Raw genomic sequence first — 57,671 nt, forward strand, 5'->3', positions numbered from 1 at the left:
AATGACAACTGCCAATGTGATCGCTAGTTTTTTTTGGGCATAAATTTTCATCAGGTAATCAAATACTCATATACTTTAATCTATTTATCTTATATAAAGAATAGTAGGATTTTATATTTGATTCTACGCTTCTATATTCTAATCGCATCGAAATTAAGCTCTATATACACTAAAATAATAATAGAATTGGTAAAATAGCGACTAAATCTTTAGACTTATTTTATAACTGATTAATTTAAAGATAATATTAAGAGAGATACTTTCATGTTGCGAAATATAGCGATTTTTATTTTAAGCTTCCTATGCTTATTTCAACTAGCTTTAGCTAATACTCAATTGCCAGTAGCCGATAATTTAATTGCTTTAAATTCACCTGAAGGTCAAAAGCTTTTCAAAGAAACACCCAACAAATACTTAAACGACTACTGGCTTTTAAGTCAGTATTTTGTTACTGAAAAAGGGCTTGCCTTTTGTGCACCTGCATCGATTGTGATGACTTTAAATGCATTAGGCAAAACGCCCAAAGAAGCACCCGAGCATTACCCATATAAACTATTTAATCAAACTAATTTATTTTTTAATCAAACAATTTTAAAAGCTAATATTACACCACCTATGATTAACTTCCATGGTATGACTTTAGATCAAGCAGGACTTATTTTAGAACAATACGCCGATCATGTTAAAATCTACCATGGCCATAAAATTATGGGGCTGAAGCAGATTAAAGAACTTTTAATCAATGCATTAACCAATAAAAAACAGTTTATCATCATTAATTTTTATCGTAAAACCATCAATGAATCAGGTGGTGGTCATTTTTCGCCAATTGCAGCTTATAACCCACAAACTGATCGCTTTTTAATTCTTGATGTTGCTCGTTACAAGTATCCACCAGTATGGGTTAAATCTGAAGAATTATTCAAAGCCATTTTAGGCATTGATTCAACCAGCAAAAAATCACGCGGCTTTATTATTGTCTCTTGAGGATAATTTTTGGCATTTTATGTTAATAAATGGCACTTAAAATGCATATAAGCTTTTGCCATTGATAGTATAATCAAATTGAATATCCTTTATTGTATTTCTTTTGCTTTAAAGGAGGCTACATTTTAAGATAAATAACTACTTTCATTAAGCTATAACTAAGTTAAGAGAAATATCAATGCAAATACCAGAAAATGCAATTAAAATAGAAGTACCCTTTGAGCGTGACTGTTTTGGCTGTAGTAAAACCAACCCACATGGACTTCAGTTAGAATACCATTATCATGATCAAACAGTTTATACAACATTTATACCAAATCATTATCACAGTGGCTGGGGTAATATCGTTCATGGCGGTATTTCAGCTTCTATTTGTGATGAGTCCTTAGGTTGGTTATCAATTTGTGCTTGTCACTCAATGACTGTGACAAAAGAGCTAACTTTTGAATACCATCAAGCGATTAAGATTGGCCAAACAGTAACAGCAATTACAACTATTGAACGAATTGAAAAAAATAAACGCTTATTTGCAGTGAGTAATATTTATAACCATCATCAACAACTGTGTGTCAGTGGCCATGCAAAAATGTTACTTGTCAGCTCAAAAACAGCAAAACGCTTAAATATCATGCCTGATAATGCTATTGACCAATTCAGTGAGTTTCTTGATGTAATTACTTAATAATTAGTACCTACCTTCCATAAGTATATGCTTTGGAACATTACGTAAGTTTTTTACGATGGCCAGAAAAGATAATAACTTTAGTACTAAGTAACTTATATCTAGCTGATACCACTTAAATCCCTGCCTTGCAGAAGCTGCAAAACGATGATGGTTGTTATGCCAACCCTCACCAAAGGTCAACAAAGCTACCAATAAGTTATTACGACTATCATCTTTTGTGTGATAGCAACGCCGACCAAATACATGCGCAACTGAATTAACCATATAAGTAACATTATTAACAAAAACCGTAGGTACAAAATACCCCCAGATAACATAGTTCATGCCACCTAAACAATAGAGTAAAGCTAAGATTGGTATTGGCGTCAAATACCAATAGCGCTCTAATAGCCTTAACTCAGGATATCGACTAAAATCACGAATTAAATGGTAGTGTGCTTTTAGATTTTTCTTTTGTATAAACCAGCCAAAATGACTATATAAAAAACCAAAATATTTTGGTGAATGTGCATCTTTTTTGGTATCAGATAACTTATGATGTAATCGATGATGAGATGCCCACCACAAAGGCCCGCCCTGTAAAGCAGTTGCACCCAAGTAAGCTAAAATAAATTGAAATACTCGCGAAGTCTCAAATGACTTATGTGAAAAATAACGATGATAGCCTGCTGTTAATGCAAATACTCTTACACTATAGCTAATGAGAAAAAGCCATATATCTACCATATAAAAGTTTGTAAATAATGCACTTAAAGGGAGTAAATGTATAACTATCAACAGCATCAAAATCAAAAACGAGTACTCACGATGTAATGAACAGTCGATAAATTTTGTGTTCTTAGACAACATAGTATTAACTCCTTAAAGCTAAAGCAGTATTATTTAATCTTATTCAAAAGTTTAAAATATAACCAGTAAGGTGTTTTTTGAATACATTTTAATAAAAACGTAAAGCGTTTAGGAAAATGAATTTCAAAGTCTTTAGCGATTAAGCCTCTTAAAATATAATCAGCTGCTTTCTCAGCTGAAATAATTGCTGGCATTTTAAACTTATTTTTATCTGTTAGTTGTGTTTTAACAAACCCAGGATTAATTAACTTTATACCGTAAGCTGGATACTCAAGTTTAAAACTTTCTATTAAATTAATTACTGCAGCTTTTGTTGCTCCATAAGGTTGCGCATTTGCTAATCCCATATAACCTGCGATACTTGCGGTAATCCCTAAAGTCAATTCTGAATGTTGTTTAATATAGGGCAGCGTAATGCCAATTAAGTAAAAAACACTTTTTAAATTGATATCTATTGTCTTAGCAACCATTTCAAAATCAAGGTTGTTTAATCTACTTGGCTCATAAAAAGCTGGCAAATAAACAATATAATCCAAGTTATACTGTTGAAAAATATCATTTGCTTTGTGTTGAAAATCTACTAAGTTAGAAACATCAAATGGTACAACATGTGGACTTTGACTCAATGATTGTCCCAGATGGTATAATTTAGATTCATTACGTGATGACAAAATCAACTTAGCACCTAACTGATCTAATTTAAATACTAATGCTTTACCAATACCTTCACTTGCCCCAATAATCCAGACAAACTTATTTTTATAATGCTTAAAATGATTTTTCATACGTAGCACCACTACTCTTTTTAGCAGGTATTGGAGTTTGTTTTTTTTGCATAAATAGTGTTAGTGATCCAACCTTAAAGCCAAGTTTACTAAATTGGTTTTTATTGATTAAAACTCCATCGTGCATCAAAAACATCCAGTCATCAAATGTAATTTTATATGTTGACTTATCCACTGTAATATTCATCTGATACTGCCAATTCATTGCATTACCTTCAACATGAATCTTGGCAATGCCAATGACATCTTTGGTGGTACCTTCATAATAGTGATCATTTATTTTTTTTATTTTCCAAATACGATGATCAGTTTGACCGTCATAGTAAACCATTGTTTCATCTAGTGTACCAATGTCCTTATTCCAAGAAGCATCAGCAACAAAATCAAAACGCTTTGTGACTTTACCTTTCCAGTCTTGAATAATTCCAGATCCTTCAATTCTTCCATTAAGATAACTTTCTAAATTAAGTTTAGGTTGTGTATTTTTATATTGATCAATGGTTGCTGAGCAACCAAATAGTAAACCAATTGCCATCATTATTACTCCTATAAAAATAATTCGATAAAATATCTTACTGGTAAGAGGTATTTGTGACATTAATGTTGCTCCATCTTTTGTTTTAAATTGACAGTGGATAAGCCTGTCAATCGCCATTTTAACCAAGCAATTAAAATACATACGCCAATGAGTTTAAATAAGATAGGCATCAAACAATATAAAACTTTAATTAAGGTAACTTTATCTAGTATGGTCACTGCATTAAAATCTAGTTCTAGCCAGGGCAGTGTTATAACCGTTGCTATAGCAAAAGAAAACTTACCAATAAAAGATAATAGCGCATAATAACCATTGCCTAAATGCACACGTCTAGGTTCATCTATCCATTTTGCCAATAATAGATTAGGTAATATAATCTCTGCAGCAAAGCAAAACCCAGATAAAAAGCTAATTACAGAAAAATAAATGACATCGCCTTCTGATAAAAAAAATGCACCACTAAAAACAATGATTGCAAAAACAATAGATACAAGCCAAACTTGTATGATACCAAATTTAAGTGCTAGCTTTTTTACAAAATATATACCTATAATTGCACCTAAAAAATATAAAAATAAATATAACCCAGTCATTTGGGTACTATTTAAAACATATTTACTATAAAAGACAAACATCACACCCGCAACAGCTGAACCTAACACACTAAATGCATAAGCAGAAAACAGATAAATACCCATCTTATCAAATACTCTAAAATAAGCTTTTAATGTATAGCGTACTAGCGGAGATGATTGTCTATGTAATTGATGCGACTTATACCAACGAATAAATAGTATAAACGCAGTAAAAAATAGTCCTAGAAAGACAAATGAATAAATTTGGTAACTCCTAAGAATCGATAGATAATTCAAAAATAAAAACGGTAATACTGAAGCCAATAATACTCCAATAATATTAAAAGACTCCCTTATAGCTATTATTTTTGATTTGTCATAATCTGAATGTTTCCATAGCGCACCCTGCGTATTAACAAAAATATTAAAAAAACTAAACCCGATCGTTGCTAAAAAAACACCAACAACTAAGTTTAACAATCGGTTAGAAAAAATTGGCACACAAAGGATATAAAAACCAAAAATAAAAATCAAAGGAATAATTAATAACATCAACATCCGATATTTATTTAGCTTATCTATTAAATATCCTAAAAGAGGATCAAAAATTGCATCTAATAGTCTTAAAATAAATAAACTGATACTTAAGCTTGCAAGAGAAACATTAAATTGACTATGATAATATTCTGGCAGATAAATATAAATGGGTATACCAGTAAAGGCCACTGGTAACATGATGAAAGCATAAGGAATAATTTCAATCGATTTTAATCGTTGATTAGTCTCCACTATTTCAAACCTCTTAATTCTCTTGAAAGCTCACTATTTTCAGCTTTATCACTTAACCAAATATCAAAAAAATATTGACTAAATTTAGTGTTATCAATTTGACCTAAAAATTGAGCTTTTTTATCATAAAAGTAAGCATAGCCTTCAGGACTATAATAACCTATCAGTTGATCTCCTTCTTTAATATTGGGAAAAATCGCTTCTAACTGTAGTTGCCATTTTTTTAATAGCGATGCTTTTAAATTTGGATGCTGGGCTTGAATTTGTTGAATGCTTTCCTTAGCAATTGCTTGAGAACTAAAAGCACGTAAATAACTAATCTCAAGCAAAAACCCCTGATCGAATTTAAATGGCTTCTTAGTACTATATAACTTAACATCATACACAGACCAAAACCAAAATTTAAAGTGTATTTCACCAATTAACACACTGTTTTCTGATTTTAAATGAACTAATGATGGTTGAGCATATAAATAATTACAGCCAATTATAAAAGATAGCACAACTGACATCACAAATGATTTAAGCATGTGTAATCTCCCATTGAACAACATCAGTTCTTCTACTTTGAAAACCTGCAATACAATAAGCAAGATAAAATTGCCAGAGTCTTTGAAAGCGTTTATCAAACCCTAAACTAATCAAACTAGCATCTTGGGATTTAAATTTCTCTAACCAACAATAAAGTGTCTTTGCATAGTCCTGACCAAAAGAAAACCGATCAGTTATTTTTAGTTGTGCAAGATTAAGTTGCTGATTCATCGCTGTAGGACTTGGCAACATACCACCAGGAAAAATAAATGTTCTAATCATATCAGCACCTTTAGCGTATGACTTAAATAAAGCATCATCAATAACAATGCTTTGTATAACTGCCCTACCTTTAGATTTTAGTAATGCTTTTATTTTCTTAAAATAAATTGGCCAATATGCTCTACCCACTGCTTCAAGCATTTCTATTGAAACAATCGCTTCATACTGTCCTTTTTGTATTCGATAATCTTCAAGACTTATTAATGCACTATCACCTAAGCGTTTATTTGCATATGAACGTTGAGCTTCTGATATAGTGATGCCCTTATGTTGCATATTATTTTTCATAGCAGATTGCTCTAGAAATCCACCCCAACCACAACCAATCTCAAGTAGATTTCCACTTGATGGGATTCTCTCTAAAATACGATCATATTTATTTTTCTGAGCTTCTGCCAATGTATCTCTATCTGATTTAAAAATAGCAGATGAATAAGTCATTGTTTCATCTAACCACAATTGATAAAACTGATTGCCTAAATCATAATGTTGATAAATATTTTTTCGACTACCCTTTATTGTATTTCTTTTTGCTAGATAACTTAATTTGGCAAGTTGTTGATAAAAGAAATTACCTCTAATATAACCAGAAAAAATTGCTTCATTTTCCAAACCAAATAGTAATAATTTAGTTAGATTATCTGTATGGATATAACCATCACGATAATCTTCTGCAAGGCCTATATCACCTTTAATGTTTAAATTTGCAATTGTTCTCCAATCTTCTAAGATAATATTACAGTTTTGACCAGGTTTTTGACCTTTGAAATGATAGAAATTCCCTTCAGGTGTTTGTAAATGGATTTCACCATATTGTGTTTTCTCAAGTGAAGATAATAATTTATTTTTGATCATTTTCTCAAACATAATAACTGACTCTAAAATTTCTGCTTCCAACTACAATCATAACGAAATAAATTAAGAATAATATGAAATATAGATTAAATTTTGTTAATGTTATTACAAACTGTTAGTTGATTTGAATCTTGTTTAGGTCTTTTTTGTACTTTAACGCCTTTAAAAAATAATTTCAGCGCTTGATAATGAATTAAACAAATCACTTTTATAGTTAAAAATGGTGTTTTAATAAATTGTAAAAGCAAATTTTTATGAGATAATAATTTAAATTTACCTTCAAGTGAAGTAACCAAATGTAATTTATCCTCTAGAAAATAATGAATAATTACTCTAGATTTGGTAGTTGAATTTAATTGAATATCAAAATTAAATTTATAGTAACCGTCATGCGGATAAAAAGGCGAAACGTATAATGATTTTCTTCCACTAAACCATTGATTTTTAAGCATTGGTTTATTCTTTTCATTCATACATAAGTAACTATGTGTTTCACCAAATGTATTATTAACCTCATTAATTACAGCAATAAGCTTATCTTGTTTAAAACCCAACCAAAAACTAATAGGATTAAACAAACAACCTAATACTCTTGGCATGGTAATTAAGTATATTTTCTCCGGATAAATCTGATTGTTATTAAAAATTTTTTCAGCCCAGTTAATTGCAGGTGTTTGATCTCGATATCCATGATCTTTATCATAATAACTACAAAGCCTAAATTTATTATAGCCAAAAAGAAAGCTACCTTTAAATATCCCTAATTTATCAAATAATAAACAAGCATAATAACTACGATAGCTAAAATAATTTTTCTTCTTTCCTAAGCGACGATGACGTATTTTAGCATCAAAAATCAAATTATCATTACAGATTAATTTAGCCATGGTATTTTAACTCCTAAGCGTTTTGTCACATTAACAGCACTTAATATACCATCCTCATGAAAACCGTATCGTAGATATGCACCTGTATAAAATGTATTATTAAGCCCCTGTATTTTATCAATTTTAGCTTGATTTACCACAGCCTTTTGATTAAACACAGGGTGTTCAAAATAATGGCGATCAATTACCAATTTAGGGTCAATACTTTTAGCTGGATTAATTGTGACAAAATAATTTTTTTTTGCATCTAATTTTTGCAAATTATTCATCCAGTAACTCAAAGATATAATTGATTCATTATGTAACTGATCTTTTAAATAAACCCAGCTAGACCAAGCTTTTCTCCTTTTAGGCATAAATGAAGTATCGCTATGCAGTACAACTTCATTACGATGATATTTTATACTGCCTAAATAGTTTATTTCTTCTGAAGTTGGCATATCCAAAATCTGCAATACTTCATTAGAATGACATGCAAATATTACTTTATCAAATGTGCTAGATTCCCCCTGATTATCTTTTATATCAATACGCCCTGTATTTCTCCTAACTGATTTAGCAGCAGATTTAAACTTAATATTAGCATCCTTTAATTGTCTAATAACTTCATTGACATAAGTTGAACTTCCACCTTTAACAGTATACCAAGGTATATGATTAAATGCCCTCAATAAACCATGATTATTAAAAAACCTAATAAATGTCAACGCTGGAAAGTGAGACATTGAGCTAATAGGTGTACTCCATATTGCTGAACCCATTGCCATTAGGTAATAATTCCTAAACCAATCTCCAACATTTAAACTTTCAATATATTTATTCAATGATATATCTATATCAATCAGATCAGATTTTAATTTTTTTTTAGAATAATGATTAAACTTTAAAATATCTATTAACATTTTTAAAAATTTTAAACAAACTAAATGTCGTTTATCTGCAAATAAGCCTGATAATGTTCGTGTGCCATATTCAAATTGACCATTGTTTATTGAGACACCAAAAGACATATCACTTTTTTCAGTTGCTATATTCAAATGTTCAAAAAATTGCATTAAATTTGGGTAAGTTTGATAGTTGAAGACGATAAAACCAGTATCTATAGCTATTTTTTTTGATGCTTCTATAACACTTAATGTACGTGCATGGCCACCATAGTAATCATTTTTTTCATAGAGTGTAATTTCATAATCATCTTTAAGCATATAAGCTTGGGATAAGCCTGAAATACCTGAACCTATAATTGCTATTTTTTGCAATTTTGTTTTTTCTTTTGTCATGTAATCTTCCATCATTACTTTATATATCTTTATTCTACGCATAGATATTCAAATTATCGAATTAACAATTGTTAATATTTATGAGATTTTTTATGTTAAAAAAATGGTAATTTAATAATTACTGTTAAGCCCTTATCTGAATTATTTTTAGCAAAAACTTCCCCATTATGCTTACAAATAATCACTTTTGACATTGATAAACCCAAACCATTTCCTTTATTGCTTCTACTTTTATCTTCTCGAAAAAATCGATTAAAAATACTATTAATATTATTTTCTTTAACACCGGCACCTTGATCTATAAATTTAATAACATAATAATTTTCACAGGCTATACCTAATAATCTAAACACAGAATCTCGTGGCGCATAATAACTAGCATTATCTAAAATGTTTATGATTGCTTGAAAACATAAATCTCGATCCAAACAAAGTTTTTTTTTCATGGTATGTTTGAGTATTATTATGTTTTTTTCTTCAAAAATTGGCAAGTAATATGATATAGCATCATTTAATATCTCATCAATATAATGAGATTCTTTTAAAAGCGTTTGCTTACCATATTCAAGATAACTGATTCTTAGTAAAGTATTGAATGTTGTTAATAAGTTTTCACACTCAGATACTGCTTTTTCATGTGCCGGAGTATCATAATCACGTTGAAGAGATGATAGTTGATTTCTCATTCTAGTTAAAGGAGTGCGTAAATCGTGTGCAATGTTATCAGATACTATTTTAAGGTCATACATTAACTTCTCAATTTGATCTAATAGTTGATTAAGTACATGTGCTAGATTACTTAAGTCATCCCAACGAGTTACAATATTAATCCTCTGACTTAAATCATTGGTTTGCATCATTGAGACAGCAGTATTTGAGATATGATTAATACGCCTTAAAACATATATACTAATAAAAAAACTAATTCCAATAACAAGAATCATACAAACCATACTAATTAAAATGCTAATTTTAAATGCAATATATGCATTTAATAATGCCCAAAAACGAATTAACAAATAGCCCCACATTGATAGGCTAATACCTAGCAATAATGCAAATAAAAAAGCCATTTTAAAGCTTGAACTTATGATATAACGTCGATATTGAGATTTGGACTTATTTATTTGCATTACAACACTTAACTGTATTAATTTTTATCTTTAATAACATAACCAAATCCTCTGACTGTCTGAATTATATTTGAATATTTTCCATCTACTGTTAATTTTTGTCTTAACCGCGAAATATGTACATCAATTACATTAGTTTGGGGGTCAAAATCATAATTCCAGACCTGTTCAAGAATCATACTTCTGGTAATTACTTGGTTTTTATTTTTTAGCATATATACTAACAATTCATATTCACGAGCTTGCAATGTAAGTAGCTCACCTGAACGAGTGACTTGATGTGAAATTAAATCAATAATTAAATCATGACAGCTAAGAACGACCATATCTTTATTCTGTAAGCGTTGATTTTTCTTAGCTAATACTTCTGCTCTTATTACTAACTCTTCTATAGCGAATGGTTTTGTTAAATAATCATCACTACCTGATTTAAACCCCTCAATTTTATGATCAATTTGAGATAAAGCACTTAAAATGATAATGGGTGTTTCAATGCCTTGCTTACGCAAAATTTTCACTAATGAAACACCATCAAGATACGGCATCATCCAATCAACAATTATAACATCGAACTGATTAATAGTGACTAAATATAAGGCCTCTTTACCATCACTAGCTAACTCTATATGATATCCACTATTAATAAATCCTTCTCTTACAAAAGATAAAGTGGCATGATCATCATCAGCAAATAAAACTTTCATCAATTACTTAATTTTTTATCCAAGAATTTAAACAGTTATTTTATCTATAAAGAATAAATATTACCATTAAGTAGTTATCTACTTTCTGCAATGAAACATTTTATATTATTTAATATAGTATTAATAAAACCATCTAAAACAGGCCACAGCACCTGATAATGCAATTCACTCGGTAATGGTAAGATAGGAATAAGCCAACCAAAACAGTTTACTTTAAGTACTGGCTTATAAATAAGATCAATATTTAGTTCAGTGAATGTCTGTTGATCATTAACATTGATCATAATCTTTAAACACTTAAAGTAACGGCCTGCTTTACCACCAGAAGCTTCTAAACTAACTGTGTTATGCTCATAATTAACATCAAAAATACAATCCCATAATTGCTCTATTTTAATCGCTACATTTGATGGATGTTTGACTTGAGCTAAAATACTTGCCAAGAAACCCTCTTTATTTGAAAACTTTTCTTGCACAGCATGAAATGGCATATCAAGCACAACTGATTGTGATAAACAGTGTTTCTTATCTTTAATAGCGTACGCTGATGGCTGATAGTTAATTGATTTGCCAGATAATGATTCATAGATATTGTGACATGATTTTGCCAAAATAAATTTAATCGTATTATTGATAAAAAATGGCTTAATAAAAAAAAGATTAAATGGAAAAGCCAAATCAACGTAAAAAGCATCACGATAATAAACATACTGATTGCTTGAACTTATTGGCGTGCAACTAATCTCTCGCTTCATCTGTTTAAATATAAAACCTTTTTTACTATTATCTCTATCAACAACAATTTTCCATGCATTGTCTTGGTTATGTACTACCTCTACCTTCTTTAATTCAAATGCTTCTTCAGTTAGTTTATGTTTAAATTTTTTATCTCTAACAACAAATACTGGTTTTCTTGAATAATAGGCGCTACCGGTTTGTACTTTTTCTACTTCAGGTAAAAATTCAATTAATAATAAACCTTGATGTATGAGTGGCCAATTAAGAGGTTTTTCAAAAAACGCTAATAATGTTTTAGCATCAACAGGCATTTGATCTTCTACAGATGCCATATCTTTATACTCAGAATAATTAGATTTACCAGTGATTAATTGCATCAAACACACCTTAAATAAACTTATTCTTTATCATTATATTCAAGAACAATTTGGCATATTTGCAAAATTAATTATATTTTATAGCTTATTTATTTTTTGATTAAACCTATACTCTAGCGCATTTTTAACACTTGGCCATTCATGTTGAAGAATACTATAAACACAAGTATCTCTCAATGATCCATCTGCAAGAATCATGTGATTTCTTAAAATACCATCAAGCTTGGCACCAAGTGCTTCAATTGCCGCTCTACTTTTTTTATTAAAAAAATGCGTTCTAAACTCAACTGCAATACAATCAAGCTTTTCAAATAAATAGTTTAACAGTAATAACTTAACTTCCGTGTTTAATGCTGTCCCCTGTATACTTTGACAATACCAAGTTGAGCCAATTTCAAGTCGCTTATTGTCAAGATCAAGATTCATAAAGCTTGTCATACCTAAAGCTTTATTGGTTTTTTTGTCAATAACAACAAATGGAATCATCTTACTTTGCTCTCTTAAAGCACCGCGCCTTTTAATCTCTCGATTCATTTGTTCTGGTTTTGGTACATGTGTAAACCACATCTGATAAAGCTTACCATCTTCGACAGCTTCAATTAAATCTGCTTCGTAAGCTAAACTCAATGGTGCTAATTGAAGCGTTGTTCCATCTAAGATTAAGGTTTTCATTGCATCAATAAGTGTATTTGTAGAGGTCATAATCACCACCATTCGATCATTTTTTAAACAACCACATCACCCATGTTAAATCGTTTAAACAAACGGCTTAACTGATCAATCACCTGATTGGGATCTCTAGCATTTGTAATCATAGAAATTGCTGCAATGCCTTCTACATTAGCATCTATGATATCTTGAATATTGTCTAATGTAATACCGCCAATTGCAACTAATGGAATATCTGTTAACGATTGCCATTTTTTTAATTTTTCTACGCCTTGTGGCCCAAAACGCATTACTTTTGAAGTTGTCGGATAAATAGGACCTAAAGCAACATAACTGGGTCTAACACTTAATGCATAGGCTAGTTCAAAATAATCATGTGTGCTTAAACCTAAGCAAACATCTGAATTAACTAACTGATTAATCTCATCATAAGATAATATAGATAAGTCCTCATGACCTAAATGCACGCCATAGGCACCATATTCTATGGCTTTCTGCCAATAATCATTAATAAATAGTTGTAAATGATATTTTTTCTGTAAATCGACTGCTTGAATCACTGCTTTTTCTACCCAATCAAGTGGCTTATCTTTAATGCGCAGTTGAATGGTTTTAATACCTTTTTTAGCTAAGTATTCTAGCCATTTTATTGTATCTACAACCGGATAAAAACCAATTGACTGATCTAAACGCTTAAAGATATTATTCTTTTTAATTAATTTTTGATGTTGTGTTACTACAGGGAAGTAATTCTTGTTAATTGGAAAGCCACACTGGGCAACCGGTAAATTACCTTTATTTTTAGCAACCGCTTGAGCATTAAAAATACCCTCTGTAATATACGCTTTTGCTATTACAACTGCATTGAATAAATCATAACCCAAAGCTAATAGCGCTGTAATTGATGCTGCTAAGGTACAACCTGTACCATGAATACTTTGATGCCATAAACAACGCTTTGAACTTAAATAAAAATGTGTATTTTGCGAATAGAAATAGTCAACTTCTGGTGTAGTACTATGTCCCCCTTTTAAAAGCACTGCCTTTAATTGATAGGTTTGATATAACTTAATGGCACTTTCCTCTAATGAAGCATTTAAATTATAATCTCGCTTATCCAATAAAAGTAAATAAGCTGCCTCATCTAAATTCGGTGTGATTAAATCGGCCTTAGGAAATAACTTTGTTATAATGGCATCTATAACTGCTTTACCGACTAGCTTTGCGCCTGAAGTTGCAATCATAACAGGGTCACAAATATAAAAAATATCATCATACCGTTCTAAGAAATTACTGATTATTTCAACTTGCTTTACTGTTGCAATCATCCCTGTTTTAATTGCCCTAGGTAATAAATCATCTTCGATTGACTGTAATTGTTTTTCAAATAAGTCATCACTCACAGCATCAATGGCTATCACTTCTTTTGTATTTTGTGCAGTTATAGCTGTAATTACTGTTGTTGCATAACAGTTCAAATCAAAAAAAGTTTTTATATCTGCTTGAATTCCTGCACCAGCACCACTATCAGATCCTGCAATACTTAAACAAATAGGCTTTGCCATAATATTTCACTCACCATTGATCATTTGTTTTTCTTTTCTATGCCAAAATGGTGTATCCATTAGCGCTGTTGCAGATGCTGCCATTTCTCTTACTGGCATGCGTTTGGCCAAATAAGCATATCTGCCAGCTTTAATTGCATGCTTAAAAGCACAAGCCATCTCAACTGGATTACCCGCAAGTGCTACAGCACTATTTAACAACACACCATCAAAGCCCATTTCCATGACTTTTGCCGCATCAGAAGGCACACCAATACCGGCATCTACAATTAATTGAATATTTTGAAAACGAGCACGCAATACTTCTAATGCATATGGATTATGTACACCCTTACCACTACCGATAGGCGCAGCCCACGGCATTAATACCTTAACACCCAGGTCAACCAATCGTTTTGCCATGACTAAATCATCAGTAACATAAGGTAAAACATTAAAACCTTTATCAATTAATACCTCAGATGCCTCAATCACGCCAATCATATCAGGTTGCAAATTATAATCATCACCAATCACTTCAAGTTTAATCCAATTGGTTTTGAATATTTCTTGTGCCATCTCTGCCATAAAAATGGCTTCTTTTGCATTACGACAACCCGCTGTATTCGGTAGGATATGACAACCGGTTTTTAATAATTGTTGCCAGATATGATTATCCGTATTCGTTGCTAGACTACGTTTTAGTGATACAGTAATTAATGATGTTGAAGAGGCCTTAATTGAATCTAACATCATCTGCATACTAGGATAAAGCGCACTACCTAAAATAAATCTTGAATCTAAAGATTTATCTAATAACTGCCACATCACTTACCCTCCTTGCATCGGTGTTATAATATCGACTCTATCCCCTCTTTTAAGGCAATAATTTTTATACTTCTCTCGCAAGACTAACTGATCATTAATCACCACTAGAAAATAATCCCCCTGAACTTTCTCTGTGATTAAAAGTACCTCTAATGATGCATCATCTTCTGGAAGTTCAATAAGTTTTTGATTAAATTGAATCTGTATAAACATCACATACCTCTTTTGTTTTCACTAAATTTAGTACTTCAAGTGCAACTTTTGGTGCAAATAAATAGCCATGACGAGATAAGCCATTAAGACGAATCATATTATTTTTATGCTCAATAATTGGTAAATCATTTTCACTAGTTGGTCTTAGATGACTGATTGTTTTTAATACTCGAGCTTCACTAAAACGCACATCAATAACATAGAGCATCGATAATAATTCCATTAAACTTTCAACAGATATATTCGATAAATCATCAGCATTAATACTCGTTGCACCAACATAGAAAATACCATTGCCTCTTGGGATTAAATATAACGAATGCCTTGGATGGAGTAAGCGTATCACATGATCAATTTCAATCTGTGGCTGATAAATAACAATTGCCTCACCACGAACTGCAAATAATTGATTTAAATCATTTTTTGCACCTAAACCACGACAATCAAATATATAATCATGATCTATCTCATTAGAGCAATTAAAATCATTGATATTAATCTCAATTTGCTCAAACCATTGGACTTTTTGATATCTAGTTAAAACTTCATGTGAATAACGATAGAATAAAGGTACATCAATGACTGCTTCATCTTTGAAATATAAACTGTGTTTATAAAGATTTGTTGTATCTAGGCTTGGCATGATTGCTTTTAACGCTTTATCTGATAAATAGCACTTGCTGATATCAAAATGATCCCCATCAAATTGATCGATACGAAAGCTGATTAATTCTTTGATATGATCTAATTCTGTATGATCTTGCTTAGCTGCGATGATGACAGTTCCTTTAGTTTGAAGAACCTTATCTTTATATTGCGCCATCGTAGCATCTAAAAGCTTATTCCATAACGATTGCGCATCTTTACCATAAGCATAAATTTGCCCATGACATGTCATTAACTCTGCCATCGGCGCAAGCATTCCTGCTGCTTGATAGCCACAGCTTTTTTTACCATCTATTGTATCTTTATCATATAAATCAATCGATAGATGAGGGTTATCCTTAAGTAGCGTTAAAGCTAGTACACGGCCCATTAAGCCTGCACCCAAAATGGCTACTTTATTTAAATTAAGCATAATATTGATCTTAATCGATTAGACTTCACTATAAATTTCAGCACCTTGTTCAATAAAATCTTGGGCTTTTTGTTGCATTTGATCTTCAATTTCTTTAGCTGAATATTGGCGTACTTCTTGAGATATTTTCATCGAACAAAATTTTGGTCCACACATCGAACAAAAATGTGCTAATTTATGACCTTCTTTTGGTAAAGTCTGATCATGAAACTCTCTCGCCTTATCTGGATCTAAGCTTAAGTTAAATTGATCAGCCCAACGAAATTCAAACCTTGCCTTTGATAAGGCATTGTCTCTAATTTGAGCACCAGGTAAGCCTTTGGCTAAATCCGCTGCATGCGCTGCTAATTTATAGGTGACAATCCCTTCTCTTACATCATTTTTATCTGGCAGACCTAAATGCTCTTTAGGTGTGACATAGCACAACATCGATGTACCATACCAGCCAATTTGCGCAGCACCAATAGCCGATGTAATATGATCATAGCCAGGTGCAATATCAGTGACTAAAGGGCCTAGAGTATAAAAAGGTGCTTCAAAACAATCTTGTAATTCAAGTTGCATATTTTCTTTAATTAATTGCATCGGTACATGACCTGGACCTTCAATCATTACCTGCACATCATGCTGCCAAGCAATTTTAGTTAGTTCACCTAAAGTTTTTAATTCAGATAACTGCGCTTGATCATTCGCATCATAAATACTCCCTGGACGTAAGCCATCGCCTAAAGAAAATGACACATCATAAGCTTTCATAATGTCGCATATTTCTTCAAAATGGGTGTATAAGAAACTCTCTTTATGATGTGCCATACACCATTTAGCAATAATTGAGCCGCCACGAGAGACAATACCGGTTAAACGCTTTGCAGTTAGTGGGATATACGCTAAACGTACACCTGCATGGATGGTAAAGTAACTTACCCCCTGCTCTGCCTGCTCAATTAAGGTATCTTTAAATATCTCCCAAGTTAAATCTTCAGCTTTACCATTCACTTTCTCTAATGCCTGATAAATAGGTACCGTACCAATGGGTACTGGTGAATTTCTTAAAATCCACTCACGTGTTTGATGAATCGCTTTACCAGTTGATAAATCCATTACAGTATCAGCGCCCCAACGCGTGGCAATGACCATTTTTTCAACTTCTTCAGCAATTGATGAAGTGACAGCTGAAGTACCAATATTGGCATTAATTTTTACAGAAAAGTTACGTCCAATAATCATTGGTTCTAATTCTGGATGATTAATATTACAAGGAATAATTGCACGCCCTTTGGCAATTTCATCTCTAACAAATTCGGCCGTAATCTCTTTAGGTAAGTGGGCACCAAAATTTTCACCTTTATGGGAGATATTAAGTTCAGATGCAATTAAATATTCATTTGCCTTAAGCAAATTTTCACGTAATGCTACATAGCGCATTTCAGGTGTTATAATACCTTTTCTTGCATAATGCATCTGTGTGATATTTTGATTGTTTCTTGCACGCTTTGGTAATGGGATATTCGGAAATGTCATATCATCAATGATTTGCTCATTGGTATATTTAGAACTAAAGGCATCTAGCTGCTCAAAATCAGCTCTATGATGAATCCAATGATGACGTAGTTTTTCTAGCCCCTTAGTAATATCAATTTTCTTTTTTGGATCCGTATAGGCACCTGAGGTATCATAAACATAAATATCTGGATTATTTATTTTACCTACTTCTGTTTGCGTATCCGTTTGAATAATCCTACGTAGTGCTACATTGATTTCATTATCAGAAATACATACTTTTTCAGAGCTTTCATAGGGCTTTAGTAAATTATCATCGAGCTTAAATTGACTCATCATCTTTCCTTAAATTAAGTGTTTTACTGAGTCCATAGAAAGATATAAAAGTCACACTAGATAAAGGTAAATATACCAATAGTAATGATTATAAATACACTTCCTACGCCAGTATTAGCTGGATCAGGTTCAAAGGGTCAAAATAAATTACTTTTCTCAGCCGCCGATACGGCTCCCCTGTGTTTAACTTGATTGTTAGGATTCACTAAATCATTATAAATGTCAAGTTGGAGTTTTCCATTATGCTTATTTTATAGTAACTTAAATGATAACTCGTCTAAAATAATGAAATAAGCCATTCGATAATTTAACTGGAATATGGATATGCTTAATCAAATCAAATTAATGTTAATCTTATTGTTATTACCAACAATCTTAGCAGCTAAGCAAGAAGTAGCAATTTTTGCCGGTGGTTGTTTCTGGTGTATGGAGGCTGACTTTATCCATTTTAAAGAAGATAAATATCCTAATGCGATCATAGAAGTCGTCTCAGGTTATGACGGCGGTACGATTAAAAATCCAACCTACAGCCTAGTCTCATCAGGTAAGAGCAATTATAAAGAAGTTGTTGAAGTTACATTCAATCCAGATAAAGTTAGCTATGAAGCATTAGTTAAATTTTTCTTTTTACATATTGATCCCACCGTTAAAGATAAGCAATTTTGTGATGTTGGCAAACAATATGCTTCAGCCATTTTTTATACGAATGATCAACAAAAACAAGCTGCACTTAAGGTACTAAAAGAAGTAAAAACCATACTTAATCAGCCTGTCTTTACTGAAGTTCTACCAAGTACGACTTTTTATCAAGCAGAAGATTACCACCAACAATATTATAAAAAGCATCCCTGGCGTTATGAATATTACCGCTGGCGTTGTGGTCGCGATAAAACTGTTGATTCAATTTGGCAAGATAAACAATTAACAAGTTAAGCATTCGTATTGGTATGTACATTGCCTTGATCATCAACACACCAATAAGGTAATGTTAATTCTTCTAACCACGTTAATGCATCTACTCCCTTAAGCATAGCAACAGTTGTTGCACTGCCTGCGATAACACAATGATCTGCTAATACAGTTACTGAGGCATACCCTTTCTTAATTGGCCAGCCAATTTTTGGGTTAATAATGTGGCTATAACGTTTACCATTAATAATCATATAACGTTCATAATCACCACTGGTGCTAATACCGCCATAATCTAAGTTAATTTTAACTAACTTTTTCTCTGGGTTTCTAGGATGCTGAACATGAACAGACCAAGGTTCGCCATTAGGTAGAGGCCCAATACTACGAATGTCACCACCTAAGTCAATCAAACCATGCTTAATTTCATGCTGTTGGGCAATAGCAATAACTGCATCGGCTGCATATTCCTTAACAACACCGCCAAAGTCAATTTCCATACCTTTTTTCGGCAATAAGATAAAAGGAGGCTGCCACTTAATTTTATGCCAGCCAACTAAAGACAGTAATCTATCTATCTTTTTTTGCTCAGGCAATTGATTATTTGAAAAATTCCATGCCTTTCTTAGTACACCTGAAGTAATATCAAATAACCCATCACTTTGTTGATAGCAAACTTGTGCATAGTTTAATATTGCTTCTGTTTCAGCATCGACTTTTATTGCTTTATCAGAACCGGCAGAAGCATTAATCTTTGAAGTTAAACTATCAGAGTGGTAGCGAGTATATTTATCATTTAACTGATAAAGCTTGTGAATCATTTTACTGATAACGCTTTTTCCGAACTCATCAGAATGTGCATAAAGACGAATCTGACAAGGTGAACCCATCGTTGTAAAATCAGAGCAAATTGGATTAAGCAAAAATTATAACCTCATTAATCACATCCACAACCGCCACCACCAAATGAATACCCTCCTTTAGAAGCAGCGCGACTTGTATAAACTTCTTGTTTAAATTGTTCTGCTAATGGCGTAGATGATTCAAGTGACATCTGTGGTTTTGCAAGATATTCTTTCTGCCAAGGCTTTACACTTGCACAAGCGCTCATCAGTAGGACTAAAGATAGCATCATAGCGGATAAAAACATTTTTTTAAAAACTAACATAGGCAAAACTCTCTTTAAGTATTTAAAAGCCATTATTTAATTAATTCATTTAGTTGATCCATTTCATGTCCCTGATAGCCATAAAACGTTTTAATAATAACACCATCACGCGCAAGGTAGGCTGAAGGCATCTGAGGTAAATCAAAACGTTCTGCAGCAATACCTTCTGGATCAGATAAATTTACAAATGAAGTAGGATATTTTTGCAAAAACTGTAATGCATTTTTTGGATCTTGATCAAGATTAATACCTATCACGACTAAACTTTTTTTATTTAAATTTGTAGCTAATTGACTCAATTTTGGCAACGAAATACGACAAGGAATACACCAGGAAGCCCAAAAATCAATATATAAATACTTTGCATCGATTTTATCTATAGATACTTTCTTTCCAGTTTGATCAAGCACTGGTAAAGTTATATCAGGTATACGACTACCGACGCCAATTGCAGCATAACTTACTGTCGAGCATAACAAACTGAATAAAAATAATTTAACCACTAAAAACGGCTTTATCTTCATAGTTAACTCCCATATCAAATTCAAAAATTAAAATAACTTTTGAATACCAACATAAAATACATTCATTGTAAGTTTAGTAAATTCAGATTCACCAGGTTGTGTCTCCACTGTATGAAATAGTTGCAATGATTTATTACGATAGCTATATTCATATCCCGCATACGCCCTAAAACCTGTGCCAATAAATTCTTTTGAAATCTCTAACTGCAACCCTATTTCACCAAATCCAGCAAGACGGTAGTCACTTGTCCAGTAACCATCACTTGGTATTTCAGTAAAATAAAGAGAGTAAAAATCTGCAGCTGATTGAGAGTAATATCGAACCCCTGGAATTACAGTCCAACCAGAGTTACCAATTGGTGTATTTAAACTCAAATTAAACGTATGTGAATGAATGCCCCAATTATCTATATAATAACGATAACGAAAATTCATAGCAGGACCATTAAAGTAATACAACGCTTGAGTGACAAATGCAAATATGTTACGCACTTCAGGTCGAGAATCAGCTACAACTGGACTAAACCCTGGTGGTGGCGGTGGTGTAATCCAAACAAGCTTATAAGGATCTGATAGAAACCCACGTTCATTAGCATAGTAAACATTCTGCGACATTAAAAAACGTGGTGTGATTACTTGGGTAATACCTAAGAGGTACTCTTGATTATGTGATGTGCCACCCGTTCTTGTAAATCCTTGACTTGATACTGGATAATCATCGTCATATGAATAACTACCACCAAAAGTTAATGTTGTATTGTTATCATTCATATCGATATTAGCTTTCAAACCAGTAAATAAAGATGTGTAGTCATCTTCATCAGAGAATCCACCATTAACAGAAACAGAAAAATAATCGCTATAATGAGTCGTTTTAACATTCAGCGCCGTTCGTCTATCAATTACTGATGCACTTGTGGTTACTTGTGAGGCACCACCACCAGCTGTTGGTGTATAAAAAATAGGCGTTGCACTTGTAGTTACATCACGGAGAAATGTGATATCAGCATCTTGACTATCACTTATAGGTACTTGAAGATGTGCAAAGATACTTTGACTATCTGAATTATTATCAACATAATCAAAATGTGTATTACTTCCGCCATACATAATATCTGCAAATACACGCTTAACTGGTTTTCTGGATCGATCATCAATCGATAGCGGTGTGTATAAGGTATCATCTACTCCACCAGTATCTGAAGCTGTTTCTGGCTGTGCCTTTAAATCTGCCACAGATGAGGTTATATCATCTGAATTATCATCCTGTGTCGCTGTAAAAGCAATACCCGGTAACAAAAGCGCAGCACCTGTTAAAGAACATAGCAATTGTTTCTTTTTATCTAATTTTTTACTCATTCCGTGCGATTCCTGATAATGTTACAATTATTTTTTATCAAGCCACTTAAAGCAACCTTTTAGATAAAATTAAGACGCCCTATTAGTCCTATTTTATCTTAAGATACTTTATTACTAAGCATAGCAGATTTAGAAATTTTGCAAGTATTTGTGTGAAAACAACAAATAAACACCATAGTAAAAGAAATAATATGACTGCATTTCATCCTTCAATATGCACTAGGGTTTAGATTGAGATGCTTTTTCTAATGTATTGATTACTTTAGTTTGCGTCAGCAATTCAGGTAAGACGATTCCTTGTGGATACTGTTGACTGTAAATCACATTAAAAGGAATCGCATGACGGTCAAAGGAATTCAGATAACGGGTAATTTTAATCGATTTATTTGTCCAATCAGCTCGCATGGCAATGATATTTTCTTGATTAAGCGCGGTAATAACTTTTGGACTTTCTAATACAAATTTTTTATTGTAAAAACACGTCGCACACCAAGTTGCAGTCACATCGATAAAGACAATTTTTCCTTGACTAATATACAAGGGAATACGCTCTAAATTAAAAGGTTTCCAAAATGTATTACTTATTTCTATATCTGTCTGTCGATTTGTAAAAGTAGCTAGAAAAGGAATCGTAAAACTAATAAAAACCAAAAGTATAATTAATAATCCAAATATTTTTTTTAATTGTATTAAGAATTTATATTTTATAAACAACATAACAGCAATAATAATTAGTAAGGCTATAATAATTACAATAGCTAAAAGATTAAGCTGCATAGATAAGATATAAAGTAACCAAATAATCGTACCAATTAATAACATACCTAAAATTATTTGTAACTTTCTCATCCAAACACCCGGTTTTGGAATGCATTTAATAATTCTTGGAAAGATAGCAATTAATAAATAAAGACTTGCAAAACCCAAGCCCATAGCAAGAAAAATAATAATAATATCAAATGGGCTTCGTGATAAAGCAAACCCCAGGGCCGTTCCAACAAAAGGTGCAGAACAAGGCGTTGCCAATAACGTAGCAAATATACCTCTAAAAAAATGTTCTATTAAATAGTTTTTAGCATGTGTTTTCATAGCAAAGCTATTGACACTAAGAAACATTTTAAATTCAAAGAAACCGAAAAAATTACAAGCAAAAAATGTCAATATAATCATCATAAAGATAATAAATAGTGGTTGTTGAAATTGCACACCCCAAATAAAATCAACACCAATAATTTTTAAAAAAACAGCGACAAGTGCAAGCACAAAAAATGAAACCAAAATACCAACAGCAGTCGATAAAAATTCCTTGCGAACACGACCTTGGCTCTTATCTGAATTATTGATGATATCACTGATTTTAATAAATAAAATAGGTAAAACACATGGCATAAAGTTTAAAATAAACCCACCTAATGCAGCAATTAACAAAATAATCATTAATACTTTAATACCTGTTTCATAACGCGTAATTAACATTGTTTTTTCTAGGGCATTATTCTGGTCAACCAAGGTAATTGTTACAGACTTCTCTAAAGGCGAGATTTTAGGTGATTGATCCATATTACTATTATGATAAATTTGACTAACAAATTGAAATTTAGAATCACTTAACTTTCTATAAAGCTTAGGCGCATTAAAAAATAAATCACTTGGGCCTTCGATAAAAATTTCAGGCGCGACAAATGCATCAAGCGAACTTGTTGTAATTAATAACTCTGGAATGCCTTTTTGTCCTTTTTTCAATTCAACAGCATGTAATTTAAGTGACGGTAAATAATCTAGTTTCGGCACCTTATCTAAAAAGGCTTGGATTTGATTGGCTTTAGGAGATATCACAGCGTCTCCGGGTAATAAAGTCATATAGAGTTTTGTCTTAGCTGGAATACAGGCATCTATTCGACAAAGTATATAATTGAGTGTTAATGCCACTTCTGCCTTTTTTTTTGGCTCTAATACTTCAGCAATAACTGGAAAGATAACCTCATGTTCATAAACATTAGACTCTATGCCTAATATCATTTTACGCTTCGGATAGGGCCATAACATCTTAGTAATTTGAATATTCTTTGAATCATCCCAGCTAAACTCTGGAGGAATGCCTGCAACTCCAGGGTTGCGCCAATAAATTTTCCAGTTATCAAATAAGACAAAGCGAACACCTAACAAAATACTTGTTTTTTGCTCATTAAATGTATTAGCAGCACTTAGTAGTGTCACTTCTGCTTTGCTAGATTTTAAGGTATTTTTAGTCGCTTGATTAGATAATGAAGCAAATACACTCACACTAAATAGTAAGTAAAAAATAAAACAACAAACAATACTAAAAATATTTATTCTCATAAAATACCAAAAATAAAATAATAAAACATACCATTAATGTAAATTATAGTTATTTAATTTACTTGTCGCAAAAATAGTAGACAAATAAAGTGAAATAAATTTAAAGTAAATCTATCATTCATTAATGCTTCATTTACTTACTTTCAATAAATATCAATTAGTTATTTAAATAAATTAGGATATAACCATTGAAATATAAAACTCATTGCTTCATTTATGCGAGATCATTATAATTGCATTAACAATATTTAAACAATCCGGGGTTGCATAATGACAAATGTACTAATCTATTCAAAAAATGATTTGAAAGATGTTGAAGAATTAATCACTAAATCTAAGTGTTTTCTCTATCGAGCTGATGAAGGTCAAACTAGTGAGTATATCAAGGAGCAATTTACAAAAGACCTAAATCGACAAGGTCAACTGATTGGCTCAGAAAATAGATCAACAACCCCTCATTATGAATATTATATGAGTCAGTTATTAGATATTAAGGTAATGTTTGCTGCTGGAATCAAACTTGATGAAGAAAATCTAAATAAGAGAATAATAAGAAATGCACAAGTACCAGAAGAAACATATATAAACTTGAGTGAATGTAAAAAACAATTTGCAGTTTCAAATAACTATGGCGATAAAATAACAATAAAATTTGATACTGAAACTGGTGTGACTATTCACCCAGATAATCCAGATTTATTATCTAGTAACAAATTAACCATATTACAATTATTTGAACAATCCTTATTAGCTTACCCTGATCATAAACTACTAACAGAGATTAAAAAATCACAAAGTCAACTAATTGAACAGATCTTAAATGAACCAAAAGATAATGTTATTAAATCACTCAATAGTAAGGTTTTTCAATTAGAAGATCTATGTAAAGACATCTTTGAGTCAGATAAAAGTATCACAACTATACAAAATAAATTTAATGAAATTATGAAACCTAACATATTAGAGTTTCCCTTCTATCAACAGTTTACTAATATAGTAGCTTCACTCAGTCTTAGTCAATGGATCTATACTGACTGATAAAAATTTATCTGCGTTTAGACTTAACCTGCTCTTTTTTAGCTTTCTGATGACTTATGATATAAAGAGAAATTGCACTGATTATCGCTGCAATCCATTCAACTGAGTGTGCGAAATCAAGATCAAAGTAAAGGTTTATTACACAAACAACTAGATAACTAATTACCAATAAATAAAAAAGATATTTAATTTGACGATCTTCCACCCAATAATATGGCCAAAGCCCAATTAGATACAACATATAACTTAATAAAGTAATAGCTGCTTCATTGGCGCCACTTTTATCAATGGTAATACATTCTGGTAAACCCTACTGACCAATGGCTTTTTTAAGGAACTTAAAGGCTGATTCTTCATCTTGTTTTTCAGAAAGCATAAATTCTAGAGTGTCGGCGCCTTCAATAGCACGATATAAATAATAATCCTTGCCTTTAATTTTGATGTAGAGCCTAAGTTTCATTCATGCACCAACTACGATATGCCTTAGATTTTTTGTGTTTTTGCCTGAATGATGCTTCTAATTGATCTGCATAACTAACAACCCAACGATATACAGTTGTACGGTCAACTTTAAAACCACGCTCTCATAATAACTCTTCAACATCACGATAACTTAACGAATAAGATAAATACCAACGAATAGCTAATATGATGACCATTTTATTAAAATGACGCCATTTGAAACCATCATCTATAACATCCTGTGCCTAATTTGGCAGAAGTTTAGCAAAGTGACAATTTTTTGCAACAGAACCAATAAATTTAACTATATCAATTATTGTTTCTTAGGTTATTAATGATAGTTTAACTATAATTAAATCATCTTTTTAAGATATTAATTTATTTCTATAGACTATAATATAAAATTTAATCACAAATAATAATAATTAATTTCCTTCAACAAGAAGCAGAAAAAGGTCAAATCATGGCCTTCTTTTATAGATTGGCAGGTATTTGTAATGTTGGAATATGCTCTACTACACGTTTTTTAGGATTCCAAGACTGTTCATTAGTATAGTTAATTGACTTACATACAGCATTACCTGAAATATAATCTACTTTAAACCCTGATTTACTATTACCTAATAATTTAATTTTACATGGTAGCTGATTTTTATTTTTTAGCTTAAATGCCGTATTAATAGGTAATTTATATGTAGAATGAATATTTGAATCTTCACTTGAAGATATATGATATTTAACGCCATTAACTACAACAGATATTAAGCCTTCCTCTGATGGAACCATAAAGTGAAATGAAACATTTTTGTTATTGCTACCGCCTGGAGTAGTAAATGTTTGGCTGCGTTTTATAGTGTCATTTTGGTCTGAAGCAGCGACTGTTACAGTATAGGTTGTATCTGGAAGCAATTTTGTTTGTTTTATAAACATAGGTACTGGAGATGTTAATGGATTTTGATCAACACCCTTACCAGTAATTGTATATTTATAATTTACACCATCAATAGGTTGCGAAACAGCAAGCCAGGTAATCTTAGCAGTTGTTTTAGTTATATCACTAACTTTAATTGGATGGCTTCCCCATTGAATACTGTTTGGATTTGATTGATAAGTAATGCTTCCTTGGATTGTATCTCGTAATAATTCGTTATAATCCTTAGCTGTAGCAGTAACTGTATAGCTTGTATCTTTATTTGCTACTAGGTTACTAAAGTTAACCTGCAAAATAGATTGATCTTTTAATATTGTTGCATTACATGCAGCATTTGGTTCATTAGCCACTTTACAACTATAGTTAATGCTTTCATTGTTTTGACCATTGACTACTTTAGCTAATTGATTAATGTTAAATTGTTTGCTTCGTTTACCAAAAGTCATATTAACTGTCGGCGCCTGTTTAATCCATGAAATTTTTGTCATAATAGGCAATACTTGTTTACCTGGAGACATTTTAGCTAAAGTAATTTTAATTGGTGTCCCAAATGGCGGGTTAACATAATTGCTTACACCTAAATAATCACTATATGAATAAACATAATTATTAAAATATCTTCCAATTCCAGTTTTAGGATCTGGGTTTGCAACAGCTTCAGTATATAAATTAGCATACGACTTTGTTGTGCCTATAATATTTTTAGAAACATCTGTATAGTACTTATGGATTAAGTTTTTCATATTTGCTTCACTATAAACTATATTATTACCAGCTGGGAGCATACCAACTGATTGAATAGCAGATAAGGCTTTCCCAATTTCTTTGTGAGTATTTTTAAGCCATATACCACCAAATAATTCAGGAGCAGTTGGTCTATTGACAGAAAAGAAAGCTCCATTATTACAAGAAAATTCAAGAGTTTGTTTATCATTCAATAACGAAACATGCCCAATACATAGACCATGATGACTAGTCTGAATTTTAATAGACTGATTATTAATATAGTTGGAAAAATAATTGATTGGAAATACATGTGTAAAATCTGCACCATTACCTAGTACTCCTGGGGATAGTATCCTAATTATCTTATTGCCTTTCCTTACTACTAATTTACCCCATGTGCTTTTATCAGCATTATCAAGCTTAGTCGCTATATTTGTTAATACTTCCCTAACCTCAGTTCGAAAATAGAAAGTAATTTAACTAATTGAATTTTAAGATGTTATGATGAATTAAATTTCACAAAATAACATCACTCATCATGGAAGACTTACTCATCACAACATTTTGTCGCCTAGACGACTTCTGCATTATCCTTGAAAAAAATTTAAAAGCCAACCTAATAGGCAAAGAAAAATCAAGCAGAGGCAGAAAGCCTATTTTAACAGTCAGTGAAATAGCTGTAATCTTAGTTATGTTCCAACAAATTAAATAGCGTACATTTAAAGATTACTACAACGACTTTGTTTGTGTTTACTGGGTTAATCACTTCAAGAAGCTACCTAGCTATAACCGTTTTGTTGAGTTAATAGAACAAGCTATATTACCACTAAGTTTATTTATTTTAGCTAACCAAGGAGAACAAACGGGCATTTATTACATTGACCCATCTAAGCTAGCAGTTTGTCATAATTTAAGAGCTAAGCGTCATAAGGTATTTTCATCTGCTGCAAAGAAAGGAAGAACTGGCATGGGATATTTTTACGGTTTGAAATTACATTTAGTTGTAAATCAACACTGTGAAATTATGAACTTTCAGATTTCAAAAGGTAACCTACATGATAGCAAACCAATGCTCTCACTATGTGATAACCTTACTAGTTATTTATTTGGTGATAAGGGCTATATCAGTAAAGACAAGAAAACAACTTTATTTGAAAAAGGTTTAGAGGTAATTATAAAGGTACGAAAAAACATGAAACAGCCAATACTGACTACTGAACAAAAACAGTTATTAAATCAACGAAGCATTATTGAAACTCTATTTGATCATTTAAAAAACTCATTAATGCTTTGGCATACTAGACATCGTTCAGTTAAAAATGCCATGACTCATTTGCTTTCTGCATTAGCTGCATGGACGATTAGTCCAATTAAAATTTCAGCTCAAAAAAAGATTGCTTATATGAAAAATTAATTATCGAACTGAGGTTGGTTAGATTTAAAAGGCTATATGAAAGTTATGGATTATAACTAACAACAGAAACGGGAGAAGAGCCCCCCCTATTACTCTGGTCATTTTTCATATTCATTGTAGAAGAAGCAAAAAAGCATTGAAATGGACGATTTAGAGCATTGATAGTGGTATCATTCAAATTTTGAATTTCTTTTAATATTTGCTCTAAATTTTTATCAGAAGCTAAAGCAGTTAAAGCATTATCTTTATCAACTCCACTAAGATGCTTATCTTGATCTAGCAAATTAAAACATAAACTAAATTCAGTGATGTTATCTAGATTACTAATTATTTCATTAAAATTTTTCTGATTAATACGCTCTAAATAGTGTTCGTATCTATCAATAAAAATAGCAGAGAATTTCAATACGTTATCATCAACTATAAATTTTTCTATAGTATTAGAAGATATTTTTTTGAATAAGCTCGAATGTGATTTTATAAAATTCATGTTTGTTATTTTAGCATCACTTTCGGCTATAGTAAAAATTTTAGTATGTTTAATTAACTGATCATTTTCCAAGCACATTTTCACTAATGTTACTAATGAACTATTTTTAATTAGGTTGTCAAATTTTTTTTGATCCATTGATAATAGATAGAATTTAGGCATTATTATTAATTGTTGAAGTTCCTGGTTATATATTATTTCTTCTAGCTTTTCAGCTGTCATCTCACCATACTCCTTTTTCTTATCATCCAGGAGAATTATTGCTCTTTGAAGTGCTTCATTATTTATTATTTCATTAGAGTTATTTTTAAAAACATCTCCATATTTTTCAGTTAGTTTAATTGCTAAATTAATCTTTGCAATATTTTTTCTTTGAATTTCTATTGTTGTAATATTATGGATAATTATATATTTATAAGCAGGAAAACAATGTGCATTTTTAATTAATTCATTAAGATTATTAGTCTCAAGCTTGTTCAAGGGTAATTGTAATAAGTTATGTCGTATTGAATTATCTTTTATTAATTGATTAAGGTTATCAGCATTAATTTTATCCAATGGTAATTGTAATAAATTATCTCGTATTGAACTATCTTTTATTAATTGATTAAGGTTATCTGTATTAATTTTATCCAATGGTAGTTGTAATAAGTTATGTCGTATTGAACTATCTTCTATCAATTGATTAAGATTATCAGCATAAATTTTATCCAATGGTAATTGTAATAAGTTATTTCGTATTGAACTATCTTCTATTAATTGATTAAGATTATCTGTGTTAACTTTTTCTAAAAATCCAGTTGAGTATAATTTATTAAATATACCATTTATAGCACCAATCTTATTCATAGCACTATTGAAGTCATATTCTAACTTATTAAATACATAAGACATATATGGATGATCTATTAATATTTTTAATTGATTTGGACTAATTTTGTTTTGGTTAACTAAATCCAAAATTTCTTTCCTATATTTAATTAACCCATCTGTAATTGTCAAAAAATCTTTTATATTTTTTACTATTCTTGTTTGTTTATTTATTCTAGAATAAATCTGAACTATTGATGATAAATCATCCACTAATTTGGCATCAAAAATTAGTAATTCAAGATTATCTATGTCTATATTGTTATTTATATCTAAAAACTGAAATAAATAAGCAAGGTTTGTTATATCTGACTTATTTTTTTTCATAAGAAGATTTTTACAAGACTCTCCAATGGTTGTTTTACTTATTTCTGTAAAAAGATATGAATAACTTGTATTTAATTCCCCTATATCTGTAAATGACATAATATTTTTTTTGGAAAAATTTTGTCCTTTATTGTATTTTTCAAAAATTGAAGAAATTTTAAATAAATTACCATGGTTTTTATTTAAACAATAAATTAAAGAATTTTTCTCAGTACTAATTTCTATAATTTTTGAAGCAGTATTAACTATCTCTGCCCAATTATTATTAACAGCATACTCAGAAACAAATATAGACAAATCAACTTCATTTAACAAATTATGAGTTTCTAGATTACGTAATAGAGCTTCAAAAGATATGAGTAATTTTGGGTTCATATTTTTTAAGATATCTGTGATACTTCTTTGCTTTAAATCATCAGTTAATAAAAGTTTTTTTAAAATATATCCAATATGAGGAATACTTTCACTCTCCTGCATCAAATGACTAATACTTATGTTAAGTAAGTATTTTAAAGAAGATAGAGACTGAAATATAGATGATATATTTTTTAGACTCTCATAATCAATTTGTTTATCTAAAAGATCTGAAATTTCTTTTTTGTAGTAGTTACTAGGTATTGATTGAATCATATAATTCAGCTGCAAATAATAATTATCATCTTGAGTAAGTAAAAAATTTATTTTATCTTGATTTAAAACTCCTATTTCTTTTAGTGATTTCAGTAAATATAATAAATTATCTGATTTTTTATTATCAAGAAAAAGTTTATCTATTTTAAAATCATTTATAAGTGATAACTCATAATACGGTAATTTAGGATTGTAACCTGTATTTTTAAATATTTCTGAAAAAACATTGTATTCCATTGATCCATATTTAGGTAGATTTTTTTTAAATATTTTTATTATTTCAGTTATTTCTATTGTATTACTATTACATAGTTTGCGTAAATTTCTTATTGATTTATCAAAATTAATAAATTTTCTCATCCAATTTAATTTATTATATTTTCCCAATTCATTTTGAATTATATTTTTGTTTATAGTCATTGTAATATACCTGATAAATAATATACTGCTATATAATATATATACCATATGCTATAAAAATAGTAATGTCTCTTTTTGTTACATAAGTGATTAATTAATGATCATCAACTTGTTAGCAATTCTTAGGTTAGGTTGCAAAATGTACAATATTGTAATAAATATATACTTGATGCAATATGAATTATATATAAAATAAAATCTTAACAATATAAACCAATGGACTTTAAAAGTTGGTATTTGACCAACAAGATAATGGAAAATAGCTCAAATACCTACTTATAACTTTAAGATGGAGATATAGTATGGAGCCACACAAAGTAATTACCTGGTATGACAAAAAAAATACAGGAGCAGTTGGATGGATAGTTATACATAATTTAATAAATGGAGTTTCTGGAGGTGGTTTGTTTATGAGCAGCTCTGCTTCGTTACAAGAAGTAGCTGATTTGGCTTATACAATGAGTTTAAAAAACTCTTTACAAATCCCTAAGCTTGGTGGAGGTAAAGGAGGTATTAAGTTTGATGCTGAAGACCCTCGAGCAAATGATGTGCTAAAAAGATTTCTCAAAGATAATATTGATATTATTAAAAAATATTGGAGTACTGGTGGTGATATTAATACCAATACAGAAGATATAGAAAATATTTTAATAAATAATTCGAATTTGAAATCATCTTTTGACTGCTTAGAAAATATGTTACAAAAAAATTTTAATGTTAAAACATGCATTGATACTTTTAAAAAAAGATTACAAAAAATTGAAGGTCCGAATATATCAATAAGCCATGCAATAACTGGTTTTAGTATCTATACAACTGTTGAAAATATTGTTAATACAATAAGCTATAAACCTAAAATTATTATACAAGGCTTTGGCAAAATTGGTAAAGCTTTTTGCATGTATGCAAAGGATAAATACAACATAATAGGAATTTGTGAGCGTGATTGGTTTATTTCAAACTCTGAAGGGATAAATGTTGGTTACTTGTTAAAAAACTCATTTGATACAAAAATGCTAGAAAGCTTAAATTTACAGCAACGAATGAACAACGAAACTGATGTAGATTTTCTTTGTCGATTTATACAATGTAATAAGGCAGATATCTTCTGTCCTTGTGCTACCAGATATTCAATAACATCAGGAGTACTTGATTCATTAATTAACTGCACATTCTCTGATTTAAAATTTGGAAATGCATATATTGTTGCAGGGGCAAACAATATTTTTGCTTCACATGATTTAATAGATAGGGCATTTTTAAGTGGTATAAAAGTTATTCCAGAATGGGTCTCTAATTCAGGTGCTGCTTTACTATTCCTTGAAGCATTAAAGCAACAACAAAATGTTAGCAATTGGAATAATTATATTAAAGAATTAGTAAACGATAGAATATCATCATTCCTTTTTAACGCTGAGTACATTGCAAAAAAAAATAACATAAACATTTATCAAGCTTGTACCCAAATAATACAAAATGAGGAGGTAGCTTAATGCCTTATGAGATCTTAAAGAATATTCCCCATAAAAGAGTTGTTACTGGTGAAGATAGTAGTGAGGAAATTTATGACTTATATCAACTAGGTATTTTTAATAAGAAAAATATTGAGTTAGTAGAGTTACAGCCAAAAACTTTTTATAAACAACACTATCACAAGCATAGCCAAGCAGCAATTTACATTATTTTTGGTACAGGTATTTTTCTCTTAGGAGAGAATAAAGTTAAATATAAACAGAACATGCAGATCGATATAGCTAAAAACGTGTTACATGGATTCGTTACTAATACTAAAACTCTATTCCTTAGTATTCAGTCACCTCCTATATTAGACCCCAAAACTAGTACTATAGATTTGCATTATTTGCAAAAAACAGTGAAGGATATGGAATGAATAAAAATACAGGCATACCTACAAATATGGGGTTTGATCATGTTGGGTTAGTTGTTCCTAATGCCCAACTAGCAGCAGACTTTCTAATAGAAGTTTTTGATGCAGAGTTTGATTGGGAAGTAAAAAGAGAGCCAACACCTAATGCTGGCGAAAGAGGTTGGTCAGACATTCTTGGTGTAGATCCTGAATCATATATGCCACATGTTATTATGCTAAAATGTGGCGACCATCATTTAACTCAATATATAGAACTTTTTGAGTGGCACACTCCAGAACAACCTTCTCTAAAAGGCGAAGGTAATTGGCATAAATTTAGCGATTTAGCTAATAGTTATATCTCATTTACTGTCAAAGACATTGATAAGGCTGTAGATTATATAAAAAAAAATATAATACCTAAATGGTCAGGTACAAGATTTATTCAAGATCCACCTATGCAGTTTCCTCTTAGAGGTGAAGTTTGCACTTCAACTTTTTTAGTATCTCCATGGGGAATGTGGATTGAATTAACATGCTGGAGCAAATCAAAAGAAAAAGGTCAGATAATTAAAAAGCAATTGGCAAATAAAGCAGACCCACTAATAGGAAAAAATATTAATGAATTACCTACACCATCATTTCTTTTAGATTTAAATATTGTTGATCATAATATCAACCTAATGAAAAAACGTTTCAAAGCTAAAAAAGTAATGTGGCGAGCCCCTTGTAAAGCACATAAATGTCCAGAGTTTGCACATTATCTTATTAATAAAGGTAATATAAATGGGGTTGTATTATTAACTCTAGATGAAGTAGAAGCTTTTGCTAAAGCAAATATTCAGGATATATATTTTGCAAACCAGGTAGGGACTATAGAGGAACTAGAGCGTTTATCATCAATTGCAAAGCTAGTTAAGCGCTTACGAGTTGCTGTTGATGATATAGACTATTTGAAAAATTTAGCAAAAGTTGTAGAAAAATGGGAAATTACCACACCAATTGAGGTATTGGTCGAACTTAATATAAATCATAACCGCTGCGGTACAACCATTCAGGAGGCTGTAGAATTAGCAAAACTAGTTAAGCGCATAGAAAAAGAAAGTAATTCTCTATGCTTTGTTGGTATTACAGGCTATGAAGGGCATACACCAATATTATCTCCAAAGGATAAAACGCGTGAAAGTATATTATCCCATGAAATTTTAGCTGAAGCAAAAAAAGCCATAGAATCTGCTGGTATAGATGTAAATGTTGTTAGTGGTGGTGGTAGTTGTAACTATATTGATTGTTTAGATATAGGCATAGTAAATGAAGTACAAGCAGGAGGCGGCGCAATATGTGATCTGCTTTATTGTAATAAAGCTAATTTAAAAGATCATGGGCATAAATCTGGAGCTTTAATATTGACACAAATCATTAGTATGCCAAGCAATAAAACCAGAGCAACTGGCAATGCTGGTTTTAAGGCCACTGGCTGGCACCCATTTGGAGGGTTACCACAACCTAGAGATAGACAGGATATAGAGGTTGTTGGCCTTAGTGCAGAGCATACTAAAATTAAAGCGTCAAAGGAGAATGATGATAGGCCTATTAATATGAATAGGGGTGATAAAGTGGTGCTAATTCCTGGGTATACAGATGCCATGGGTTTTTTGCATAAAAAGATTTATGCAGTACGTAATGATCAGGTTGTAGCAGTTTGGGATACTATATGTTAGCGCCAGAAAAAACTTTAGATAAGGACAAATAGCAAATTATTTCAAGGCTAAAAAAAGCTCTGGTTTTGTTGAAGGATTAAATAATAAGATAAAAGTAATGAAAAGAAGATGCTATGGTTTAGCATCTGTTGAGAGTTATTTTCAAAGGTTATGGTTGGGCTTAAAAGACTATGAAGCTTATGGATTATAACTAACAACAGACACGGGAGAAGAGCCTATTTATATTATAGGGACTACAAATTTCATAAAAAATATATACTTAGAAGCAATAAAAAAAGTCTTCATACAGATAATTTTTATACTAATTATCAAGTTTTAAAATCAGGTAATATAAACTAAGAAAGAAGGATAGTTGAATATGAATAACTTAGTTAAAGATGTAGTAATAGTAGGTGGAGGTACAGCGGGCTGGATGACAGCATCATATTTGCAAAAAGCATTGCAAAACTCTGTCAATATTAGAGTTATTGAAACACCAAAAATTCCAAAAATTGGGGTTGGAGAAGCAACAGTTCCTAACTTACAAAAAGCATTTTTTGACTATTTAGGTTTGAAGGAAGAAGATTGGATGCCTAAATGTAATGCATCTTTTAAAATGGCTGTTAAGTTTATCAATTGGAAATCAACTGATAAAAATGATCATTTTTATCACCCATTTGGATTATTGCCTGATTGTGATCAAATACCTTTATCTCACTATTGGTTAAACAACTATCTATCGAATAAAACTAATAAGGCATTTGATTATACTTGTTTTAAAGAACCTCCAATAATGGATGCTAAATTATCTCCAAAATGGTTGAATGGTGAAAAATCAACTCGTTATGCTTGGCACTTTGATGCTCATTTAGTAGCTGATTTTTTAATGAAATTTTCCATAAAAAATAAGAATGTGTCACGTATTGAATCTAAGGTCATAGCTATTGAGAAGGATAATAAAGGATTTATTAGGGCCTTGACGTTAGAAGATGGCAGAAAAATTTTGGGTGATTTATTCATAGATTGTTCTGGTTTTGAGGGATTGTTGATAAATAAAGCATTAGAAGAACCGTTTATTGATATGAGTGATCAGCTACTATGCAATAGTGCTGTAGCAACTTCAATCACACATGATGATGAAAAATATGGGATTGAACCATATACATCAGCAATTGCAATGAACTCTGGCTGGACTTGGAAAATACCAATGCTAGGACGTTTTGGTACTGGGTATGTATATTCTGATTCATTTTCTACTGACGATCAAGCGGTTAAAGATTTATGTAAACTTTGGAATATAAATGAGAATAAAACAACCTTAAATAAGATTAAATTTAGAGTAGGTAGAAATAGGCATAGTTGGGTTAAAAACTGTATCAGCATTGGCTTATCAAGTTGTTTTTTAGAGCCACTTGAATCCACAGGCATATATTTTATATATGCTGCAATTTATCATTTGGTAAAATATTTTCCAGATTTAAACTTTAATCCTATATTAATAGATAAATTTAATAATGATATAGCAGAAATGTTTGACGATACTAGAGATTTTATTCAGTCACATTTTTATTTTTCACCAAGAATGGATACTGAGTTTTGGAAAGCTAATAAATCATTAAAATTAACTGATAGTATTTTAAATAAAGTGGAACGATATAAAGCAGGCTTACCAATTAATCAGCCAACTACTGATGAAAGTAATTATTATGGTTCTTTTGAAGCTGAATTTAAGAACTTTTGGACCAATGGAAGCTATTATTGTATTTTTTCAGGACTTGGCTTCATACCTGATAACTCTTTACCTTTGATAAAATACAAACAAAAATCAATTAATCAAGCAAATGAAATAATTAATCAAGTGAAAAATAAGCAGGATCAACTATTGTTAACTTTGCCATCAAATTATGACTACCTTTGTCAGCTACATATGGGTAAGACAACAATTCTCAGCTAGCTAATCAATCGTAGATTTTAGGGTAAATTTCACTTATTTATTTTTGTAAAATATTATCACAAAATTGGCATTTTGAAGTAGAATATTGATCATTAAATATTGAATTTAAATGACAGATCATCCAAAGACATGTCTTAGCTTTGGTCAACTAGTAAAAAGCTTTAACCAAAGTTGAGATCTACCACAAGATCAAAAGCAGGCTTGTTGCATATTCCGAATTAAACGTCAGAATCTTTCTATGCTAAGGTTTTCACATAAATCCATCAGCATATAAATTGATCTGGTTACCATTAGGTAGATACTTTGTTATGGGATGAATTATCATCTTATCAACAAACCAGGAGAACTTTATGACAACTAGAAAACGTCATTCTTATGATGCTGAATTTAAACGTAATGCAGCATCGTTATATGTTAATGGTAAAAAAAGCTTATCAGAATTAACAAAGCAATTAGGAGTAGCAGAATCTACTTTATACAACTGGGTTAGTGAGTATCGTCAACGAGGAGATGAAAGCTTTAAACCCAAAGAACTCTCGGCACAAGAAAAAGAATTACTTGCGCTTAAAAAGCAATTAGCTGATGTTAGCATGGAGCGTGATATATTAAAAAAGGCGTTAACCATTTTCTCAAAGAAAAAGTAAAAAGAGCCGAGCTTTATGAATTTATTAATTTGTATCGGCGAGATTTCTCAATTGAGAGAATGGCAAAGATTTTTGGTGTTAGTCGTAGCGCTTACTATCAGTACAGTCGTGGTAACTTGTCTAAGAAAGAGATAATAAATAGCCAGTTACGCCCTCTGTTAATCAAAGCATTCATAAACTCAAAGGGAGAATATGGCACAAGGCGGTTACAGCTTTTACTTAGACGACTAGATATCTATGTCGGTCGTAAACGTATTGCTAAGCTAATGAAAGAATTGGGGCTTTATGCTAAAGCAAGAAGAAAGTTTAAGGTAACCACCAATCAAAGTAAAAGACCTTATTATGTTGCACCTAATTTGTTAAAACAAAAATTCATGGTAGAAGCTCCTAATGAGGTATGGGTGAGTGATATCACTTATGTGCCAACTAATGAAGGATGGTTATATTTAGCAACTGTTGTTGACTTATTTTCAAGGAAAGTTGTTGGCTTGGCTATGAGTCAGCGTATTACAGCTGATTTAGTTTTAAGGGCAGTTAATCAAGCAGTTAAAAGGCGACAGCCTGATTCAGGGTTGATATTACACTCTGATAGGGGATCTCAATATACAAGCCGAGTTTATCATCAATTAACTAAAAAGCATCGAATTAGATTAAGCATGAGTAGTACGGGTAACTGCTATGACAATGCTGTAGCTGAAAGTTTTTTCCATACTTTGAAATTAGCAGTTGTACATGATCAGAAATACCAAACTAGGAATCAAGCAATGCGCTGTATCTTTGAATATGTTGAAGTTTTTTATAACCGCCAAAGGATGCACTCAACGTTAAACTATTTATCACCAGAGGAGTTTGAAAGAAATTATTTTAATCAACCACAATATCCCATAGCCAAGTGTCTAGTAAAAGGTTGACAGATCAAGAAAATTCAAGATTCATTTTTGAATTTTCAATCTAAACTATTTGAATTACCAACACAATGGGTAAGTAGAACGACTGAGTCACCCCAGCCGAACCCTTGCAAAACCGGACGTGCCGCCCCGGATAATGACTGATAAAAATTTATCTGCGTTTAGACTTAACCTGCTCTTTTTTAACTTTCTGATGACTTATGATATAAAGAGAAATTGCACTGATTATCGCTGCAATCCATTCAACTGAGTGTGCGAAATCAAGATCAAAGTAAAGGTTTATTACACAAACAACTAGATAACTAATTACCAATAAATAAAAGATATATTTAATTTCTGTTAACATAACCTAGCCCTTATGTATTTTATTTTTGCCTTAACTATATTTTTACATTCACAGAAAACAAATAAAATACGATAAATCTCCATATTACATCAGAGATTGACGATTACAAACATACGTGATTATTTAGTCAGGTTACTTTAAATATCTCAACATCACTAAGGTAAGTATAAAATTGAGTCGATAAAACATATTAAATAAGCGATGAATAAAGTATAAGCGTTTAATCATCTAAACTAAGGCTCTCTTGTAAACATTCCTCTTCACACTGTTTTATAAAAAGCGGAATGGGAGGCTGTTTTACTAGCGAGACATTAAGAGAGTCAGCTATTGTAGGTCCTTGATTATATTCATCATCCCACATTATCTGATTATCTTTATCATATCCTCGACAACTATTAACTGCTAAAACCTGATTCATTTCTAATTTATGCATATCAGATAACATGCCTTTTAGATAAGATTTTTCATTACGCGCGTAGATACAACCCGCATCATTAGACTGCTCTACTAATGCATACATATGTTGAATATTATGCTCTTTTTGATCAGGTGTTAAAGAAACATTCATAATGCAACTAGGATGTGCTTTTGAACCACCAACTAATTTATTCGTATGCAGAAATTTCTCTCCATCTCTAATGGTTTTATATATTTTATCTTTATCTGTTAATGTTTGATATTTTTCTACATTTTGTGGCATACTACCTTCAGCAGTTCGCCAAACTTTTTGTGAAACAATACCATTTATCCTAGACCATCGCCCATAAGTTTTTATTTCTGCTATTTCACGAGCTTTATCAAAAGATGAATATAGTATACTCCCAGAAGGTCCCATAAAATTAATTGTCCAATTACCATCAGGTGGTGTAAATGGATGATTACCAGAAAAACCTTTTGTCACCTTTCCATGAGCGCTTTCAAGCCATCCACTCACTTTAAGCAGATCTAACTTTCCACCTTTACAACAATGCTCATAATCGAAAACAAAATAAAAATTATTTGTAGCGAGAATACCAACTTTCTTATCCTTATCATCTGTAGCAATTTTATAAATTTTATATTCTTGATTTTGATTATCCTTAAAAAACTGTTTTTCTACAGTATAGCGATGACTTATATTAAGTTCCTCTCTAATTTTCTTAGTGCTATGAAAAGAATCTTCTGTTTTATGGTCTATTATCGTTAATATCATTACAAACCCTTTAGATAATTCAAATATTAATATATTATCAATGATAAAATAAATGTAATAATATAATAATAAAAACAATGATTCAATATAAGTTGATTTTCTAAGTAAGATCTATTTAGAACTTCTACTGTATTTTTTAGCACATAACTCAATCAGATTAAAGTATACTTTGATCTTAACAACTTAACCATATTCTAATCTCAAAGGATACTATGACTATGCCATATCTTATTTATGCACGTGATTATGAAAACTTTATACACTTAGTTAACCCTAAAGCTAATCATGGATAATAGCTTTAAGCCATAATGTAAAATTTGTTATTGCTTGAGAGTCTTCTTTAAGGTAAACCAGATAATAGCCATACGCTGGGTGATCAATAACTTCTCCAATTGTTATTAATTGTTTCTGATCAATCAGCTGGCGCACAAATAGTTCATGAGTTACCAAAATACCGACTTTGTTTAAACAAGCATAAATTGCCTGCACCGTATTACCAAAGCTTGTCAATTGATCAATAGATGGGCAAGGAAGGTTATTACCATTGGTCCATTTCTGCCAATCTTGCTGACGAAATTGAATATCATTAATCATTAACAATTTATTCTCATCGAACATCTGAACTATGTCACCAGTGAAGTAAAGGTCGGGATGGCACACAGCAACTAGTCGGTCACTAGATAAGTATTCTACTGTATGATTAAGCCAATCATCTTGATTTCCATAACCAATAATCAAATCAACATCATGCTGTTGCATTAGAGGTAATGACCAATTCGTTGATAAACGAATATCTACCTCAGGATATTGTAAATAAAAATCGCCTAGATTGGGAATCAAGCAAAAGGTTGAAATAGAATTCAGTAAGCTTAATGTAATATGCTTTGTTGAGTCATTTACTAATTTAAATTTTGCCTGCTCTATTGTTTTTAATGCAGGGGTAATACTTTCATAAAAAATTCGGCCTTTTTCAGTGAGCTTAACTTTGTTATTAGTTCGCTCAAATAACTGACAGTTTAAATCATATTCTAATGCTTTTATTTGCTGGCTTACTGCTGGCAAAGTAATACAGTGTGTTTCAGCTGCTTTTAAAAAGCTATTTGACTGTGCTGCTGTTAAAAATACTGGCAATGTCTTTAATGGTGGATAAAGCATATTGATACTGATTAAGTTTTTCTTTATCTATAGTATAGATTTTAAAAATGTATTTAACAAATTTTATATGATCAAATAGTAGTCACCAATAGATAAATACATTTATTTGGAGGCATTTATGAAAAGTATACCATATTATCTATTTCGAGGTGGTACCTCTAAAGGTGCTTTCTTCTTTAAAAAAGATTTACCAAAAAATGAAAAAGCGCGTAATACAATCATTAGCAAAATTATGGGTAGTCCACACCCTTATCAAGTCGATGGTATAGGCGGTGGCGTACCCAATGCAAGTAAAATTGGCATTCTTTCTCCTTCTAAGAAAAAAGGAGTCGATTTAGAGTATATTATGGGACAAGTGGATATCAATTCAATGGAAGTTGATACTCATGGCGACTGTGGTAATATGCTAACTGCAGCGGCTTGCTGTGCTATTGAAGCTAATATCGTTAAAGTGCAACCAAATTATACTCAAGTAACCATTTACAGCCCGAAAACAGACTCAATAAAAAGAGTCTGTGTGCCAATAAAAAATAGTAAGATTATTTATGAAGGTAGCTATCATATCGATGGCGTGAAACCATTAGGTTCGCCTATGACAGTATCATTTTATCAACCTTCTGCATCGCAAACAAAAGCAATTTTTCCATCAACAAAAAAAATAGATATCATTGATAATATTCCTGTTACTTTAATTGATTGTGGACGAGCATTAATCATTGCTAAAGCAAGTGATTTTGGTTTAACTGGTAATGAAGAAATATCGTTACTTGAAAAAGATAAAGATTTAAACCAACAACTAGAAGCATTTAGATTACAGTGTGCTGATAGAATGGGTATTAGTAATCCTTGTGTTAGTTTTCCAAGAATTACATTAATTAGCAAAGGCAAATCTAATCAAGATATTTTTGCCCATTATTGGTCTAACCCTAAACATGCAAAAGTCCATCCAGCAATGGCAATGACTGCAGCAATGGCAATTGGTAGTTGTTTATGCATCGATGGCACGATCTGTTATACTGAAAAGCATAAATTACACCCTACTTTAAGTGAGCAATCAATTTGTATTGGACATGCTCAAGGTGAAGTTACCATTAAAGTGACAGCAAAAATAGCACCCCTTATGATTCAATCCTGCTCATTTAAACGAACAGCAAGACTATTAGCCAGTGGCATGGTTTATTATACATAAGTAAACCTAGCGCAGAAATAACTTAAATAATATGCGATGCGCTTTACCAAAGGGTGGGTAAATCAAAGATCCTGGTGTGAATTTGCCTTTTAAATAAACTGCTTTTGCATGAGAGAAGGTAATAAATCCTTCTTTTGCATGATAAGAGCCCATCCCAGATGGTCCAATTCCACCAAATGGTAAATCTTCCTGTGCAATTTGCATCAGTGCATCATTAAAGCAAACACCCCCTGCATGCGTATTTCTAATAACTTCTTCAAATTCACTTTCTTTACCATAAAAATATAGGCTTAATGCTCGAGGTTTTTGCTTAATTGACTCAATGGCTTGATTAAGTGTTTGGTAATTAATAATCGGCAAAATTGGGCCAAATATCTCTTCTTTCGATAATAGCATATCATCTTTCAAACCAGTTACCACACAAAGTGGTAGTTGGCGTTTACTTAATTGAGCTTCACTCCAAGGTGTATCTTGACCCAATACATTGATCGATGCACCTTTTGACTTAGCATCCTCTAATAGCGCTTGAATTCGGTTAAGGTGTTGATCACTAATCAAAGCCGTTAAATCAGATGATTGATTATGTGTAAATTTTTGCCAACTATCTGATAATGTTTGTATAAAATCTTTAGTTAATGAAGCAGCTAAATAAATATAATCAGGTGCAATACAGGTTTGACCCGAATTAACATACTTTGCAAAGCAAATACTTGCAACTGCTTTTTTAAGATTGGCTTTTTCTGTAATAATTACAGGGGACTTACCACCTAATTCTAAAGTTACAGGTGTTAGGTTATCACTTGCAGCCTTCATCACAAGTCTACCGACTGTAGTTGATCCAGTAAAAAATATATGATCAAATGCTAATTGACTAAATGCTTGTGCCACATGCACATCACCTTGTATAAAACAAATTTCATCTTCTGAAAAAACTCTTTGAAAAATTGTGATTAATGTTTTTTCGGTTTTTGGTGTTAATTCCGATAATTTCACCATAATACGATTACCAGCAGCAAGTGCATAAATAATTGGGATAATTGATAAAATCAAAGGATAATTCCAAGGTACGATAATACCAACAACACCTTTCGGTTGATAAAATACATAATTACGAGATGGAAAGTATAATAAACTAACATGACGCTTATCAGACTTCATCCAAGACTTTAGATGTTTTAATACATATTTAAACGCCGAAATCATTGGAAATAGCTCAGTTAAACGACTTTCATCAAATTTACGATGTCCAAAGTCATCATTTAGAGCAGACAACAGTGCTTTTTGACTATCTAATAATATGCTTTTTAATTGCTTTATCTGACTGTGACGTGTTTTATAATCTGGATATGGTGATGCTAAAAAGCTTTGTTTTTGATTTTCAAAAACCGTTTTTAATTTTAAAATTTCATCATTTGACATCAAAATTAGTCCTTTAACTTGTTTTAAACCTGAAAAATTCGCTATCATTGTAACAGGTTAGAGAAAAAAATGACTGTGATCAAACAACAATCATAATTATTTAATCAATTGATTAAGGCATAAGTAGATAAAACAAATGAAACTATTAAATTCGAGCAAAAAAACAAAAAAAACTAAAGTAAGTAAAGTCAATCGCAGAAAGCATGTTGAAGCCACAGATTCCCCCTTATTAGAGCGCCTGAAAATTGCTTCATTAATCATTATTGGTGCTGTTGCTGTTTTTATTTTTATCAGCCTTGTCACTTATAATGCAAATGACCCAGGTTGGTCACAAATTAAATCCAATGGTATTGTACATAATACAGCTGGAGAAGTGGGTGCTTATAGTGCTGATATTTTATTATCTCTATTTGGTCTTTTTGCCTATTTAATTCCCTTTTTAATGATTTATGGTCTATGGGTTATCTATCAAGAAAGACAAAGCTTTAATGACCGCGCCATAAGTCTTATGATTTTACGCTGGTTAGGCATTATTTTAACCTTTGGCGCAGGCAGCGCATTAGCAGAGTTAATTTTTATTGATTATCACACAGGCTTACCACAAGGCGCTGGCGGTATTACAGGATACATACTCAATGAATATACCAACAGTTATTTAAGTATTGGTGGTAGTATTATTGTATTTATTACCATGCTGGCATTAGGCCTTACTCTTTTTTCTGGCTTAAACTGGCTTTTTGCATTAATCAGCACCTTCAAAGGCTTATTTAAAATTACCAAAAAAGCAACACTTAAAACATCTTCAACCTTAGGCAATATTAAAAATGAAGCTAAAAAGGCACGCACTGATGCCAAAGAAGAAAAAAAGATAAAAGATAAGCAGTTAATCGATAACAAACCATTATATATAGAACCAGAAGCTGATCATAAAATAACGCAAAAACCACCAAAAGAAACAAAACAAGGAAAAATCACGCCTAACTTATCCTTTGATGAACTAATGAATCAACATAGTCAAGCACAAGCAACAGACAAACCTAAAAAGAAAAAACAACCGGAATTTGCATCATTAACCGTATCCAATAGTCAAGGCACAAGCTTACCAACACTTGATTTATTAGATGATCCAGAAGCACGCCCAGCTCAAGTCTCTGAAGAAACCTTAGAAAATCTTGCACGCCTAGTTGAGCAAAAGTTAGCTGATTATAATATTACTGTCCGCGTTGCTGGTGTCTACCCTGGTCCTGTTATTACACGCTTTGAGCTAGAATTAGCACCTGGAATTAAGGTATCACGTTTAAGCACCTTATCTCAAGATATTGCTCGCTCACTGTCAATTCCACGTGTTAGAGTTGTTGAAGTCATTCCAGGCAAGCCCTATGTAGGGCTTGAAATTCCCAACCAAAAACGCGAAACAGTACGCTTAAAAGAAATATTATCAAGTGATCAATTTTTAAAATCAAATACACCAGTAACACTTGGCTTAGGAAAAGATATTGCCGGTAGCCCATCTATTGCCAATTTAGCTAAAATGCCACATTTATTAGTTGCAGGTACGACAGGCTCTGGTAAATCTGTTGGAGTTAATGCAATGCTTTTAAGTATGCTCTATAAAAGTACCCCAGAAGATCTACGTTTAATTATGATAGACCCCAAAATGCTTGAACTATCGATCTATGATGGTATTCCTCACTTATTAACACCTGTTGTAACTGATATGACTGAAGCCGCGAATGCATTACGCTGGTGTGTTAAAGAGATGGATCGACGTTATGAATTAATGGCTGCTGTAGGCGTAAGGAACATTGCCGGCTTAAATGATAAAATTAAGCAACAAGAAAAAAGTGATACACCAATTAAAGATCCACTGTGGTTAAAAGCACATCCTGGCTCAGAAAAAGATGCACCCAGTTTATCTAAATTACCATATATTGTGGTTGTTGCCGATGAATTTGCTGATATGATGATGGTGGTTGGTAAAAAAGTTGAAGAACTTATTGCACGTATCGCACAAAAAGCGCGTGCTGCTGGTATTCACTTAATTTTGGCAACACAAAGGCCTTCGGTTGATGTAGTAACAGGTTTAATCAAAGCCAATATCCCTACTCGAATTGCCTTTCAAGTCTCTTCAAAAATTGATTCGCGCACTATTATTGATCAACAAGGAGCTGAACAATTATTAGGTCATGGAGATATGTTGTATTTACCACCTGGCAGTGGTGTCCCTCATCGATTACATGGTGCTTTTGTCAGTGATGATGAAGTTCATCGTGTTGTTAATGCATTGAAAAATGATTCGACACCAAATTATATTGAAACAATAACACAAACAGCATCACTCGATGATGAAGAAAGTGATGACCAACAAGGAGGCGGTGAAAAAGATTCACTCTATGATCAGGCTGTACAAATTGTACTTGAAAGTCAGCGCGCTTCCATCTCAAGTATTCAAAGACGTTTACGCATTGGCTATAATCGTGCCGCTCGCTTAATCGAAGATATGGAAGCCGCTGGTATTGTCAGTGAAATGCAACAAAATGGCTTAAGAGAAGTTTTAGTTAGGAGACCGTCATAAATGTTTCAACCCATTCAAAAATTTAAATACTTTGTCACAGCAATTGGTTTTTTACTATTGACACAACCAATCTATGCTATGCAAAACTCAACACCAACTGATGAACTATTACAACATATTCATCATATCTCAAGCTATCAAGCTAATTTCATGCAAACGGTTGTTGATAAGTCAACTGGTAATAAGTCAGTCAGTTATGGCACATTATGGGTAAAACAGCCAAGCTTTTTTAAATGGGAAGTATTAAAGCCTAATAAACAGCTTTTAGTTTCTAATGGTAAAAAATTATGGAACTATGATATGGACTTAGAACAAGTCACTGTTCAAGATGTCCCTAAAACAATCTCTCAAGCACCAATATTATTACTGTTAAGAGGAGATCCTAAAACATTAAATGATCTGTTTTTTATTTATGAGCGTAAAAAAAATACCTTTACATTAGTTCCTAAAGATAAAGAAAGTGTCGCGATTAATAAAATTATTTTATATTTTGATAACGGTAATTTAAAAAAGCTAACCCTAAGGACAAGTACCGGCATTGATACCTATATCTTATTTGATAAATACAATTACGATAAAATCAATACAAGCTTTTTTGATTTTACACCACCAAAAGGTGTTGATGTCTTAGGCGGTGCTACTGAGTGATTGAATTGCTTCTATAAAATTTTGATGAACAAGCGTTGTTGTATATTCTGGATGACAGGTTAGCGCAAATACATTTGCTTGTCTAACACCGACAATTTCTTGGTTCCGCATAGCAATGATATCGACATTATTTGAAAGAATGGCTTCAATTTTAGGCGCTCGGATAAAAGAAATAAGCACATCTGTTTTATCATTATTTTGCTCTACTTGATCCAAATAAAAAGAAACTAAGTCATTACTACTTTGTAATTGCCGGCCATATGCATTTCTTGTGACTTTAACATCAATAAACCCTAATGAGGATTGTTCTGGTTCAACTTCTTTTGCTAATAAAATAATACCAGCACAAGTACCTAGTATCGGTTTTTTTTGCTGATAAAATTGATTTAATGCCTCTTGCCAATGTTGGTTATACTGAAAATGTTTAAGTATAACACCTGACTCACCTCCAGGTAATATTAAACCATCAACCGTTGATAACGTTTCAGGTTTAGAGATAAAAATTGCATCAATGCCAAGCTTATTAAGACACTGATAATGTGAGTGGTAATTCCCTTGTAAGGCAAGAATACCAACAGTTAGATCACTCATTAATCGCCTCTAGTATGCATTAGCTCTTTTTCAATGATCTCATCCATATTAATACCTGTCATTGGTGCACCTAAATCTTCTGAGATTTCAGCTAATAGTTTGTGGTCTTTAAAGTGAGTTACTGCTTGAACAATTGCATGCGCTCGTTTTTGTGGATTATCTGACTTAAAGATACCACTACCAACAAAGACACTTTCCGCACCTAATTCCATCATTAATGCAGCATCAGCTGGCGTTGCAACACCACCTGCTGCAAAATTAGGCACAGGAAGCTTGCCATTTTTAGCAACGTATTTAACTAATTCAAACGGTGCTTGTAATTTTTTAGCTGCAACCATTAATTCATCATCATTTAAAACCGTTAATGCTTTCATTTCACGATTGATAGTTCTTAAGTGACGAACCGCTTCGATTACATTGCCTGTACCTGCTTCACCTTTGGTACGGATTAATGCAGCACCTTCACCAATTCTTCTTAATGCTTCGCCTAAGTTTCTACAGCCACAAACAAACGGCGCTTGAAAGGCATGCTTATTAATATGATTTTCGTCATCTGCCGGTGTTAATACTTCACTTTCATCAATAAAGTCAATACCCATAGATTGCAAAATAGATGCTTCAACAAAATGACCAATTCTTACCTTCGCCATTACAGGAATACTGACAGCATCCATAATCTCTTTAATCATTTTAGGGTCACTCATTCTAGCAACACCACCTTCTTTACGGATATCAGCTGGTACACGTTCTAAAGCCATAACAGCAACAGCGCCAGCTTCTTGAGCTATGATTGCTTGTTTACTATCGGTAACATCCATAATAACGCCACCTTTTAGCATATCTGCTAAACCAATTTTAACATCCATCGAAATCTCCACTTAAGCAATTGATTAAAATTATTTTGGGCTACAATATTAAGGAATAATGCCCCATTGAGCAAGATTTATTCTTATTTGGTAAAAAGATTAATGACCAAGTGCAATTGCAAGACGGTTAAAGGCATTCATTAGTGCAACTGCAAAAGTTAAATCAGATATTTCTTTATCAGAAAAATAAGCTTTTAATGGTTGATAATAGTGATCATCAGCTTGAGTTTCTTTGATATTGGTTAAGCTCTCTGCCCAAGCAAACGCAGTTTTTTCTTGATTCGTAAATAAACTACTATCTTGCCAATTATTTACTGCATCAATACGTTGTTGTGACTCTCCTTGTTTAGTTAAATCAGCGCTATGAACTTTAATACAATATTGGCAACCATTAATCTGAGAGATTCTAAGATACATTAATTCAATTAATTTTTTATCTAAGCCACATTGTTGAACTTTATTTTTAACTTCAATCAAATCATTAAATAAATCCTTTGATAATGCATAATATTCAAGGCGCATAGCTGTTTCCTTAAATTATTTTATTAATTTTAAATCAATAGCATAGCATAGTTAACTTAAATAAATGATACAAATCAACTTGCGTAAACCTTTAGTAAACTCTATACTACAAAATAAACCAATATTTGGATAAGTCTTATGCAACAGCCATTGACAAAAAAAGAAGCACAACTACTACAATTGATTGAATCAATCTATGAAACAGAAGGTTATATTGCAGCGTATTCTGAGCTTGGGCGTATTCAAGGTGTTTCCAAAATGGCAATCTGTAAATTAGTTAAAAAATTAAGAGAGAAAGGTTATTTATCCGAATCAAATCAAATCATTCATAAAGCACATAATACGCTGCCCTTAATGGGTAAAATTGCAGCTGGAAAACCAATTGAAGCCTTTGAAGTTATCGAGCAATTATCCCTTAATCAACTGCTTCAAGCACCCAATTTATTTTTTTTAGAAGTCTCAGGCGACTCAATGGTAGATTCTGGCATTTTAGATGGTGACTATGTCTTAATTCAACAACAAAGTGATATTAAAAATGGTATGATTGTAGTTGCCTTAATTGATCATAGTGAAGCAACATTAAAAGAAGTTCGATTCAATGATGATGCGAGTATTACCTTAATCCCGCATAACCAACAACTTAAACCGCAAACTTATGATAAAAACCAAGTACAAATTCAAGGTATCTATTTAGGTGCACGTTTCGATAAACAATGTTTTAAAGCCTAAGGGGAAAGATGATGAAACAACAAAAAAATCTCTTAACTAAGACCTTATATGTAATTGCAAGTGACCGCCAACGATTAAATTATCAATCACTTCAATCAGAGAACATATGCAAATATACACCTTCAAAAATATCAGAAAAAATCATTCCTATTACAAAGTTAATCCGTAGACTTTGTGTTTAACTTTTATACAATCAAACCAGACTAAATATTTCATAGTTTTCATCTATGATTTCACTTATAAAATAATAAATTAATCAGTTATATTGGACTTATAACAACTCATAAATATTACAATTTAAACACCTTATTTCTAACATGAAGACTCAAAAAATTCAATTGAAACATAAAGTTAACAAGTCAGTAATACTGATTTTAATAAGCATTTATACTGCTGCAACTTCATGAAAGAATGATACATAAAAGGATTAGTAATGCCACGTAAACTAATTAGAAAACACATATCTAGAGGTCAATTTGGCACTGTGGATAAATTACAAGTTATCAATGATAGTACTCTTTCAGATGGGCTATATGCAAAAAAAGTGATTAAGCCTTCTAAATTAGAAATTGTTGATGTTCCTTCAGAAGCTCACAGATGGAATCAATATTTTATAAGTATCGGATTACATCAATTGGCTTGCGCCTCTAGTGAAAATACCAACACCATGTATACACCATGGATTGAAGGTAGCGAACCATCTAGAGAGGAAGTTCAACAAGCTGTTGATGACCTTTTTAAACAAGGATACTTAATAGCCGACCCTAAACCTGATAATTTTAAAAAATTACCCAATGGAAAAATCATTCCAATTGATTTTGGTGAAATTTTCCATACTTCTTCCGATGCTATCCCTCCAAGATCAATTGCTCTAATACACAATGCAGTAAGCACTTATGGAGAGTACTTTCCAGAGAATATAGAATTAACACAAAGCTACCTAGCATTTAAAAATGACAAACTTAAAAGCTATCAACCTACAAACTTAGATCGAGGCATTAATTTCGAATGGACTGGCTTTGATGACACACCAACACTATGCCTTCCCGAAGACTTACCTTTTAGCAATATAGCTGAAGATACTGATTCTGATAACTGTTTTGAAGAAAAGCAAACAAAACAATCACAAACAAGCAGTCATGATCAAGTACCATTACTATTTGCACCCAATCATACAACACCTGCGACACAGCAACATGAAGAAACTACTTGCTGTATTGTTATGTAAAATTAATTACCTCTACCAATAATTAAACTTGCATTATTACCACCAAAAGCAAATGAATTAGATAAAAAGTAAGGTTTATCATAATTTATTTGTTCATTAATGATAAAACAATCACTAACATCATCACCTTTGATACCATCCCATAACTGTTTTGGTATTAATTTTTTAGGATTATATTGTTGTGATAGTAATAACCAGCATAGCCCTAACTCAATGGCAGCTGCTGCACCTAAAGTGTGACCGGTTAATGGCTTAGTTGAGCTTATCGGTGTTTGATTAGCAAATAATTTATAGATTGCTTTTGATTCCATCTGATCATTTTTCGGTGTTGCTGTACCGTGTGCATTAATATAACCAATATCATTTGCTTTAAAGTCTGCAGAGTCAAGTGCAGCAGACATTGATAATTTTGCACCATAGCCTTCTGGATCAGGTGAAGTAATATGATAACCATCAGAAGCTTCACCAAAGCCTAGTAATTGAATTTCTGAAGGTTTTTTACTTAATACAAATAAGGCTGCTCCCTCACCAATAGTGATACCATTACGGTTAGTACTAAATGGGTTACATATATCATCTGAAACTGAATCAATACAATCAAATCCATTTAAAGTCATTTGACATAGGGTATCACAGCCACCGACAATAACTGCATCACAGAGATTACTTTCAATGAGTCTTACGCCAGAAATAATCGCTTTTGCACTCGATGAACAGGCTGTTGATACCGTATAAGAAGGGCCGCCTAGCTGTAGATACTGAGATAAAAATAAGGCAATTTGGCCTAATTCTTGTTGTTTATAATTAAATTGCGCTGGGTAAGTTATATTATTTTTAAAATAATTAAACGCATGCTCACCTTCACTAATACCCGATGTACTTGTGCCTAATACAACACCAATGCGGTGATTGCCATAAATTGATTTGAACTGATTCAACGTTTCTTCTATTTGTTGATAAGCTTTCAGTAATAGTCGATTATTTCGACAGTCAAATGCTTTAAATAATGGGTTAATTTCTGGTAGTTGTGCTGTAACTTCAGCAATATAGCATGATCTTTGACTAAATAATTGATCATAGTGGTGAACATTGATCTGGCTATTTTGTAATAAATTATCAATTACTTGGTCTTTGCTATTACCCAATGCGTTGATAATTCCAAGATCATTTAAATACATCTGCATTAGCTGATACTTTCAATAATACTATTTAACATAACCAATTCCTTGTTTAGACAAAGCTATCTTAAACGTTTACGCTTATCCTTTTTATCATCTTTTTCAGAATCAGTTTGCTCATCATTTTCTAGAGTTGTTTCACTCTTATCAATAAATGCTTCATCCGCTTGACGAGCTGAATCAATCAATTTAGACATTTCTGAACCATACTCTAATGAATCGTCATAGATAAAACGTAAACTTGGCACAATACGTAAGCTTAACTCTTTTGCTAAATAACTTCTAAAAAAGCCTTTAGCTTTGTTAAAAGCTTCTGCTAAGTCAGTTTGTGAAACGGTATCTGATAAAGATGTATAATATATTTTGGCATAAGATAAATCTTTAGAGACATCAACTGATGTAATTGAAACCCACTGAAATTTAGGGTTACGTATTTTTTTTCTAATTGCTGTTACAATTAAACGTTGAATCTCATCTGCTACCCGATAGACTCTTGAGGTTCCAGCCACTTAAAGATTCCTCTTTACTTCAGTTGTTTCATAGACTTCAATCTGATCGCCTACTTTAACATCATTATAGTTTTTGACACCAATACCGCATTCCATACCTTTTTTAACTTCACTGACATCTTCTTTAAAATGACGTAATGACTCGAGTGCACCTTCATAGATAACAACCTGATCACGTAACACACGAATTGGATTATTACGTTTGATGATACCATCAAGTACGCGACAACCTGCAATGGCACCGATCTTAGCTGATCTAAAGACTTCACGTACTTCAGCGATACCAATAATCTCTTCACGTAATTCAGGCGATAATAAACCACCCATCGCTTGTTTAACATCATCAATTAAATCATAAATAATGCTGTAATATCTCAAGTCAACTTCTTCTTTTTCAGCCATTTTCTTTGCTGTAATATCTGCACGGACATTAAATCCAAATAGCACAGCTTGTGATGCAATGGCTAAATTAACATCAGATGACGTAATACCACCAATACCTGATGCAACAACTTCTACTTTTACTTCATCATTTGATAGTTTAGTTAATGACTCTTGAATGGCTTCGACTGAACCTTGAACATCTGCTTTGACAATCACACTTAAAGTTTGCTGTTCATCACTTTGACCCATTCGATCAAACAAGGCACTTAATTTACCTGCTTGTTGTTGTTTTATTTTTTCTTGGCGATGTTTTTCTTGACGGAATTGTGCAACTTCTCGTGCTTTTTTCTCATCTTTAACTGAAATAACTTCATCACCTGCATTTGGCACACCAGAAAGTCCTAAAACAGCGACAGGCGTTGAAGGGCCTGCATCAGTAATTGGTTGACCATGATCACCAAGCATTGCCCTAACACGACCAAACTCAAGGCCCGCTAGAATAATATCCCCTGCTTTTAAGTGTCCTGACTGAATTAAAACTGTTGCTACAGAACCACGACCTTTCTCTAATTTAGACTCAACAACAACACCTTTAGCATAACCATCTACAGACGCACTTAATTCTAAAACTTCTGCTTGCAATAAAACACCATCTAACAATTCATCAATGCCTTCACCTGATTTTGCAGAGACATGAACAAACATTGCATCTCCACCCCAATCTTCAGGAATAACATCATGTTGTGATAACTCATTTTTAACACGCTCTGGATCAGCTTCAGGTTTATCAATCTTATTAACAGCAACAATAATTGGCACGCCTGCAGCTTTAGCATGTTGTATTGCTTCAAGCGTTTGTGGCATAACACCATCATCTGCTGCTACAACTAAAATAACAATATCCGTACAATCGGCACCGCGTGCACGCATCGATGTAAATGCCTCATGCCCAGGTGTATCTAAAAAGGTTATGTTGCCTTTTTCAGTTGCAACCGAATAAGCACCAATATGCTGAGTAATACCGCCTGCTTCGCCTGCAGTAACTTTTGAACGTCGAATATAATCAAGCAAGGATGTCTTACCATGATCAACATGTCCCATAATTGTTACAACTGGTGCACGAGGTAATTTATCACCAACTGATTCATCAACTTTTACTTCATCTTCAATGGCATCTGCTTTAGTCAAACGATATTTATGGCCTAATTCTTCTGTTACTAAAATAGCTGTCTCTTGATCTATCATTTGATTAATTGTAACCATTGTCCCCATTTTCATTAAGACTTTAATAATCTCAGCTGCTTTTCGTGCCATTTTCTGTGCTAACTCTTGCACGGTTAACTCTTCAGGAATTTCAATTTCACGTAAAATTTGTGCCTGAGGTTTAGTAAATTTCTGTGTTTTAACTTTGCTTAAATCAATACGTCTTTTATTCATACGTTCAGCAGCACGTTTATTCTGCATTGTAGCTTGATCATAGGTATCATCTAAAAGCTCTTTTGAAGAGTGCTTTTTACGTCCTTTTGATTTTTTCTTTTTCGTCTGTGATTTTTCTTTTAACTCAGCTAAGCGCTTATCATCTTTCTCAAATTTATCTTTTTCTTTTTTATGTGGCTTGGTTTCTTTTTTAGGCTCTTTTGATGCTTCATCCTGAGTTTTTGTTTCAGCTTTAGATGTAACAGATTCTTCTTTTGTCTTATTTTTACTTTCTACTTCTATATGATTTTTTTCAGTCTTATCAACATCAACTTCTTTAACATCTGCACTTTTTGTTTTCTTAATTGATTTTTTAGTCTCAGTAACTTCTGCTCCCTTCTCTTGTTCAAGCCCTTGGTCATCAACTGTAGCAGCTGATTTTTCAGTAACATCTTTTTTAACTTCAGGCTCACTATGCTCAGCTATTTCTTGATGCTTATCCTCAAGCTTTGTATCTGTTATAACTTCTTGTTCTTCTTCTACAAGCTCATCTTTAGGCTTAACAATCACCTTTTTCTTACGAACTTCTACATTAATTTTGCGATTTTGCCCGGATAATTTTAGCTTTTGTGTACTTTTACGTTTTAAAGTAATTTTATTACTCTCAGCTTTACCATCAACACCTTGAATATGGCCTAGTAATTTATTTTTCTCATCGTCAGTAATTAAATCTTTACCATCGGCTTTATCAATGCCTGCTTCTTTTAATTTCTCTACTAGCTGATCAACGCCGATTCCAACAGTATTGGCTAATTGTGCAACTGTTATCTCTGTCATCGTTGCGCCTCCCTTAAATTTATACTTAATCTATTTAAAATCATTATTTTATTTACTTTAAATCAATTCTCTTCAAACCACGGTCTACGTGCTGTTAATATTAATTCAGCTGCACGTTCTCGATCAATTTCAATAACATCTAGCAAATCATCAACTGCTTGTTCTGCTAGATCTTCCATTGTAATAATACCAGCTTCTGCTAATTGATTGGCTAAGGCTTCATCCATACCTTCCATAGTCAATAAGTCATCTGCTGGCACTTTTTTATTACTTAATGCTTGTGTTAATAAGGCTGTTTTTGCTCGCTCTTGCAGTTCACTGACAATATCCTCATTAAAACCATCAATTGCCAACATCTCTTCTAATGGCACATAAGCAACCTCTTCAAGTTGTGTAAAGCCTTCTTCAAACAATACCATAGCAACATCTTCTTCAACATCCAATGCTTCCACAAATAATTTAATTTGGCTTTGTGCTTCTTTATCTTGCTTTTCCTGTGCTTCAGATTCGGGCATAACATTTAATCGCCAACCTGTTAACTCTGATGCCAAACGAACATTCTGACCATTTCTACCAATGGCTTGAGATAATTGATCCTCTTTAACAGCAACATCAATCGTATTACTATCTTCATCCTGAATAATTGAAACAATCTCTGCAGGTGATAATGCGTTAATTACATATTGAACTGGGTTATCATCCCAAAGAATAATATCGATACGCTCACCTTTTAATTCATTGGTAATGGATTGAACACGGGTACCGCGCATACCAACGCATGCACCTACTGGATCAATTCTACCATCATTTGTTTTCACTGCAATCTTACAACGAGAACCTGCATCGCGTGCAATGCCGACAATTTCAATTACTTCTTCAGAAATCTCTGGCACTTCAAGCTCAAATAATGCTTCAACAATCTCATTAGCAATACGACTTAATCGTAATGGATAATTTCTTGATGTTTCATCAAGTTCAGTTAAAACCGCACGTGCCTTATCACCAACTTTGAAAGTCTCTTTTGGCAATAACTCATTTCTTGGTAAAATACCATCAGCTTGATCACCAAGATCAATTAAAATAAACTCACGAGTAACGCGTTTTACCTCACCATAAAGTACTTTACCAATGCGATCTTTAAAACTTTCAATTAATTTAGCTCTTTCAGCCTCTTTTACTTTTTGTAAAATAACTTGTCTTGCTGATTGCGCAGATATACGGCCAAAATCAACTGATTCTATTTCTTCTTCAATCACATCGCCAACTGTAACACTATGTCCTTTTTCATTAGCTACATCGACATAAAATTGTGCTTTTGAATTTTCAAGCTCAGCATCCTCTGCAATGACTTCCCATAAGCGATATGTTTTATAATCACCCGTAGTACGATCAATGACAACTTTTACTTCAGCTAGTGCATCAATTAATTTTTTGCTTGCCGCTGCTAACGCTTCTTCCATCGCGTGAAAAATTACTTCGCGTTCAACCTCTTTCTCATTTGCAACTGCTTCTATCACCAATAATAGCTCTTTACTCATGCCTTATATCCTCAATGTTGGTGCTTACCATGTAGGCGCAATTCTTAATTGCTCGACCTGATTGTAGTCAATTTCAATTTGATTACTGTCAATCTCTAAAGTTAACTTATCGCCACTAACTGCTTTTAATAATGCATCTTTAAACTTACGATAACCATTGACTTGCTCTTTAAGCCTCCCTTTTACCCTAAATCCCTCAAAGCACTTTACTTGCTCTAATGTAAATAAAATACGATTTGCTCCTGGAGAGGAAACTTCCAAAGTATAGTGGCCATCTATGATATCTTCAACATCTAAAATGCCGCTGATTTGTGTACTAACATCCTGACAATCATCAACAGAAATACCATCCTTATGATCAATATAAACACGTACTAATAAATCAGCATTCATCGGCAAAACTTCAATGCCCCACAGCACATAGCCCATTGCCTCTATCGATTGGCGTAAATGTTGATCTAGCGACTCAACTAACTGCATTGTTAATTTTCTCCAGATAAAAAAA

Annotated in this window: 54 protein-coding genes, 1 pseudogene and 1 riboswitch (1 of these 56 only partly in view); of the genes and pseudogenes, 17 read left to right on the forward strand and 38 right to left on the reverse strand. The window is 32.2% G+C overall.

Annotation, left to right across the window (positions count from 1 at the left end):
- Positions 1-51, reverse strand: partial view of a biotin/lipoyl-binding protein gene (locus KFE69_13205; GenBank protein ID UTW42418.1) — the start only. 1,224 nt of this gene lie to the left of the window's left edge; 51 of the gene's 1,275 nt are visible here — the first part of the coding sequence; the start codon lies at positions 49-51; the stop codon falls past the left edge of the window.
- A 213-nt stretch (positions 52-264) separates the two neighbouring features.
- Between KFE69_13205 and KFE69_13210 the strand changes: the two genes are divergently transcribed.
- Positions 265-987: a phytochelatin synthase family protein gene (locus KFE69_13210; protein ID UTW42419.1), complete on the forward strand. Its 723-nt coding sequence runs from the start codon at positions 265-267 to the stop codon at positions 985-987.
- Positions 988-1,165: 178 nt separating this feature from the next.
- Entirely contained in the window at positions 1,166-1,669 is a 504-nt protein-coding gene (locus KFE69_13215) for a hypothetical protein (protein UTW42420.1), read from the forward strand.
- A gap of 3 nt (positions 1,670-1,672) precedes the next feature.
- Here KFE69_13215 and KFE69_13220 read toward each other — a convergent pair whose 3' ends face one another.
- From KFE69_13220 to thiC, 17 genes are all read right to left on the reverse strand, one after another.
- Positions 1,673-2,521, reverse strand: a complete 849-nt coding sequence (locus tag KFE69_13220) for an acyl-CoA desaturase (protein UTW42421.1) — start codon at positions 2,519-2,521, stop codon at positions 1,673-1,675.
- A gap of 29 nt (positions 2,522-2,550) precedes the next feature.
- Positions 2,551-3,306, reverse strand: coding sequence for an SDR family NAD(P)-dependent oxidoreductase (locus KFE69_13225; GenBank protein ID UTW42422.1), 756 nt, complete (start codon positions 3,304-3,306; stop codon positions 2,551-2,553).
- Positions 3,290-3,841, reverse strand: a complete 552-nt coding sequence (locus KFE69_13230; GenBank protein UTW42423.1) for a DUF3833 domain-containing protein — start codon at positions 3,839-3,841, stop codon at positions 3,290-3,292. The genes KFE69_13225 and KFE69_13230 overlap by 17 nt, the downstream gene beginning before the upstream one ends.
- A 62-nt stretch (positions 3,842-3,903) precedes the next feature.
- Positions 3,904-5,208 (reverse strand): MFS transporter, encoded by a 1,305-nt coding sequence (locus KFE69_13235; GenBank protein ID UTW42424.1) that lies wholly within the window; start codon positions 5,206-5,208, stop codon positions 3,904-3,906.
- Positions 5,208-5,738 (reverse strand): chalcone isomerase family protein, encoded by a 531-nt coding sequence (locus tag KFE69_13240; protein UTW42425.1) that lies wholly within the window; start codon positions 5,736-5,738, stop codon positions 5,208-5,210. Before KFE69_13240 ends, KFE69_13235 begins: the two co-directional genes overlap by 1 nt.
- Positions 5,731-6,888: a class I SAM-dependent methyltransferase gene (locus KFE69_13245; GenBank protein UTW44087.1), complete on the reverse strand. Its 1,158-nt coding sequence runs from the start codon at positions 6,886-6,888 to the stop codon at positions 5,731-5,733. The genes KFE69_13240 and KFE69_13245 overlap by 8 nt, the downstream gene beginning before the upstream one ends.
- Positions 6,889-6,962: 74 nt before the next feature.
- A complete protein-coding gene (locus tag KFE69_13250) occupies positions 6,963-7,763 on the reverse strand; it encodes a DUF1365 domain-containing protein (protein UTW42426.1) in 801 nt (266 codons plus the stop codon).
- A complete protein-coding gene (locus KFE69_13255; protein ID UTW44088.1) occupies positions 7,751-9,022 on the reverse strand; it encodes an NAD(P)-binding protein in 1,272 nt (423 codons plus the stop codon). The genes KFE69_13250 and KFE69_13255 overlap by 13 nt, the downstream gene beginning before the upstream one ends.
- Before the next feature lie 116 nt (positions 9,023-9,138).
- Positions 9,139-10,176 carry a HAMP domain-containing histidine kinase gene (locus tag KFE69_13260; protein UTW42427.1) on the reverse strand — a complete coding sequence of 346 codons (1,038 nt, stop codon included), beginning with the start codon at positions 10,174-10,176 and terminating at the stop codon, positions 9,139-9,141.
- Positions 10,177-10,193: 17 nt separating this feature from the next.
- A complete protein-coding gene (locus KFE69_13265) occupies positions 10,194-10,880 on the reverse strand; it encodes a response regulator transcription factor (protein UTW42428.1) in 687 nt (228 codons plus the stop codon).
- 74 nt (positions 10,881-10,954) lie between these two features.
- A complete protein-coding gene (locus KFE69_13270) occupies positions 10,955-11,995 on the reverse strand; it encodes a hypothetical protein (protein ID UTW42429.1) in 1,041 nt (346 codons plus the stop codon).
- A 78-nt stretch (positions 11,996-12,073) separates the two neighbouring features.
- Complete coding sequence (locus KFE69_13275; protein ID UTW44089.1) at positions 12,074-12,667, reverse strand: GNAT family N-acetyltransferase; 594 nt, start codon at positions 12,665-12,667, stop codon at positions 12,074-12,076.
- A gap of 53 nt (positions 12,668-12,720) precedes the next feature.
- Positions 12,721-14,229, reverse strand: a complete 1,509-nt coding sequence (gene thiD / locus KFE69_13280; GenBank protein ID UTW42430.1) for a bifunctional hydroxymethylpyrimidine kinase/phosphomethylpyrimidine kinase — start codon at positions 14,227-14,229, stop codon at positions 12,721-12,723.
- A gap of 6 nt (positions 14,230-14,235) precedes the next feature.
- Entirely contained in the window at positions 14,236-15,036 is an 801-nt protein-coding gene (locus KFE69_13285; GenBank protein UTW42431.1) for a thiazole synthase, read from the reverse strand.
- Positions 15,037-15,039: 3 nt separating this feature from the next.
- Entirely contained in the window at positions 15,040-15,249 is a 210-nt protein-coding gene (gene thiS / locus KFE69_13290; GenBank protein UTW42432.1) for a sulfur carrier protein ThiS, read from the reverse strand.
- Positions 15,227-16,327: an FAD-dependent oxidoreductase gene (locus KFE69_13295; GenBank protein ID UTW42433.1), complete on the reverse strand. Its 1,101-nt coding sequence runs from the start codon at positions 16,325-16,327 to the stop codon at positions 15,227-15,229. The genes thiS and KFE69_13295 overlap by 23 nt, the downstream gene beginning before the upstream one ends.
- Positions 16,328-16,345: 18 nt before the next feature.
- Positions 16,346-18,163: a phosphomethylpyrimidine synthase ThiC gene (gene thiC, locus KFE69_13300; protein ID UTW42434.1), complete on the reverse strand. Its 1,818-nt coding sequence runs from the start codon at positions 18,161-18,163 to the stop codon at positions 16,346-16,348.
- A gap of 83 nt (positions 18,164-18,246) precedes the next feature.
- Positions 18,247-18,352: riboswitch (TPP riboswitch) on the reverse strand.
- Between the two features lie 135 nt (positions 18,353-18,487).
- On the opposite strand from thiC, the gene msrA reads away from it, so the two are divergent.
- A complete protein-coding gene (gene msrA / locus KFE69_13305; GenBank protein UTW42435.1) occupies positions 18,488-19,096 on the forward strand; it encodes a peptide-methionine (S)-S-oxide reductase MsrA in 609 nt (202 codons plus the stop codon).
- On the opposite strand, the gene KFE69_13310 is transcribed toward msrA, so the two are convergent.
- From KFE69_13310 to KFE69_13330, 5 genes are all read right to left on the reverse strand, one after another.
- The gene (locus KFE69_13310) at positions 19,093-19,962 is read right to left on the reverse strand and encodes an FAD:protein FMN transferase (GenBank protein UTW44090.1); all 870 of its coding nucleotides are present in this window, start codon (positions 19,960-19,962) and stop codon (positions 19,093-19,095) included. The two genes, msrA and KFE69_13310, sit on opposite strands and share 4 nt — an antisense overlap.
- A 47-nt stretch (positions 19,963-20,009) precedes the next feature.
- Positions 20,010-20,240 (reverse strand): DUF4266 domain-containing protein, encoded by a 231-nt coding sequence (locus KFE69_13315; GenBank protein UTW42436.1) that lies wholly within the window; start codon positions 20,238-20,240, stop codon positions 20,010-20,012.
- Between the two features lie 32 nt (positions 20,241-20,272).
- Positions 20,273-20,764 carry a TlpA family protein disulfide reductase gene (locus KFE69_13320; GenBank protein ID UTW42437.1) on the reverse strand — a complete coding sequence of 164 codons (492 nt, stop codon included), beginning with the start codon at positions 20,762-20,764 and terminating at the stop codon, positions 20,273-20,275.
- Between the two features lie 27 nt (positions 20,765-20,791).
- Positions 20,792-22,123, reverse strand: a complete 1,332-nt coding sequence (locus tag KFE69_13325) for a DUF3570 domain-containing protein (protein ID UTW42438.1) — start codon at positions 22,121-22,123, stop codon at positions 20,792-20,794.
- Between the two features lie 219 nt (positions 22,124-22,342).
- Positions 22,343-24,463, reverse strand: coding sequence for a thioredoxin family protein (locus KFE69_13330; protein UTW42439.1), 2,121 nt, complete (start codon positions 24,461-24,463; stop codon positions 22,343-22,345).
- A gap of 270 nt (positions 24,464-24,733) precedes the next feature.
- Between KFE69_13330 and KFE69_13335 the strand changes: the two genes are divergently transcribed.
- Positions 24,734-25,501, forward strand: a complete 768-nt coding sequence (locus tag KFE69_13335; GenBank protein UTW42440.1) for a hypothetical protein — start codon at positions 24,734-24,736, stop codon at positions 25,499-25,501.
- Between the two features lie 310 nt (positions 25,502-25,811).
- Here KFE69_13335 and KFE69_13340 read toward each other — a convergent pair whose 3' ends face one another.
- A complete protein-coding gene (locus KFE69_13340) occupies positions 25,812-25,961 on the reverse strand; it encodes a DDE-type integrase/transposase/recombinase (protein UTW42441.1) in 150 nt (49 codons plus the stop codon).
- A 476-nt stretch (positions 25,962-26,437) separates the two neighbouring features.
- Positions 26,438-27,832: a fibronectin type III domain-containing protein gene (locus tag KFE69_13345; GenBank protein UTW42442.1), complete on the reverse strand. Its 1,395-nt coding sequence runs from the start codon at positions 27,830-27,832 to the stop codon at positions 26,438-26,440.
- 326 nt (positions 27,833-28,158) lie between these two features.
- On the opposite strand from KFE69_13345, the pseudogene KFE69_13350 reads away from it, so the two are divergent.
- A pseudogene (locus KFE69_13350) lies at positions 28,159-29,034 on the forward strand (IS982 family transposase).
- Between the two features lie 43 nt (positions 29,035-29,077).
- Here KFE69_13350 and KFE69_13355 read toward each other — a convergent pair.
- Positions 29,078-31,771, reverse strand: coding sequence for a hypothetical protein (locus KFE69_13355; protein ID UTW42443.1), 2,694 nt, complete (start codon positions 31,769-31,771; stop codon positions 29,078-29,080).
- A gap of 302 nt (positions 31,772-32,073) precedes the next feature.
- Between KFE69_13355 and KFE69_13360 the strand changes: the two genes are divergently transcribed.
- The 7 genes from KFE69_13360 to KFE69_13390 all read left to right on the forward strand — a co-directional run bounded on the left by KFE69_13360 (position 32,074) and on the right by KFE69_13390 (position 38,847).
- Complete coding sequence (locus KFE69_13360; protein UTW42444.1) at positions 32,074-33,264, forward strand: hypothetical protein; 1,191 nt, start codon at positions 32,074-32,076, stop codon at positions 33,262-33,264.
- The gene (locus KFE69_13365) at positions 33,264-33,662 is read left to right on the forward strand and encodes a cupin domain-containing protein (GenBank protein ID UTW42445.1); all 399 of its coding nucleotides are present in this window, start codon (positions 33,264-33,266) and stop codon (positions 33,660-33,662) included. The genes KFE69_13360 and KFE69_13365 overlap by 1 nt, the downstream gene beginning before the upstream one ends.
- Entirely contained in the window at positions 33,659-35,359 is a 1,701-nt protein-coding gene (locus KFE69_13370; GenBank protein UTW42446.1) for an alanine racemase, read from the forward strand. Before KFE69_13365 ends, KFE69_13370 begins: the two co-directional genes overlap by 4 nt.
- Before the next feature lie 28 nt (positions 35,360-35,387).
- Positions 35,388-35,549, forward strand: a complete 162-nt coding sequence (locus tag KFE69_13375) for a transposase (protein UTW44091.1) — start codon at positions 35,388-35,390, stop codon at positions 35,547-35,549.
- A gap of 168 nt (positions 35,550-35,717) precedes the next feature.
- On the forward strand, positions 35,718-37,292 hold the full coding sequence (locus tag KFE69_13380; GenBank protein ID UTW42447.1) for a tryptophan 7-halogenase: 1,575 nt from the start codon (positions 35,718-35,720) through the stop codon (positions 37,290-37,292).
- 350 nt (positions 37,293-37,642) lie between these two features.
- Positions 37,643-37,936, forward strand: coding sequence for a transposase (locus KFE69_13385; GenBank protein UTW42448.1), 294 nt, complete (start codon positions 37,643-37,645; stop codon positions 37,934-37,936).
- The gene (locus KFE69_13390) at positions 37,897-38,847 is read left to right on the forward strand and encodes an IS3 family transposase (GenBank protein UTW44092.1); all 951 of its coding nucleotides are present in this window, start codon (positions 37,897-37,899) and stop codon (positions 38,845-38,847) included. The genes KFE69_13385 and KFE69_13390 overlap by 40 nt, the downstream gene beginning before the upstream one ends.
- 148 nt (positions 38,848-38,995) lie before the next feature.
- Here KFE69_13390 and KFE69_13395 read toward each other — a convergent pair whose 3' ends face one another.
- From KFE69_13395 to KFE69_13405, 3 genes are all read right to left on the reverse strand, one after another.
- Positions 38,996-39,190, reverse strand: coding sequence for a hypothetical protein (locus tag KFE69_13395; protein ID UTW42449.1), 195 nt, complete (start codon positions 39,188-39,190; stop codon positions 38,996-38,998).
- A gap of 220 nt (positions 39,191-39,410) precedes the next feature.
- Positions 39,411-40,382 (reverse strand): hypothetical protein, encoded by a 972-nt coding sequence (locus KFE69_13400; GenBank protein UTW42450.1) that lies wholly within the window; start codon positions 40,380-40,382, stop codon positions 39,411-39,413.
- Positions 40,383-40,661: 279 nt separating this feature from the next.
- Complete coding sequence (locus KFE69_13405; protein UTW42451.1) at positions 40,662-41,537, reverse strand: LysR family transcriptional regulator; 876 nt, start codon at positions 41,535-41,537, stop codon at positions 40,662-40,664.
- A gap of 118 nt (positions 41,538-41,655) precedes the next feature.
- Between KFE69_13405 and KFE69_13410 the strand changes: the two genes are divergently transcribed.
- A complete protein-coding gene (locus KFE69_13410; protein UTW42452.1) occupies positions 41,656-42,726 on the forward strand; it encodes a hypothetical protein in 1,071 nt (356 codons plus the stop codon).
- Positions 42,727-42,732: 6 nt separating this feature from the next.
- Here KFE69_13410 and KFE69_13415 read toward each other — a convergent pair whose 3' ends face one another.
- Positions 42,733-44,145: a coniferyl aldehyde dehydrogenase gene (locus KFE69_13415; protein ID UTW42453.1), complete on the reverse strand. Its 1,413-nt coding sequence runs from the start codon at positions 44,143-44,145 to the stop codon at positions 42,733-42,735.
- 136 nt (positions 44,146-44,281) lie between these two features.
- Here KFE69_13415 and KFE69_13420 point away from each other — a divergent pair, with 136 nt between their 5' ends.
- Positions 44,282-46,720 carry a DNA translocase FtsK 4TM domain-containing protein gene (locus tag KFE69_13420; GenBank protein ID UTW42454.1) on the forward strand — a complete coding sequence of 813 codons (2,439 nt, stop codon included), beginning with the start codon at positions 44,282-44,284 and terminating at the stop codon, positions 46,718-46,720.
- Positions 46,721-47,368: an outer membrane lipoprotein chaperone LolA gene (gene lolA / locus KFE69_13425; GenBank protein UTW42455.1), complete on the forward strand. Its 648-nt coding sequence runs from the start codon at positions 46,721-46,723 to the stop codon at positions 47,366-47,368. It begins immediately after the preceding gene.
- On the opposite strand, the gene pdxT is transcribed toward lolA, so the two are convergent.
- From pdxT to KFE69_13440, 3 genes are all read right to left on the reverse strand, one after another.
- Positions 47,348-47,959 carry a pyridoxal 5'-phosphate synthase glutaminase subunit PdxT gene (pdxT, locus tag KFE69_13430; GenBank protein ID UTW42456.1) on the reverse strand — a complete coding sequence of 204 codons (612 nt, stop codon included), beginning with the start codon at positions 47,957-47,959 and terminating at the stop codon, positions 47,348-47,350. The two genes, lolA and pdxT, sit on opposite strands and share 21 nt — an antisense overlap.
- Complete coding sequence (gene pdxS, locus KFE69_13435) at positions 47,959-48,825, reverse strand: pyridoxal 5'-phosphate synthase lyase subunit PdxS (protein UTW42457.1); 867 nt, start codon at positions 48,823-48,825, stop codon at positions 47,959-47,961. The genes pdxT and pdxS overlap by 1 nt, the downstream gene beginning before the upstream one ends.
- A gap of 99 nt (positions 48,826-48,924) precedes the next feature.
- Entirely contained in the window at positions 48,925-49,347 is a 423-nt protein-coding gene (locus KFE69_13440; GenBank protein ID UTW42458.1) for a carboxymuconolactone decarboxylase family protein, read from the reverse strand.
- Between the two features lie 138 nt (positions 49,348-49,485).
- On the opposite strand from KFE69_13440, the gene lexA reads away from it, so the two are divergent.
- Together lexA and KFE69_13450 are read left to right on the forward strand one after the other, a co-directional pair.
- Positions 49,486-50,076 carry a transcriptional repressor LexA gene (gene lexA / locus KFE69_13445; protein UTW42459.1) on the forward strand — a complete coding sequence of 197 codons (591 nt, stop codon included), beginning with the start codon at positions 49,486-49,488 and terminating at the stop codon, positions 50,074-50,076.
- A 433-nt stretch (positions 50,077-50,509) separates the two neighbouring features.
- Positions 50,510-51,304 (forward strand): hypothetical protein, encoded by a 795-nt coding sequence (locus KFE69_13450; protein ID UTW42460.1) that lies wholly within the window; start codon positions 50,510-50,512, stop codon positions 51,302-51,304.
- A gap of 2 nt (positions 51,305-51,306) precedes the next feature.
- Here the strand turns inward: KFE69_13450 and KFE69_13455 are convergent, their stop codons facing one another.
- From KFE69_13455 to KFE69_13475, 5 genes are all read right to left on the reverse strand, one after another.
- Positions 51,307-52,488, reverse strand: a complete 1,182-nt coding sequence (locus tag KFE69_13455) for a beta-ketoacyl-[acyl-carrier-protein] synthase family protein (GenBank protein UTW42461.1) — start codon at positions 52,486-52,488, stop codon at positions 51,307-51,309.
- A gap of 56 nt (positions 52,489-52,544) precedes the next feature.
- Positions 52,545-52,991 carry a 30S ribosome-binding factor RbfA gene (gene rbfA / locus KFE69_13460; GenBank protein UTW42462.1) on the reverse strand — a complete coding sequence of 149 codons (447 nt, stop codon included), beginning with the start codon at positions 52,989-52,991 and terminating at the stop codon, positions 52,545-52,547.
- A complete protein-coding gene (gene infB, locus KFE69_13465; protein UTW42463.1) occupies positions 52,992-55,628 on the reverse strand; it encodes a translation initiation factor IF-2 in 2,637 nt (878 codons plus the stop codon). It abuts the gene before it with no gap.
- A 62-nt stretch (positions 55,629-55,690) separates the two neighbouring features.
- Positions 55,691-57,166, reverse strand: coding sequence for a transcription termination/antitermination protein NusA (gene nusA, locus KFE69_13470; protein UTW42464.1), 1,476 nt, complete (start codon positions 57,164-57,166; stop codon positions 55,691-55,693).
- A 24-nt stretch (positions 57,167-57,190) separates the two neighbouring features.
- Positions 57,191-57,646 (reverse strand): ribosome maturation factor RimP, encoded by a 456-nt coding sequence (locus KFE69_13475; GenBank protein UTW42465.1) that lies wholly within the window; start codon positions 57,644-57,646, stop codon positions 57,191-57,193.
- Positions 57,647-57,671 lie beyond the last annotated feature (25 nt).

Source organism: bacterium SCSIO 12844 (assembly GCA_024397935.1).
Taxonomy (GTDB): domain Bacteria; phylum Pseudomonadota; class Gammaproteobacteria; order Francisellales; family Francisellaceae; genus M0027.

Bases quoted from the DNA above. Each gene is read 5' to 3' on its own strand.
- KFE69_13210 (UTW42419.1), top strand. From the start codon at position 265: ATGTTGCGAAATATAGCGATTTTTATTTTAAGCTTCCTATGCTTATTT.
- KFE69_13215 (UTW42420.1), top strand. From the start codon at position 1,166: ATGCAAATACCAGAAAATGCAATTAAAATAGAAGTACCCTTTGAGCGT.
- KFE69_13220 (UTW42421.1), bottom strand. From the start codon at position 2,521: ATGTTGTCTAAGAACACAAAATTTATCGACTGTTCATTACATCGTGAG.
- KFE69_13225 (UTW42422.1), bottom strand. From the start codon at position 3,306: ATGAAAAATCATTTTAAGCATTATAAAAATAAGTTTGTCTGGATTATT.
- KFE69_13230 (UTW42423.1), bottom strand. From the start codon at position 3,841: ATGGCAATTGGTTTACTATTTGGTTGCTCAGCAACCATTGATCAATAT.
- KFE69_13240 (UTW42425.1), bottom strand. From the start codon at position 5,738: ATGCTTAAATCATTTGTGATGTCAGTTGTGCTATCTTTTATAATTGGC.
- KFE69_13245 (UTW44087.1), bottom strand. From the start codon at position 6,888: ATGTTTGAGAAAATGATCAAAAATAAATTATTATCTTCACTTGAGAAA.
- KFE69_13250 (UTW42426.1), bottom strand. From the start codon at position 7,763: ATGGCTAAATTAATCTGTAATGATAATTTGATTTTTGATGCTAAAATA.
- KFE69_13260 (UTW42427.1), bottom strand. From the start codon at position 10,176: ATGCAAATAAATAAGTCCAAATCTCAATATCGACGTTATATCATAAGT.
- KFE69_13265 (UTW42428.1), bottom strand. From the start codon at position 10,880: ATGAAAGTTTTATTTGCTGATGATGATCATGCCACTTTATCTTTTGTA.
- KFE69_13270 (UTW42429.1), bottom strand. From the start codon at position 11,995: ATGCAATTAATCACTGGTAAATCTAATTATTCTGAGTATAAAGATATG.
- KFE69_13275 (UTW44089.1), bottom strand. From the start codon at position 12,667: ATGAAAACCTTAATCTTAGATGGAACAACGCTTCAATTAGCACCATTG.
- thiD (UTW42430.1), bottom strand. From the start codon at position 14,229: ATGGCAAAGCCTATTTGTTTAAGTATTGCAGGATCTGATAGTGGTGCT.
- KFE69_13285 (UTW42431.1), bottom strand. From the start codon at position 15,036: ATGTGGCAGTTATTAGATAAATCTTTAGATTCAAGATTTATTTTAGGT.
- thiS (UTW42432.1), bottom strand. From the start codon at position 15,249: ATGTTTATACAGATTCAATTTAATCAAAAACTTATTGAACTTCCAGAA.
- KFE69_13295 (UTW42433.1), bottom strand. From the start codon at position 16,327: ATGCTTAATTTAAATAAAGTAGCCATTTTGGGTGCAGGCTTAATGGGC.
- thiC (UTW42434.1), bottom strand. From the start codon at position 18,163: ATGAGTCAATTTAAGCTCGATGATAATTTACTAAAGCCCTATGAAAGC.
- msrA (UTW42435.1), top strand. From the start codon at position 18,488: ATGCTTAATCAAATCAAATTAATGTTAATCTTATTGTTATTACCAACA.
- KFE69_13310 (UTW44090.1), bottom strand. From the start codon at position 19,962: ATGGGTTCACCTTGTCAGATTCGTCTTTATGCACATTCTGATGAGTTC.
- KFE69_13315 (UTW42436.1), bottom strand. From the start codon at position 20,240: ATGTTAGTTTTTAAAAAAATGTTTTTATCCGCTATGATGCTATCTTTA.
- KFE69_13320 (UTW42437.1), bottom strand. From the start codon at position 20,764: ATGAAGATAAAGCCGTTTTTAGTGGTTAAATTATTTTTATTCAGTTTG.
- KFE69_13325 (UTW42438.1), bottom strand. From the start codon at position 22,123: ATGAGTAAAAAATTAGATAAAAAGAAACAATTGCTATGTTCTTTAACA.
- KFE69_13330 (UTW42439.1), bottom strand. From the start codon at position 24,463: ATGAGAATAAATATTTTTAGTATTGTTTGTTGTTTTATTTTTTACTTA.
- KFE69_13335 (UTW42440.1), top strand. From the start codon at position 24,734: ATGACAAATGTACTAATCTATTCAAAAAATGATTTGAAAGATGTTGAA.
- KFE69_13340 (UTW42441.1), bottom strand. From the start codon at position 25,961: ATGAAACTTAGGCTCTACATCAAAATTAAAGGCAAGGATTATTATTTA.
- KFE69_13355 (UTW42443.1), bottom strand. From the start codon at position 31,771: ATGACTATAAACAAAAATATAATTCAAAATGAATTGGGAAAATATAAT.
- KFE69_13360 (UTW42444.1), top strand. From the start codon at position 32,074: ATGGAGCCACACAAAGTAATTACCTGGTATGACAAAAAAAATACAGGA.
- KFE69_13365 (UTW42445.1), top strand. From the start codon at position 33,264: ATGCCTTATGAGATCTTAAAGAATATTCCCCATAAAAGAGTTGTTACT.
- KFE69_13370 (UTW42446.1), top strand. From the start codon at position 33,659: ATGAATAAAAATACAGGCATACCTACAAATATGGGGTTTGATCATGTT.
- KFE69_13380 (UTW42447.1), top strand. From the start codon at position 35,718: ATGAATAACTTAGTTAAAGATGTAGTAATAGTAGGTGGAGGTACAGCG.
- KFE69_13385 (UTW42448.1), top strand. From the start codon at position 37,643: ATGACAACTAGAAAACGTCATTCTTATGATGCTGAATTTAAACGTAAT.
- KFE69_13395 (UTW42449.1), bottom strand. From the start codon at position 39,190: ATGTTAACAGAAATTAAATATATCTTTTATTTATTGGTAATTAGTTAT.
- KFE69_13400 (UTW42450.1), bottom strand. From the start codon at position 40,382: ATGATATTAACGATAATAGACCATAAAACAGAAGATTCTTTTCATAGC.
- KFE69_13405 (UTW42451.1), bottom strand. From the start codon at position 41,537: ATGCTTTATCCACCATTAAAGACATTGCCAGTATTTTTAACAGCAGCA.
- KFE69_13410 (UTW42452.1), top strand. From the start codon at position 41,656: ATGAAAAGTATACCATATTATCTATTTCGAGGTGGTACCTCTAAAGGT.
- KFE69_13415 (UTW42453.1), bottom strand. From the start codon at position 44,145: ATGTCAAATGATGAAATTTTAAAATTAAAAACGGTTTTTGAAAATCAA.
- KFE69_13420 (UTW42454.1), top strand. From the start codon at position 44,282: ATGAAACTATTAAATTCGAGCAAAAAAACAAAAAAAACTAAAGTAAGT.
- lolA (UTW42455.1), top strand. From the start codon at position 46,721: ATGTTTCAACCCATTCAAAAATTTAAATACTTTGTCACAGCAATTGGT.
- pdxT (UTW42456.1), bottom strand. From the start codon at position 47,959: ATGAGTGATCTAACTGTTGGTATTCTTGCCTTACAAGGGAATTACCAC.
- pdxS (UTW42457.1), bottom strand. From the start codon at position 48,825: ATGGATGTTAAAATTGGTTTAGCAGATATGCTAAAAGGTGGCGTTATT.
- KFE69_13440 (UTW42458.1), bottom strand. From the start codon at position 49,347: ATGCGCCTTGAATATTATGCATTATCAAAGGATTTATTTAATGATTTG.
- lexA (UTW42459.1), top strand. From the start codon at position 49,486: ATGCAACAGCCATTGACAAAAAAAGAAGCACAACTACTACAATTGATT.
- KFE69_13450 (UTW42460.1), top strand. From the start codon at position 50,510: ATGCCACGTAAACTAATTAGAAAACACATATCTAGAGGTCAATTTGGC.
- KFE69_13455 (UTW42461.1), bottom strand. From the start codon at position 52,488: ATGCAGATGTATTTAAATGATCTTGGAATTATCAACGCATTGGGTAAT.
- infB (UTW42463.1), bottom strand. From the start codon at position 55,628: ATGACAGAGATAACAGTTGCACAATTAGCCAATACTGTTGGAATCGGC.
- nusA (UTW42464.1), bottom strand. From the start codon at position 57,166: ATGAGTAAAGAGCTATTATTGGTGATAGAAGCAGTTGCAAATGAGAAA.
- KFE69_13475 (UTW42465.1), bottom strand. From the start codon at position 57,646: ATGCAGTTAGTTGAGTCGCTAGATCAACATTTACGCCAATCGATAGAG.